This window comes from Amycolatopsis sp. NPDC006125 (assembly GCF_040614195.1).
Taxonomy (GTDB): domain Bacteria; phylum Actinomycetota; class Actinomycetes; order Mycobacteriales; family Pseudonocardiaceae; genus Amycolatopsis_E; species Amycolatopsis_E tucumanensis.
On the sequence record NZ_JBEXTZ010000033.1, the window covers coordinates 1 to 55,291 of the forward strand.

General features: G+C 70.2%; 56 protein-coding genes, 3 tRNA genes, 1 other RNA gene and 2 pseudogenes (1 of these 62 cut by a window edge). 25 read left to right on the forward strand and 37 right to left on the reverse strand.

Annotated features, from left to right (window positions below):
- The 4 genes from ABZ193_RS18535 to ABZ193_RS18550 form a co-directional block, all read right to left on the reverse strand.
- The coding region (locus ABZ193_RS18535; RefSeq protein ID WP_354710776.1) for a carbon monoxide dehydrogenase maturation protein at positions 1–663 on the reverse strand (663 nt) is incomplete at its 3' end.
- Entirely contained in the window at positions 663–1,370 is a 708-nt protein-coding gene (locus tag ABZ193_RS18540) for an SAF domain-containing protein (RefSeq protein WP_354710777.1), read from the reverse strand. The genes ABZ193_RS18535 and ABZ193_RS18540, both read right to left, overlap by 1 nt.
- A 97-nt stretch (positions 1,371–1,467) precedes the next feature.
- Entirely contained in the window at positions 1,468–2,493 is a 1,026-nt protein-coding gene (locus ABZ193_RS18545; RefSeq protein WP_354710778.1) for a hypothetical protein, read from the reverse strand.
- Positions 2,487–2,903 (reverse strand): hypothetical protein, encoded by a 417-nt coding sequence (locus ABZ193_RS18550; RefSeq protein WP_354710779.1) that lies wholly within the window; start codon positions 2,901–2,903, stop codon positions 2,487–2,489. Before ABZ193_RS18550 ends, ABZ193_RS18545 begins: the two co-directional genes overlap by 7 nt.
- A gap of 402 nt (positions 2,904–3,305) precedes the next feature.
- Here ABZ193_RS18550 and ABZ193_RS18555 point away from each other — a divergent pair, with 402 nt between their 5' ends.
- Positions 3,306–3,947, forward strand: coding sequence for an A24 family peptidase (locus ABZ193_RS18555; protein ID WP_354710780.1), 642 nt, complete (start codon positions 3,306–3,308; stop codon positions 3,945–3,947).
- Between the two features lie 279 nt (positions 3,948–4,226).
- Here the strand turns inward: ABZ193_RS18555 and ABZ193_RS18560 are convergent, their stop codons facing one another.
- Together ABZ193_RS18560 and ABZ193_RS18565 are read right to left on the reverse strand one after the other, a co-directional pair.
- Positions 4,227–6,494 (reverse strand): tetratricopeptide repeat protein, encoded by a 2,268-nt coding sequence (locus tag ABZ193_RS18560; protein ID WP_354710781.1) that lies wholly within the window; start codon positions 6,492–6,494, stop codon positions 4,227–4,229.
- Positions 6,495–6,753: 259 nt separating this feature from the next.
- Positions 6,754–7,029 (reverse strand): winged helix-turn-helix domain-containing protein, encoded by a 276-nt coding sequence (locus tag ABZ193_RS18565; RefSeq protein ID WP_354710782.1) that lies wholly within the window; start codon positions 7,027–7,029, stop codon positions 6,754–6,756.
- Positions 7,030–7,408: 379 nt separating this feature from the next.
- Between ABZ193_RS18565 and ABZ193_RS18570 the strand changes: the two genes are divergently transcribed.
- Positions 7,409–8,161 carry a helix-turn-helix transcriptional regulator gene (locus tag ABZ193_RS18570; protein ID WP_354710783.1) on the forward strand — a complete coding sequence of 251 codons (753 nt, stop codon included), beginning with the start codon at positions 7,409–7,411 and terminating at the stop codon, positions 8,159–8,161.
- Positions 8,162–8,636: 475 nt separating this feature from the next.
- Here ABZ193_RS18570 and ABZ193_RS18575 read toward each other — a convergent pair whose 3' ends face one another.
- On the reverse strand, positions 8,637–9,527 hold the full coding sequence (locus ABZ193_RS18575) for an aminoglycoside phosphotransferase family protein (RefSeq protein ID WP_354710784.1): 891 nt from the start codon (positions 9,525–9,527) through the stop codon (positions 8,637–8,639).
- A complete protein-coding gene (locus ABZ193_RS18580) occupies positions 9,524–10,846 on the reverse strand; it encodes an XRE family transcriptional regulator (protein ID WP_354710785.1) in 1,323 nt (440 codons plus the stop codon). Before ABZ193_RS18580 ends, ABZ193_RS18575 begins: the two co-directional genes overlap by 4 nt.
- A 157-nt stretch (positions 10,847–11,003) precedes the next feature.
- Between ABZ193_RS18580 and ABZ193_RS18585 the strand changes: the two genes are divergently transcribed.
- The 5 genes from ABZ193_RS18585 (at position 11,004) to ABZ193_RS18605 (ending at position 14,392) form a co-directional block, all read left to right on the forward strand.
- Entirely contained in the window at positions 11,004–11,237 is a 234-nt protein-coding gene (locus tag ABZ193_RS18585; RefSeq protein ID WP_354710786.1) for a hypothetical protein, read from the forward strand.
- An 86-nt stretch (positions 11,238–11,323) separates the two neighbouring features.
- Positions 11,324–12,421 carry a radical SAM protein gene (locus tag ABZ193_RS18590; protein ID WP_354710787.1) on the forward strand — a complete coding sequence of 366 codons (1,098 nt, stop codon included), beginning with the start codon at positions 11,324–11,326 and terminating at the stop codon, positions 12,419–12,421.
- Positions 12,422–12,457: 36 nt separating this feature from the next.
- A complete protein-coding gene (locus ABZ193_RS18595; protein WP_354710788.1) occupies positions 12,458–12,589 on the forward strand; it encodes a hypothetical protein in 132 nt (43 codons plus the stop codon).
- A gap of 67 nt (positions 12,590–12,656) precedes the next feature.
- Positions 12,657–13,538 (forward strand): GNAT family N-acetyltransferase, encoded by an 882-nt coding sequence (locus tag ABZ193_RS18600; protein ID WP_354710790.1) that lies wholly within the window; start codon positions 12,657–12,659, stop codon positions 13,536–13,538.
- Positions 13,535–14,392, forward strand: a complete 858-nt coding sequence (locus ABZ193_RS18605; protein WP_354710791.1) for a hypothetical protein — start codon at positions 13,535–13,537, stop codon at positions 14,390–14,392. The genes ABZ193_RS18600 and ABZ193_RS18605 overlap by 4 nt, the downstream gene beginning before the upstream one ends.
- A gap of 198 nt (positions 14,393–14,590) precedes the next feature.
- Here ABZ193_RS18605 and ABZ193_RS18610 read toward each other — a convergent pair whose 3' ends face one another.
- A complete protein-coding gene (locus tag ABZ193_RS18610; protein ID WP_354710793.1) occupies positions 14,591–14,908 on the reverse strand; it encodes a hypothetical protein in 318 nt (105 codons plus the stop codon).
- 119 nt (positions 14,909–15,027) lie between these two features.
- On the opposite strand from ABZ193_RS18610, the gene ABZ193_RS18615 reads away from it, so the two are divergent.
- Positions 15,028–15,777 (forward strand): phage Gp37/Gp68 family protein, encoded by a 750-nt coding sequence (locus ABZ193_RS18615; RefSeq protein WP_354710795.1) that lies wholly within the window; start codon positions 15,028–15,030, stop codon positions 15,775–15,777.
- Here ABZ193_RS18615 and tcmP read toward each other — a convergent pair.
- Positions 15,774–16,934, reverse strand: coding sequence for a three-Cys-motif partner protein TcmP (tcmP, locus tag ABZ193_RS18620; protein WP_354710796.1), 1,161 nt, complete (start codon positions 16,932–16,934; stop codon positions 15,774–15,776). The two genes, ABZ193_RS18615 and tcmP, sit on opposite strands and share 4 nt — an antisense overlap.
- A 267-nt stretch (positions 16,935–17,201) precedes the next feature.
- Here tcmP and ABZ193_RS18625 point away from each other — a divergent pair, with 267 nt between their 5' ends.
- Both ABZ193_RS18625 and ABZ193_RS18630 read left to right on the forward strand, forming a co-directional pair.
- Positions 17,202–17,423, forward strand: a complete 222-nt coding sequence (locus ABZ193_RS18625; RefSeq protein WP_354710797.1) for a hypothetical protein — start codon at positions 17,202–17,204, stop codon at positions 17,421–17,423.
- Between the two features lie 135 nt (positions 17,424–17,558).
- Positions 17,559–18,074: a DUF5994 family protein gene (locus tag ABZ193_RS18630; RefSeq protein WP_354710798.1), complete on the forward strand. Its 516-nt coding sequence runs from the start codon at positions 17,559–17,561 to the stop codon at positions 18,072–18,074.
- Positions 18,075–18,234: 160 nt separating this feature from the next.
- Here the strand turns inward: ABZ193_RS18630 and ABZ193_RS18635 are convergent, their stop codons facing one another.
- The 4 genes from ABZ193_RS18635 to ABZ193_RS18650 form a co-directional block, all read right to left on the reverse strand.
- On the reverse strand, positions 18,235–18,579 hold the full coding sequence (locus ABZ193_RS18635) for a hypothetical protein (RefSeq protein WP_354710799.1): 345 nt from the start codon (positions 18,577–18,579) through the stop codon (positions 18,235–18,237).
- 371 nt (positions 18,580–18,950) lie between these two features.
- Positions 18,951–19,023, reverse strand: a tRNA-Ala gene (locus ABZ193_RS18640).
- 104 nt (positions 19,024–19,127) lie between these two features.
- Positions 19,128–19,907 carry a thioredoxin domain-containing protein gene (locus ABZ193_RS18645; RefSeq protein ID WP_020417630.1) on the reverse strand — a complete coding sequence of 260 codons (780 nt, stop codon included), beginning with the start codon at positions 19,905–19,907 and terminating at the stop codon, positions 19,128–19,130.
- A 5-nt stretch (positions 19,908–19,912) separates the two neighbouring features.
- The gene (locus ABZ193_RS18650; RefSeq protein WP_020417629.1) at positions 19,913–20,419 is read right to left on the reverse strand and encodes a MauE/DoxX family redox-associated membrane protein; all 507 of its coding nucleotides are present in this window, start codon (positions 20,417–20,419) and stop codon (positions 19,913–19,915) included.
- Positions 20,420–20,538: 119 nt separating this feature from the next.
- Between ABZ193_RS18650 and hrpB the strand changes: the two genes are divergently transcribed.
- Positions 20,539–22,902: an ATP-dependent helicase HrpB gene (gene hrpB / locus ABZ193_RS18655; RefSeq protein WP_237337556.1), complete on the forward strand. Its 2,364-nt coding sequence runs from the start codon at positions 20,539–20,541 to the stop codon at positions 22,900–22,902.
- Here hrpB and ABZ193_RS18660 read toward each other — a convergent pair.
- Positions 22,890–23,669, reverse strand: a complete 780-nt coding sequence (locus ABZ193_RS18660; protein ID WP_027935805.1) for a hypothetical protein — start codon at positions 23,667–23,669, stop codon at positions 22,890–22,892. The genes hrpB and ABZ193_RS18660 overlap by 13 nt on opposite strands.
- Positions 23,670–23,758: 89 nt before the next feature.
- Here ABZ193_RS18660 and ABZ193_RS18665 point away from each other — a divergent pair, with 89 nt between their 5' ends.
- Both ABZ193_RS18665 and ABZ193_RS18670 read left to right on the forward strand, forming a co-directional pair.
- Complete coding sequence (locus ABZ193_RS18665) at positions 23,759–24,673, forward strand: ABC transporter ATP-binding protein (RefSeq protein ID WP_237337555.1); 915 nt, start codon at positions 23,759–23,761, stop codon at positions 24,671–24,673.
- Entirely contained in the window at positions 24,670–25,428 is a 759-nt protein-coding gene (locus ABZ193_RS18670; RefSeq protein WP_237337554.1) for an ABC transporter permease, read from the forward strand. The genes ABZ193_RS18665 and ABZ193_RS18670 overlap by 4 nt, the downstream gene beginning before the upstream one ends.
- Before the next feature lie 2 nt (positions 25,429–25,430).
- Here ABZ193_RS18670 and ABZ193_RS18675 read toward each other — a convergent pair whose 3' ends face one another.
- From ABZ193_RS18675 to ABZ193_RS18685, 3 genes are read right to left on the reverse strand one after another with little or no spacing between them, the layout of a single operon-like run.
- Complete coding sequence (locus ABZ193_RS18675) at positions 25,431–26,081, reverse strand: response regulator transcription factor (protein ID WP_020417624.1); 651 nt, start codon at positions 26,079–26,081, stop codon at positions 25,431–25,433.
- A complete protein-coding gene (locus ABZ193_RS18680) occupies positions 26,078–28,219 on the reverse strand; it encodes a histidine kinase (protein WP_237337553.1) in 2,142 nt (713 codons plus the stop codon). Before ABZ193_RS18680 ends, ABZ193_RS18675 begins: the two co-directional genes overlap by 4 nt.
- A gap of 42 nt (positions 28,220–28,261) precedes the next feature.
- Positions 28,262–28,984, reverse strand: coding sequence for a dienelactone hydrolase family protein (locus tag ABZ193_RS18685; RefSeq protein ID WP_020417621.1), 723 nt, complete (start codon positions 28,982–28,984; stop codon positions 28,262–28,264).
- Positions 28,985–29,011: 27 nt separating this feature from the next.
- Here ABZ193_RS18685 and ABZ193_RS18690 point away from each other — a divergent pair, with 27 nt between their 5' ends.
- Genes ABZ193_RS18690 through ABZ193_RS18700 form a run of 3 tightly spaced genes read left to right on the forward strand, consistent with a single transcriptional unit; the run spans position 29,012 to position 30,233 of the window.
- A complete protein-coding gene (locus ABZ193_RS18690) occupies positions 29,012–29,221 on the forward strand; it encodes a hypothetical protein (RefSeq protein ID WP_027935804.1) in 210 nt (69 codons plus the stop codon).
- Positions 29,218–29,823, forward strand: coding sequence for a hypothetical protein (locus ABZ193_RS18695; protein ID WP_237337552.1), 606 nt, complete (start codon positions 29,218–29,220; stop codon positions 29,821–29,823). The genes ABZ193_RS18690 and ABZ193_RS18695 overlap by 4 nt, the downstream gene beginning before the upstream one ends.
- 53 nt (positions 29,824–29,876) lie before the next feature.
- Complete coding sequence (locus ABZ193_RS18700; RefSeq protein ID WP_237337551.1) at positions 29,877–30,233, forward strand: VOC family protein; 357 nt, start codon at positions 29,877–29,879, stop codon at positions 30,231–30,233.
- Here ABZ193_RS18700 and ABZ193_RS18705 read toward each other — a convergent pair.
- The 7 genes and pseudogenes from ABZ193_RS18705 to hutH all read right to left on the reverse strand — a co-directional run bounded on the left by ABZ193_RS18705 (position 30,212) and on the right by hutH (position 38,379).
- Positions 30,212–30,436 (reverse strand): hypothetical protein, encoded by a 225-nt coding sequence (locus ABZ193_RS18705; protein ID WP_020417617.1) that lies wholly within the window; start codon positions 30,434–30,436, stop codon positions 30,212–30,214. The two genes, ABZ193_RS18700 and ABZ193_RS18705, sit on opposite strands and share 22 nt — an antisense overlap.
- Before the next feature lie 11 nt (positions 30,437–30,447).
- A complete protein-coding gene (locus ABZ193_RS18710; protein ID WP_354710802.1) occupies positions 30,448–31,569 on the reverse strand; it encodes an inorganic phosphate transporter in 1,122 nt (373 codons plus the stop codon).
- 84 nt (positions 31,570–31,653) lie between these two features.
- Positions 31,654–32,800: pseudogene (gene hutI / locus ABZ193_RS18715) on the reverse strand (imidazolonepropionase).
- The gene (locus ABZ193_RS18720) at positions 32,788–34,065 is read right to left on the reverse strand and encodes a formimidoylglutamate deiminase (RefSeq protein ID WP_020417614.1); all 1,278 of its coding nucleotides are present in this window, start codon (positions 34,063–34,065) and stop codon (positions 32,788–32,790) included. Before ABZ193_RS18720 ends, hutI begins: the two are co-directional and overlap by 13 nt.
- Positions 34,062–35,222 (reverse strand): allantoate amidohydrolase, encoded by a 1,161-nt coding sequence (locus ABZ193_RS18725; RefSeq protein ID WP_020417613.1) that lies wholly within the window; start codon positions 35,220–35,222, stop codon positions 34,062–34,064. The genes ABZ193_RS18720 and ABZ193_RS18725 overlap by 4 nt, the downstream gene beginning before the upstream one ends.
- Positions 35,219–36,871 (reverse strand): urocanate hydratase, encoded by a 1,653-nt coding sequence (gene hutU, locus ABZ193_RS18730; RefSeq protein ID WP_237337550.1) that lies wholly within the window; start codon positions 36,869–36,871, stop codon positions 35,219–35,221. The genes ABZ193_RS18725 and hutU overlap by 4 nt, the downstream gene beginning before the upstream one ends.
- The gene (gene hutH, locus ABZ193_RS18735; protein WP_237337549.1) at positions 36,868–38,379 is read right to left on the reverse strand and encodes a histidine ammonia-lyase; all 1,512 of its coding nucleotides are present in this window, start codon (positions 38,377–38,379) and stop codon (positions 36,868–36,870) included. The genes hutU and hutH overlap by 4 nt, the downstream gene beginning before the upstream one ends.
- Before the next feature lie 72 nt (positions 38,380–38,451).
- Between hutH and ABZ193_RS18740 the strand changes: the two genes are divergently transcribed.
- Positions 38,452–39,222: an IclR family transcriptional regulator gene (locus ABZ193_RS18740; protein ID WP_237337548.1), complete on the forward strand. Its 771-nt coding sequence runs from the start codon at positions 38,452–38,454 to the stop codon at positions 39,220–39,222.
- 268 nt (positions 39,223–39,490) lie between these two features.
- Here the strand turns inward: ABZ193_RS18740 and ssrA are convergent.
- Positions 39,491–39,863: a transfer-messenger RNA gene (gene ssrA / locus ABZ193_RS18745) on the reverse strand.
- 155 nt (positions 39,864–40,018) lie between these two features.
- Between ssrA and ABZ193_RS18750 the strand changes: the two genes are divergently transcribed.
- From ABZ193_RS18750 to ABZ193_RS18765, 4 genes and pseudogenes are all read left to right on the forward strand, one after another.
- Entirely contained in the window at positions 40,019–40,702 is a 684-nt protein-coding gene (locus ABZ193_RS18750; protein WP_237337547.1) for a sensor domain-containing protein, read from the forward strand.
- A complete protein-coding gene (locus ABZ193_RS18755) occupies positions 40,702–41,841 on the forward strand; it encodes a sensor histidine kinase (protein WP_237337627.1) in 1,140 nt (379 codons plus the stop codon). The genes ABZ193_RS18750 and ABZ193_RS18755 overlap by 1 nt, the downstream gene beginning before the upstream one ends.
- Positions 41,842–41,894: 53 nt before the next feature.
- Entirely contained in the window at positions 41,895–42,539 is a 645-nt protein-coding gene (locus ABZ193_RS18760) for a response regulator transcription factor (RefSeq protein WP_020417607.1), read from the forward strand.
- Between the two features lie 108 nt (positions 42,540–42,647).
- Positions 42,648–42,752: pseudogene (locus ABZ193_RS18765) on the forward strand (IS481 family transposase); the annotation flags it as partial.
- A gap of 25 nt (positions 42,753–42,777) precedes the next feature.
- Here the strand turns inward: ABZ193_RS18765 and ABZ193_RS18770 are convergent.
- Positions 42,778–43,149, reverse strand: a complete 372-nt coding sequence (locus ABZ193_RS18770) for a cupin domain-containing protein (protein WP_237337546.1) — start codon at positions 43,147–43,149, stop codon at positions 42,778–42,780.
- A gap of 78 nt (positions 43,150–43,227) precedes the next feature.
- Here ABZ193_RS18770 and ABZ193_RS18775 point away from each other — a divergent pair, with 78 nt between their 5' ends.
- The 3 genes from ABZ193_RS18775 to ABZ193_RS18785 all read left to right on the forward strand — a co-directional run bounded on the left by ABZ193_RS18775 (position 43,228) and on the right by ABZ193_RS18785 (position 45,377).
- Entirely contained in the window at positions 43,228–43,683 is a 456-nt protein-coding gene (locus ABZ193_RS18775; RefSeq protein WP_237337545.1) for a MarR family winged helix-turn-helix transcriptional regulator, read from the forward strand.
- A 94-nt stretch (positions 43,684–43,777) separates the two neighbouring features.
- Positions 43,778–43,996: a hypothetical protein gene (locus ABZ193_RS18780; RefSeq protein ID WP_020417604.1), complete on the forward strand. Its 219-nt coding sequence runs from the start codon at positions 43,778–43,780 to the stop codon at positions 43,994–43,996.
- A 97-nt stretch (positions 43,997–44,093) separates the two neighbouring features.
- Entirely contained in the window at positions 44,094–45,377 is a 1,284-nt protein-coding gene (locus ABZ193_RS18785) for an acyltransferase (protein WP_354710804.1), read from the forward strand.
- Here ABZ193_RS18785 and ABZ193_RS18790 read toward each other — a convergent pair.
- The 9 genes from ABZ193_RS18790 to ABZ193_RS18830 all read right to left on the reverse strand — a co-directional run bounded on the left by ABZ193_RS18790 (position 45,367) and on the right by ABZ193_RS18830 (position 53,862).
- A complete protein-coding gene (locus tag ABZ193_RS18790) occupies positions 45,367–46,257 on the reverse strand; it encodes an amidohydrolase family protein (RefSeq protein ID WP_020417602.1) in 891 nt (296 codons plus the stop codon). The genes ABZ193_RS18785 and ABZ193_RS18790 overlap by 11 nt on opposite strands.
- Positions 46,258–46,734: an SsrA-binding protein SmpB gene (smpB, locus tag ABZ193_RS18795; RefSeq protein WP_026153846.1), complete on the reverse strand. Its 477-nt coding sequence runs from the start codon at positions 46,732–46,734 to the stop codon at positions 46,258–46,260.
- Between the two features lie 40 nt (positions 46,735–46,774).
- The gene (gene ftsX, locus ABZ193_RS18800; RefSeq protein WP_017987099.1) at positions 46,775–47,671 is read right to left on the reverse strand and encodes a permease-like cell division protein FtsX; all 897 of its coding nucleotides are present in this window, start codon (positions 47,669–47,671) and stop codon (positions 46,775–46,777) included.
- A 48-nt stretch (positions 47,672–47,719) separates the two neighbouring features.
- Positions 47,720–48,409: a cell division ATP-binding protein FtsE gene (gene ftsE, locus ABZ193_RS18805; RefSeq protein ID WP_017987098.1), complete on the reverse strand. Its 690-nt coding sequence runs from the start codon at positions 48,407–48,409 to the stop codon at positions 47,720–47,722.
- A gap of 64 nt (positions 48,410–48,473) precedes the next feature.
- Entirely contained in the window at positions 48,474–49,577 is a 1,104-nt protein-coding gene (gene prfB / locus ABZ193_RS18810) for a peptide chain release factor 2 (RefSeq protein WP_020417601.1), read from the reverse strand.
- 68 nt (positions 49,578–49,645) lie between these two features.
- Positions 49,646–50,146 (reverse strand): PadR family transcriptional regulator, encoded by a 501-nt coding sequence (locus tag ABZ193_RS18815; protein ID WP_027935800.1) that lies wholly within the window; start codon positions 50,144–50,146, stop codon positions 49,646–49,648.
- A 147-nt stretch (positions 50,147–50,293) separates the two neighbouring features.
- Positions 50,294–50,370 (reverse strand) — tRNA-Met (locus ABZ193_RS18820).
- Positions 50,371–50,735: 365 nt separating this feature from the next.
- Positions 50,736–50,809: transfer RNA gene (locus ABZ193_RS18825), tRNA-Met, on the reverse strand.
- Positions 50,810–50,889: 80 nt separating this feature from the next.
- Positions 50,890–53,862 carry a UPF0182 family protein gene (locus ABZ193_RS18830; RefSeq protein ID WP_020417599.1) on the reverse strand — a complete coding sequence of 991 codons (2,973 nt, stop codon included), beginning with the start codon at positions 53,860–53,862 and terminating at the stop codon, positions 50,890–50,892.
- Between the two features lie 164 nt (positions 53,863–54,026).
- Between ABZ193_RS18830 and ABZ193_RS18835 the strand changes: the two genes are divergently transcribed.
- Entirely contained in the window at positions 54,027–54,575 is a 549-nt protein-coding gene (locus tag ABZ193_RS18835) for a PPA1309 family protein (protein ID WP_237337544.1), read from the forward strand.
- Positions 54,576–54,975: 400 nt separating this feature from the next.
- Here the strand turns inward: ABZ193_RS18835 and ABZ193_RS18840 are convergent, their stop codons facing one another.
- Positions 54,976–55,291 carry the end of a PDZ domain-containing protein gene (locus ABZ193_RS18840; protein ID WP_237337543.1) on the reverse strand. The gene runs 830 nt beyond the window's last position, so 316 of the gene's 1,146 nt are visible here — the last part of the coding sequence; its start codon lies off the right edge, out of view; it ends in the stop codon at positions 54,976–54,978.

Consider the following 55,291-nt stretch of genomic DNA (forward strand, 5'->3'; position numbering starts at 1 on the left):
GCTGCGGCGTCGGCCGGGTGGGCGGTGCCCGGCCAGCGCCGCCGCAGTGGCCGGATCGTGCGGGATCCGGCCGATCGTCGGCACGCCCAGCTCGCGCTCGATGTCGCGGGTCGGGTAGCCCTGCCCGGTCAGCAGCAGCCCCGGCCGCGACGTCCAGCGCGACAGCGCGGACAGCCGCGTGGCGACATGCGCGAGATCGTCCCCGTGGGTGCCGGTGACCAGCACCAGCGCATCCGCGCGCCGCGCGAGGGCCTCCGCCGGAGAGCCGGGATCGATCCGCCCGCAATCAGCCAGCACCAGTACGCCGGGCTCACGGGCGGTCGCGTCCAGAACGGGCCCGTCCGGCGCCGCGGTCAGCGTGGTCAAGGCGGCCCGGGCGTGCACCCCGCCCGGCGGAGCCGGCAACACACGAGCACCCCCGGGCAGGACCTGGGTGTGCTCCCACACCATCGCGGAGTCGCGAGTGCGGCGCGCCGCCGCGGCGAGACTGACCAGGCCCGGAGTCGTGGGCAGCCCGAACCGCATCGCCAGGTCTCCCCCGCTCGGGTCCACCTCGGCCACCAGGCGCCGCACGTGCGCGGCCTCAGGCCACTGCATGGCCAGTGCCACCGCCAGGGTCGTCACCCCGGGCGAGCCTTTCAGGCTGGCGAGAGCGATGAGCATCAGCGCGTCCCTCCCGACGGCTGCATCACCAGAGCAAGCTGCCCAGCCGGGACCTGGGCCAACTGCGTAGCCGCGGTGCTCTCCAGCTCCAGGGACACCACCGTGGCCTGATCGGTGCCGGCGGGCGAGACCCCGATGACCGTGGCCCGCCAGGACGCGCCCTGTCCCTGCCCGTCACTGCCGACCGCGGCCACCGTGGTGTCGGCGGTGACGACGACCGTCACCGGCGCACCGGGGGCGAGCTCGGGTGGAAACTGGCCAGGCTTCACCGCGACCGCCGCCACCGCCCGGCCGAGTGCGGGGATCGCGGCACCGCCGACGCTGTCCGGGGTCAGCAGCGCGCCAGGCGCGAGGCTGGTCGCCATCGGACGCCCCAACACCCCCGACACCTGTTCTGCGGGCATGGTCGCCACACCCGACGGCACCGCCACCTCGACGCTACGGAGATCCGCCGACGTCAGGACCTGGCCCACGGTGACCGGGCGCGCGACCACCAGCACCGGCACGCGGTCCCCGCTGCCAGCGGTCCACCACAAGGCGCCGCCGACGCACATCACGACCAGCAGCAGACCGAGCACCAGGTGCGGCAGCCGACGGCGAGACCGGCGAGGCGGCGCCGACGGGGACCCAGCGGAATTCAGCCATCGTCCCGCCGACCCGGCAGAAGTGTCATGAACACGGCTTTGGGGCGTGTCGGTGCTGGTCACGGTAGGTCCTCCAGGCAAAGCTCGCCCAACCGCGCATTCATCCGGGGAATACGCAGTCAGAAAAGGCACAGGGTTCGGTTGTATCGAATCGCGAGAGTTATCCGGTTCCCAGCGCTTGGGCTTCGGCGACCCGGAACGACGCCGCACCACTCGTGGTCATGTCCGGAAACGTGCCCGACGCTCCAGCGCCGGACCATGTCACGCGCCAGTGCACCGTCGCCGCGACCGGAAACCGCTCCGCGGGCGCCGACGCCGACGACCGCTGGTAGGTGTGCCCACAGTCCGGCGACGCGGCGTGCGGGTCGCCACCCGCGGGGAAGGGACTTCCTGGCCCGGTACACGTCAGCGTGCCGCCGTCACCCATCGACCACGACACCGACGTCGGCGTCGCCGTCGCCGTGACCGACACCCCAGGCACCGACGCTGTCGCCGACCGCGGTTGCCACACCGCCGGGTCCACCCACAACCACGTGGGCAAATGGACCAGCTGCGTGCCCGCAGGATTCGAGGCGATCACCGGGCTGGGCAACCGCAACTGCGAACGAGCCTGCTCCGCCAACTCCTCCGGCGACGGCAACGCCACGGCCCCGGGCGCCGTCCCGTCCGGAATCCACACTGGAGCGCGATACAGCGCATCTCGCCCGCCCTGGCCCGAGCACTGGTAGACGTACCACGCACCGCTCTCCCCCGGCGCCTGCGCCAGCACCACACCGTTCGAGTAGTCGGCGATGCGCGAGACGAGATACACGTTCGTGCCACCGGAGGGACGCGGCCGATGGCCCACGGTGGCCACGCCGTTGGATGGCGGCTGGTAGTCGCTCCGGATGTAGGAACAGTTCGCCAAGTCGGGGTCGCCGCCGAGGATGCGGTCGCCTGGGGGCGGCGCCTTCTCGCCAGGGCTGCGCCCCTGGGCCTGTTGCGTGTCCGGATAGGGCGCTGTGGTCGGGCGGCGCTGGGGTGCGCTGTTGTCGCGGCTGCCGGCTCCCAGTTCGCACCCGGGATACGGGTTCTGACCGCAGTCGACGTCGCCGTACCAGTCACCCGCGATCGCCGGCGCGGCGCTGGCGAAGATTGCAATGGAGACCAGAACGGTGGTGACGCCGACGCGTCTGCCGGTCAGCATGTCCCCGTCCCCTCGACGGCGAACCGGGTCACCCGCCAGGAGCCGTCCACAGCGAGCTTCACCTCGGCATTGATCAGGTGCTTCCCGCCCGGCTCGTCATCAGCGAGCTGCCCGTTGTCGGCGCGGTACTTCAACCAGTTGCTGCCGTCCGAGCAATCGCGGATCAGGACCGTGGTGGGCGCGTCCGGCGGCTCGACGGACTGGACCACCGGGTTGTTGACCGGCTTTCCTTTCGTGACAAGCCCGTTGTAATGATCGGCGTACATCTGCCGGGACAGCACCGTCAACGCGTCGCCGGTGGCGTGGTCAGCCAGCCTCGGCGACTGCCAGTCGGAGGTAGTCGCCACGGCTGCGACGTCCTCCCACATGCGCAGGTAGGAGTCCACCGCCTTCTGCTGCGCGGTTTCCACGGGCGAAGTCGAGCTGGAACTGGCGGCGGAGGACGGTGCGGGTGCCCGAGTCGGCTCGGCGACGTTCGCGCTCTCGCCGGAACTGCACCCGGCCACAGTGAACGCGACGCACGCGATACCGGCGAGCGTCTGACGACGGTGTATTCCCATTGCGTTCCCCCACGGCCTCGACTCTCGATGGTGAGCGCAAGCCGCTGGCAGAGGGCGCTCACCGTTCTTGTCCAATCCGACCTTCGCCGCACCGGGGATCGACTCCGCCTGTTTGACGCGAAGTTCACCCATTGGGCGGACACTGCCCGAAGTACCACCACATTCCACGCTGTTGTTCGGGTCGTGGTGCCGCTGGGCTGGCACGATGACCGACAGGAGACTCACGCCCTGACAAGCGACCTGGAGCAGAGCATGGCTGCCGACTGGTGGTGGCCCGCAGGCTGGGCGGCTGCGGGCGCCCTGCTCGGCACCGGAACCGTTGGCCTCACTCGCCGCTTCCTGCTCACGGGCGGCACCGTCGCCAGGTCGCGCTGGTTCGGCGCCGTGCTCACCGCGGCCGTGTTGGCGCTCCTCAGTTGGCGAGTCGGCACCCGTGGTGAGGTTTACGTGTACGGCGTTGTGGCCGTGCTGGGAGTGCCGTTGGCAGTGATCGACTGGTGCGAACATCGGTTACCCCGGGCGTTGGTCTTGCCCCAATTGGTCGGCGCCGCGGTGGGATTCGCGGCTCTGTCGTTGATCCGCGCTGATCCCGCCCCCGGCCTTCGGGCGCTCTGGGCGTTGCTGGCTTCAGCCGGATTCTGTCTGGTGCTGGCCGTGGCTACCGGAGGCGGAATCGGCGCTGGGGACGTCAGGCTCGCCGCCGTGGTCGGCCTCCTGACAGGTTGGTCCGGTTGGCCCACCGTCGCCGCCGCATTGCTCGTGGCCTCCGTCCTGGCCCTGCTTCTTGCCGTCGTTCCGCGAACACGGACACGAGATGAGCGAGGGACGGCTGTCGTGCCGTTCGGCCCCTGCCTCATCGGCGGAATGCTGGCTGTGCTCATGGTTGCCGGATAGTCGCGTTGTCGTTTCGATCACGGGAATGACCGGCCCAGCAACTGTCTTCGGAGTCTGGGGGCACGACACTGCCCGGCTCGCGAAACCTTTCAGCGTCATCGATCCCCCGGCTGAATCGGTGAACCCGAAAGGTTGATCTCGCATGGGCCGACTATGTCGCACCCAGGAGCGGTACGGAACAGTTCCCAGAGGACAGTTCTGTCCTCCGTCCGGTGACGATTCTGTGCTCATCTTGTCAAAACGACAAGAGTTTTCATCTGGCAGTTACTCCGCGCGCCTTTACGCGTCGTCGAGATCAGCGTTGAGTTTGGCGATCCGGGTCCGGATGTCGAGGGCGCGAGGATCGTGAAGCGCCTCCAGGATCTCGGCGGCCTCGTGATACGACACGCGGGCCGCGGGTAGGTTGCCCGACTTTGACAGGGCGTCGGCGCGCGCGATGAGGGTGTCAGCTTCGCCCCATCGCTCACGACTTGCCCGTCGAAGCCTCAGCGCCGCATCGAAGTGGCTCAATGCGGTCCTGTAGTGCCGTTGTTCCAGCAACAAGAGGCCGTACTGGTGATGTGCCAGGCTGAGCACCGGCACGGCTGGGACCTCCTGGGCATACGTGAGGGCATCCAGCGCGGCTTGAGTCGCGGCAGTGACGTCACCGAAGGCCTGGTGTACATGAGCAAGAGAGGCGCAGGTGAACGCCCTTCCGAACGAGAAGGCCAATCCAGCGAAGAGCTGGTCAGCCTCGTCGAGGTGCCGGCGCGCTTCCTCGCGCTCACCCGCACCGAGACAGGCGGTACCCAGGGCGAAGAGCGTCCAGCCTCGCACGCGGTCGTCATCACCGAGTTCGTTGCGCAACCGGAGAGCGTCGCGAAGGTTGTGCAACGCTTCGTCAGTACGACCGAGTTCGTGCTGGGCCCAGCCGAGGCTGTGTAGACACCAGGCCATTCCTCGGCGACTCCCTGACCGGCGTGCCGCGGCCAGGCTGTCGGTCGCCGCCGTCAGCCAGTTGCCCCACTGCTTGGTGATGTAGAAGTACGGCAGAAACAGGGTCGGCAACATCCACACCGCATCTCGCGCGACGTGGCTCTTCGCCTGCCTGGCCACGTGGATCGCTGTTTCCGCTTCCGCGTCACACCAAGCGATCGCACCTTCATAACCGCTGTCCTCGAAGGTCAGCGGCTCGATCTCGCGACCGGCGTCCGGAGCCAACGCCATCCCCGACCACTGCGGGGCCAACGCGTTGGCAGCGTGCCAAGCCGTCGCGGTGTACCAGCGCAACACGCGATCGTGCGCTCGCTCCACCTCCGCGAGAGACTCCTCGACGACCGCGCGTTGATGCGCGTAGGCGTGCAGGAGGTCGTTCATCCGAAACCGGCCTCCCTGAACGTCTTCGAGCAGGTGTGCATCGCGTAGCAGATCCAGATCCTCACGCGACGCGTCCCGGGACAGCACGGTGAGCGCAGCTGTGGATTCCGCACTGATGAGCGGGGCCGGGCTGATTCCCGTCAACCTGAACACTCGCCGGGCCCGCAACGGGAGGGCAAGATACGACAGGTCAATGACGCCGTGGATGTTGACCGCGGGCTCCGTCGAGGCGAACAGATCGAGCCTACGCGCTTCGACCGCCAGTTCACCGGCGAGAGTCGCCAACGAGCCGCGGTGATGTTGCTGGATGTGTTCCGCAGCGATGAGGACGGCCATCGGGAGCCTGCCACACCTCTCGATCAACGCCTCGGCGGCAGAGACTTCGACGTCGACGCGTGCTTCGCCGACCCGGCGCCTCAGCAGCGTCAGCGCCTCCTCGCGCGACAGCGGTGGCAGCTCGATGTGCAGGCCGCCGCTGCGCAGCAGGAGGGCGGACTGGTGTTCCCTACTGGTCAGCACCACCGCGCTACCGGCTCCCGGGAGCAGGTGGTGCACCTGGTCATAACTCGCGATGTTGTCCAACACGACGAGCGCAGGTCGCTGCGCCAACAGCGACCGGTAATGGGCCGCGCGGTCACCGGTGGAGCCGCGCAGGGCGTCCGGCGGCGCACCGAGCGCATGCAAGAAGGCGTCCAGCACCTCGTCAGGGTCAGCGGCCACCCCGGGAGCCAAGCCGCGCATGTCGGCGAAGAGGCAGCCACCAGGAAAGCGTGACTGGACGCGAGCGGCCCATTGCAGCGCCAGTTCGGTCTTACCCACCCAGAATCCGCCCTCGATGACGATGGTGACCGCGGCCCCTGGCCGAGCCCTCGTGATCAGGGCAGTGTCGAGTTGATGCAGGTATGCTTCGCGACCGACGAAGTCGGCAGCACCCGAAGGCAATTGCATCGGCCGGATCGGGGGCCGCTGCGACAGCTCTTGGTCGCGCGCGATCCGTTCGAGCTCGCCGGCCGCACCGAGTGCGTCGTCGATGCGTGCGACGACCGAGGGCAGAAGGCGGCGATGGCCGTGCAGCATCTTCGACAGGTAGCTCACGCTGTAGCCCGCCCGCACTGCGACCTCGCCCAACGACATACCGCGCTCGCGCCGCCAACGATGAACGGCCGCCGCGAAGCTGTTGATCGACCTCACGTTCCCCCCGACCAGCGGGCTCCGCACCGCAACACGGGCACAGACCCTTCAGATACGTACTGCGCCATGCCCGGTGACCGTTGGGGACCTGGTCTTACAGCAGCATCGACACTTCCGCAGCAACATCACTTGCATACCTTCATCAGTTGACTGCATGCAACCGACCGAAACCCAGTTAACCCTGATGGGTGAGGGACGATAAGTAAAAAGACCTCGGAATCCTGAGTAAAACTACTCAGGGCGTCAGCAGAAGAACTCCCTATTCCTGATTTGCATCATTCTCACCCCCATCCGATGGACCAACGTCGGGTGCAACGAACGTTCCCTTCGACCGGACGGTCACGACGAAGCCACGCTCTCGAAGAAGCCGAGTCGCATGCCGAACCGTGCCGATGGCGAAGCCGAGTTCCTGTGCGAGACGCCGCTCAGCCGGAAGCGGCGCATTCGGCGGCAGCTCCCCGGCTTCGATACGTGACTTGATCGCATCAAAAGCGGCGAGATAGCGATAGTAGGGTTCGCGGACTCGTTCGGTCATCGCCGAACTCCACGAACTCGCCCCCAGCCATTCTTTTCGTCGAGGACGACCTTCTCTCGTCTTGGCTTCGCATGACGACAACCGGGCTGCTTGGTCCGGCCAACAAGCTTGGACAACGACTGGGCAAACAATTCTGAACGCCACATGACTCCTCTTCCCTAATGCTGGTGCAGGCGGCCCCGATCCCCGCACCACTATTGACCGTGCATTACGTCGATACGGAGCAGCAATAGCCCAACCGGGTCGTTCGCAGGAAGAGATCTTCGTCTGTACTCTTCACTTCATGTCGAGTCACGGCGGAGGCATACCTGCGAGCGGAGATCAGCCCTTGGCGCGGCTCCTTCGGGCCCACTGGTCTACCCGCTCTCCGCAAACGAGCATGCGGGCGATCGCGAAAGGCCTCGGCGTGGCACACACAACGCTGAGCCGGTGGCTCGACGGCTCGCTTGTCCCCTCAGAGGACCAGGCATCGGCCTTCGCCGACGCCCTCGGCCTAACTGACCGTGCACGTGAGGATCTGCTGCAGGTCACCCGGTGGGTCAGCGCGCATCGCGGCGCCATGGGCTTGTTCGGCGTCTCCGATCAAGTGACCGAGGTCCTCGAAGTCGAGTCAGAAGCAACCATGGTCGCGGAATGGTCACCGCTGCGAGTTCCCGACCTTCTGCAAACCGCGAGATATGCCCGCCGTACCGAGCCGAGGAACCCTGCGCAGGACGTGGCGTTGAAACTTGGACGGCAGAGCTTGATGTTCCAGAACAGGGCAAAACAGTACAAGGTGTTTCTCGGAATGTCGGCGCTGGCATCACGGGTAGGCGGCGATGACGTCATGGCCGAGCAAATCGAACGGCTGCTTTCGGCTGTCGATCAGGAGAACGTCGAACTGCGAGTCGTTCCGGACAGACTCGATTGGCACGATGGTCAGCATGGTGCATTCGTGCTGTACGACCGCGAAGGTGGCCACGGCGTCGTCTACCTCAAGCATCTCGACACAGCGACCTACCTGACCTATCCGGAGGTCGTCGCACGGTACCGGACGCTACTGACCGAATTGGACACCGTTGCGTTAACCCTGGAGCAGACTCGCGATCATCTCGAGAAGGCTCTTCGCACCCTGATGCATGCGAAGAGCTAAGCGGAACGAGCGCAACACCGGCCACCTTGCCCTCGGTACCCCGGCCACACGAAGGTCATGCCGGATCCCTCGTTGAGGAAGGTGGCCCCGTTGGCGTTCACAGCCCTGGCGGCGGCTGCCAGAGCCGCCCCGGATCCCTGCTTATCCGAGGACCTTCTCCTCTGCCGTGAACCTGTCCACATAGAGACGTCCGAGCTCACGCCGATCGGTCGCCGATGCACGGTCGTCCGCGCACGACGTGTTTGACCTGTTGCTCCTTGGTCGCTCTAACCATGATGCAACGCACCGTCCGAGCACAGTTCGGCAGCGCTGCACCGACGAGTGGCTGCTCGCACACGGCAACGGGCTGCGCCGCTAGTCATGGTTCGTCAATGAGATCGCCATGCAGGCCCATCGCGCCGCCAAGACGGTTCCGGCTGGCCAGCAGCTCACGCCGGGACGTGCAGGTCCCGGCACGTGCTGCTTCGGACGTGTGTCAGGGGACGGCTGCCCACCCAGCCCATGGTCGTGGCCCACGCTCGCCCCGGATGCAGGCCAGCCGATGCGCGGCCTGCTCCTGGTAGCGCGGGTCCTCGCTGGCGAGCTGACAGGCCATTAGTGTCATGCGCAACTCGCGGATGTCTCTCAGGACGTTGAAGCCCGGCCAGTTGGTGACGTCGTGGCCGTAGGCGCTGCAGTAGGCAGTCCACTCCGCTTCGGGGAGCCAGCCGGTGGTGACGCGGGACACGGCCGTGGAGACGAGATCCCACTCCGGCGGGCCGATCGCGGTGCGCTCGAAGTCAAGCAGGATCACCCGGCCGTCCGCGGTGCGGGCGATGTTGCCGCGCCACGCGTCACCATGCAGGACGCCGCGGGGTAAGCCGAAGGGAAGGGCGGCGTACCGGTCCTGCAGGGCCGTGAGTTGCTCGGCCAGCCATGTCCGATCGGGGCCGGTGAGCGTGGCCGCCCTGTCGATGCGTTCGGCCAGCCGCACGAACGGCGCAAGTTCCGGCAGTGTGAACCCGGTCGGCGGGTCCAGCTTGTGCACCTGGCGCAGGGCTGCGGCCACGTCGGCCACGGTTCCTCGCTCGTGAGGTGGCAGCTCGTGCCAGAACGTCACCGGAAGTCCCTCGGCGTGCACCGGCTGGTCGATGTCACGGATCACGCGCACCGCGTCGACGCCGCCGTCCTCCAGCCATCGAGCGACCGCGACCTCCTTGGCAGCCGCGGCGTCCTGCCCAGCACGAGCGATGCGGGCGACCAGGCCGCCCGGAAGCCGCCACAGGTCGTTCTCCCCCAGGCGGATGAGGGTAGCGCCGGATGCGTCAAGCCCGGCCAGACGGGCTGCCTGGCCGAGCACGGCACGGCTGGTGTCCTCGCGGCTCACCGCGCCACCGCTCCGCCGATGCGGTGCACCAGTTCTGCCACGCCGTTCTCCCGATCGTGGTCCCGCGCCAGTCTGCGCAGGTCTCGCAGGTCGTCCGCGGCTCGGCGGGATTTGATCGGGCCGGACCAGTCCAGCGCCTGTGTCCCGAGCGCCGCCGCTTCGGCCGGGTCACCGGTGACCATCACGAGAGATGCCAGCTTGATCTGGGAGATCGCACGTGACCGGGCGTGTCCGGCGTCGTGGCCGGCGACGGCCGCGGCGAGGCGACAGCGGGCCTCGCTCCTGAAATGGCCATGCATCGCGGTGTCCCAGAGGGCGTGTCCGGTGTCTCCGGCGTGCTGGGCGGCGTCGTAGTAGGCCATCCATGGCGGGTCGTTGTCGGGTTGGCTGCGGCTGAACGCGTCGTCGGCGACGCCCACGGCGGCAGCGGTTTCCTCGACCCGGCCGAGTTTGGCCAGGGCGCGGGCGCGGGCGGTGTGCAGCATCGCCTGCTCGGTTGCGGTGAGGCGGTCCGCTCGCACGAGGGCCAGTTCGGTGTAGGTCAGTCCACCGTCGGCGTCACCGCACCAGATCGCCTGGCGGGCCATCGAGGAGAGCACCTTGGCGCGCAGGTGCCAGTCCCCGGCCTTTTCCGCGCACGAGAGGGCGAAGTCGAACATGCGGCGGGCATCGTCGTGGGCGTAGGCGTCGAAGGCCATGAACGCGGTGACGTGTGCGAGATAGCCGACCGCCGACAGCATGTTCCGCCGCACGGCAGGTGAGCTGCGGGCGTTGAGCAGTTCCGCGCAATGGATCAGCTGCGCCGTCACGGCCTCGCGGACGAGACCGCCGCCGTAGGTGGCATCCCAGGACCCGAACGCGGAGGCCGCGGTCCGGACCTCCCGGACGTGGTCCATGCCGATGCTGGCGGGGACAGGTGTTCGCTCGCTGGGAGCGAGGAGATCGGCCAGGGGCGACCTGGCAATCGCGGCACCGGCGGTCACGCCTATTGCTGCGCGAAGGAACTGCTGTCGGTCCACGTCGGCCACGGTAGAACGCGAACGGCGCGGGCGCTGGAACCCGAGGTCGGCATCCGAGGCCGCTCCGAGCACGGCACGAAACGCTTCCCTGCGGATGGGGTCCTGCGGCCAGCGGATGCGGCCGGTCTCCAGCTTGCCGATGTAGTTGGCGTTGAGGTCGTCGCGGCGACCCTTGTGGGTGCGGATCCAGGCGTTGACCAGCTCGGCGAGTTCTTGCCGGCTGAGGGGTTGACCTGTGGCGTTGGGCGACTCGACGCGCTCGCGGGCACGCTTGAGGCGGTCGTTCGGCTCGATGGTCATTCGGCGCTCCGAGCGGACGGCGGGTTCGTGCTCAGTCTGACACTGTTCGTAACCGCCCGGTAGCCGGGAACGTCCTAGCAATCATCCCCTCATCATCCCCTTGACCTACCTGCTATCTGGGCTGTACAGGCCCGTGAGCTGCCGCGATGCTGGGTTTGTGAGCGAGGTCAAGCGAGAGTTCGACGTCCTGGGAAATCTCATGCGGATCAACGCGGGTATGGGCGGCGCGACGCGCCGGATGCTGGAGTTCCAGGACGTTCACGGCCACCTGCCGGCGCATGAGTTGCGCGAGATGGCTGGGATCTTCCGCGACGTCGGGACCTACCTCGAGGACGAGGCCGGGCGGATCGAGCAGGCGAGCACTCGGCCGTCCTCCCGTGCTCACGCTTGAGCTGCCCGTGCCCGCGCGACTGTGCCCCCTCCCCGCGCAGGCACGGGCGACCAACTCCGTTCTCGCCGACACTCCGAGGAGTTCCCGTGCATGACTTGATCGCCAGCCAGTTCCTCGAGGACTTTCTCCTGCTGCGGCCGGGCAGTCCCAGCGGGATCAAGATCGGTCCCCGGCGCCACCGCGAGCTGGAACAGTCCAGCACCGGCCGATGCCCCCAGTGGCTGATCGGCGCCGTCCGGCGCCGATGGCCCGACCTCGACCTCACCGGCCGGTTGGTCGGCGAGGCAGTGCTGGTTCGTCCGGTCTCCCCCTACGGCTACGGGCGGGCGTCGTATGAGCTGAATCTGGGCTGCAACTACGACTGCGAGCACTGCTACCTCGGGCTGAAGAAGTTCGAGGGCCTGTCCTGGCCGGATCGGGAGCGGCTGCTGCACATCATGCGCGACGCCGGGGTGCTGTGGCTGCAGCTGACCGGCGGCGAGCCGCTGATCGACAAGCGGTTCCCCGACGTGTACCGGTGCGCGTTCAAGCTGGGGATGATGCTGTCGATCTCCACCAACGGCTCCCGGCTGCACAACCCCGCCATCCTCGACCTGCTGACCATGCTGCGCCCGTACCGGCTGACGATCAGCGTCTACGGCGCGACCGCCGAGAGCTACGACGGGCTGACCCGCCGCCGTGGCTCGTTCGACAAGTTCCTGCGCGGCCTCACCGCCGCCCACGAGGCCCGGCTGCCGATGAACCTCAACCTGATCGTCACCAACACCAACGCCCACGAAGTCGACGCCATGAAAGCCCTGGCCGAGCGCTTCGACCTGCCCCACCACGTGTTCTCCAACATGTCGCCGACGATCTACGGCGGCGCCGAGTCCCTGCCCGCCCAGTCGCAGGCGTACCTGCGCAAGCGTAAACCCTTCACCGGCTGCTCGGCCGGGCATACCTTCTTCCACGTCGACCCGCATGGCATGGCGAGCATCTGCAAGGTCGGCCGCGATCCGCAGATCCCTCTCATGGAGGAGGGCGTCGACGGTCTGACCCGGCTCGGCGGTATCGCCGACTCGCTGCTGCTCCGCCAAGGCGGCTGCACCGGTTGCCAGCTCCAAGGCAGCTGCGGCACGTGCATGCCGCTGGTGCAGCTCTACCGCAAGGCCAAGGCCCCGTTGTCGGCCTACTGCCAACACTGATCCTGGCCCCGAAACCCCCGAGAGGAGGTGATCGCCGTGACCGCTGTCCTGCTGGAGCTGCAGCCCCCGCGTACGGACTCCGATGAGCTGGAGTTCGTCGAGGACCTCGATGTGCTGGTCGAGTCCTCGAAGTGCTCCTGCAACGCAGGCGACGACAACCCGTACTGACCCGCCCAGTGGGGCATCGGCGTGTCCGTGCGCCGGTGCCCCACGGCGCCGCCCTAGTCTGCAACGCATGCGATTGCGGGCCGATTGGTTGAGCCGCGTGCTGACCGTGCCCTATGTGCCGGTTCTGGGACCGACACACCCCGATCTGTGCACCCCGGAGGTGTTCATCGAGGTGTTCGCCGAGGTGCTGACCGCCAGCCGAGCCGGCGTCGCGCTGCCGTTCGACAAGGACCGCCGCTGGTCACCCACCAAGGACGACACGGTGCTCATTGACGAGATCGTTCACCGCCCTGACCGCACGATCGTGCCGGTCCTCACCCGACGCGGCGGTGGCACGGTGAAGACCTACGTCTACGGCGACTCCCCCGACCTCGACGCATTACGGGCGGCGACCCGCCGCTGCTGCACCACCTGCGCAGCCGCACACGGGCGCGTGATCTGGTTCAGCACCAACCCCGCCGGCCACGCGAACCACACCCGCGTGCTCCTCAAAGACTTCAACCATCCAGCACCCGAACCTCCGACAGGCCCCGCCGTGACCGAACTGGACGACTGCGACGCTGAGGTCGCCGCCACCTTCGCCGAGTTCGCCGCATCGATGTCCGACCACGGCTTCGGCTTCCTACACAAACGCCGCGACGCCGGCCACCGCGACGGTCCCATCCTCGTCACCCAAGCCGGGCAGCGCGTAGTCGGCGCGATCGGCCCGCTGACCATCATCCCCGACCGCTCCGGCCGGCGAATGCTGCTGCCGCAGTACTTCGGGGTCCTACCTGGGCAGCGGGGTCATGGTCACGGGCGAGCTCTGTGGCGCGCCGTCGAGCGCTGGAGCGTGCGCCATCGCGCCCATTACCAACTGCTCCAGACACGTGTCGACGGAGCATCCGATCGCCTGTTTCTGTCCGAAGGGCTGCGGCCACTCGGCTATGCGAGGACCGTGCGCGCATGACCCGCACCTCCACCTGGTCCACGGCGCAGGCGATGAACCCCACCGCGCCACGGCTCCCGTGGGAGCAGTTGCCCACGGCGGTGCGAGCAGCCGTGCAGGAACGGGCCGGCCAAGTGCACCGCGCGGAGACGATCAGCGCCGGACTCAACACCGCGTTCGCGGCCCGGCTGCACACCGACACCGGCCTGGCTTTCGCCAAAGGAACGCACAGCGGCCGCGCCGCCGCGCAACGCCGGGAAGCCTTCATCAACCGACACGCATACCCGATCGCACCACGCCTGCTCTGGGAGATCGACATCGCCGGATGGCACGTGCTCGGCTTCGAGCACCTCGACGGCCATCCAGCCGACCTCTCACCCCACTCGCCCGACCTCCCGGCCGTGGCTGCCATGCTCGCTCAACTCACCGAACTGCAGCCGCCAACAACCGGGTGCCGACGAATCGAAGACCGATGGGCCGACGCCGCCGCACACACCGGATCCGATCCTGTGTTGCTCGCCGGGAACCACCTGCTGCACACCGACCTCAACCCGAACAACATCATCATCACCGAGCACGGGGCACGCCTCGTGGACTGGACCTGGCCGACCCTCGGCGAACCCTGGATCGACACCGCCTGCACCGCACTCTGGCTCATCGCCGAAGGCCACACCCCGGCCACCGCCGAGACGTGGGCAGCCACCAACCCGACCTGGACCACCGCGACACCGCAAGCGCTCGACACCTTCACCGCAGTCAACGCCGCACTGTGGACACAGATCGCGGCCAATGACGCGCGCCCCTGGAAACTGCGGGTGCGCGACGCCGCAACAACCTGGGCGCGGCACCGGGCTCTCCTGGGGAATTTCGGCTGAGAGCCACGGCTGGGCAACTCGCTCTGCCGTGTGTGCGACACGGCACGGCCCAGCGCCCGCTCGGTGAGCCACGGCGTCGAAGTACCCGGTGGCGGAGCGCATCCCGTCGGCATGCTCCGGCCCCGCCGAAGGGCCCGCGCTGAGTTGCCCGCTGGCAGCGACCGGAGCCCGCCGCCGGGTTGACTCCGGTTCAGGCGCCTACTCGCGGCCAGCCGCGTTGTCGTCGGTGCCCGTGCCTCGGGTGCTCGTCTGGGGGATGCGTGTGACTCCGCGACGATGTTGCTGGCTGCGCTCGGCCGCCTCCAATGCCTGGCGAAATCCGTCGATGCGGTGCATGCGCTGCAGGAACTCCTCGACCGCGACGGCGATCGTCTCCTGCAGGGATGTCGTGCCGATGAAGGTGGCCGCCATCTGCAGCTCGAAACGGATGCGCTCGGGCACACGGTAGCCGGTCGGGGTGCCGCGGTCCGGATTGGGTTTCGGGCCGCGGCGACCGCGGAGCGCCTCGTTCGCCACGGTGCCCTCACCTCCTATACTCAGAAACTAAGTTTCACAGTTTACTGTGCGTGGACGCCCGTGTCAGTGTCACCGTCAGTGCGGCGCACGTCGGGGACGAGCAGTGGAGGGAGTGGGTGATGGCCAAGCAGGGCTCGGGAATCGAGTGGACCGAGGTGACCTGGAACCCCACAACTGGCTGCGACCGCGTGTCCAGCGGCTGTGACAACTGCTATGCACTGGCCCTGGCCGCCCGTCTCAAGGCGATGGGATCGCCGAAGTACCAGTCCGACGGCGATCCGCGGACGTCAGGCCCTGGCTTCGGCGTGAGCATTCACCGACAGGCACTGCAGGAACCGTACCGGTGGCGCAACCCGCGCGTGGTGTTCGTGAACTCGATGAGCGACCTGTTCCACGCCAAGGTGCCCCTCAGTTTCGTGCGCGAGGTTTTCTCGGTGATCGCCGCGACGCCTCGACACACCTACCAGATCCTGACCAAGCGCTCGACCCGGTTACGGCGCCTCGCCCCCGAGCTCGACTGGCCCCCCAATCTCTGGATGGGAGTCTCGGTCGAGAACGCTGCCGCTCTGTCGCGTGTGGACGATTTGCGCGAGGTTCCCGCGACTGTGCGGTTCCTGTCCTGTGAACCTCTCCTCGGTCCCCTGCGAGGTCTCCGACTCGACGGCATATCGTGGGTGATCGCGGGAGGCGAGTCCGGACCCCATTACCGACCGATGCAGTTGTCCTGGGCCCGCGGGGTTCGGGACGCGTGCATGGCGGCGTCGGTGCCGTTCTTCTTCAAGCAGTGGGGTGGCCGCACGCCCAAGGCGCTCGGCCGCGAGCTCGACGGGCGGCAGTGGGACGAAATGCCGCGGGCCGTCCTGGGTTAACTGCCCGGACCAAGCTCAACAATCCAGTCTCGCGCCTTGCGCGCCTTGGTCGCGATGTGCAACTGGCCCGCTTCCTCGAGCTTGCGGACCGCGGTGGTCACGAACTTCTCCGGCACCTCTCCGTAGATGCCATCGAAGACCATCAGGGTGTGCTGTACGAGCTTCGCCCGCCCGTGCTGCCGGGCAACCTCAAGGATGTTCTGCTTGAGCCGTTCCAGCCCACGGTCGTGTTCGGCCTGGAGCTGTCCCTCGACTGGGTTGAACAGCATGCCCTCCACGTCCTCATCGCTCGGGCCAAGCACACGCAGCCACTTCTCCCGAGCGGCCGCGAGCGCGTCGCCGAACAGCCACAGCCCATGCTCGTCCCGCGTGAGAAACACCAGGTGATAAACGGGCTGATGGTGCACCTGACGTCGCACCGGCACCACCACCGGCTTCATCCTGGCGGCCATGGCCAAGCGCCGAGCGTACTCGACAACAACAGCTTCCGCCGCAGTTTCGAAGCTGCCGTCCGGCGAGGTCGCGTGCGCTCGCAGCGCGACCTGCTGCCACCACGCCCCACCACACATGCGGTCCATCAACGCGACGACCTTGTGGTCCAGCTGCCGCTTGTTGATCACCCCGGCAGCGCGCCGTGTGAGATCTGCGCTGATGTTGAGCAGCGCTTCCGTCCGCGGCCACGCCTTACGGCGGGCGCCGGCCAGCGCCTTCTGCAGCACCTGGAACGGCAAGTTCGCACCGCATGGATCCAGGAACAGAAACAACGGCACTCCCTCCGCCGCTTCCAGAACCGCAGGCAAATGATCCGCCACATCCCCCGGCAGGGCCTCGGCTGCAACGCCGCGTGCCCGATACTCATCCGTGAGCGCAGCAAGCTCGGCGAAATCCTTGGGCTCCTGCTCAACAAGCACCACCTCGACCTGCGCCGAGTTCCGGGCCTTGCTCGCGGCCATCAGCAGATGCTCACCGGATGCCGGCGTGCGATCGGGATAGCGGCCGCGGCCTGCGAAGCCGTCCAGCAACACCGCTCGCTTTCCGGGGATCTTGCTCGCGGTCATGATCGCGAAGCGGATGATGTAGCTGTTCAGAATGGCGTGCTTGAACACGGACTGCGCGCGAACCCGATCCAGCAGGCCTGACGAGGTTCCCTTTGACACCCACAACCTCCAACCGCAACCCGTTCCAGATGCCCGCACCTTCATAATGCGCGGCCCGGCCCGCCCTGATCATGAAACAGCCCGAATAGCCGCCTAACGGCGTAATCGCAATTACCGATGACCACGTTCGGTGGCGGGTTCGAGTGCCTGCGGACTGGTCACCTCCGCTGATTCGGGCCAATAGCCCGGTGTCCCTGGCCGACAGCTCGTCGATCGGCGGCTGGAGGAGGCGCCGCTGAGCCGACCACTCGATCAGCGGATGTCGAAATGAAGCTGGCGGCGAACGACATCCGGCACGCCACCGTGGTGATCAACAACCGGCCGTGCACCGGCCCGGCCGGGGTGACACGCTGGTGCCCGTCTTGCTGCCCAAGGGCTCGACCCTCACGGTCCGCGGGTGTCAAGCCCGATGGGCAGCCGATTGTGATGGTATATCGAGGAGGAGCACGTCGTGATGGAGTGGACAGCGCTTGCCGCGTCCGGCACTAGGCGTGCCAGCTGGAAATGGTCCAGATCGGTGTAGAGTTGGTTTGTCGAGAGCATCTCGTACGCGAGTCGCCAAGCTCGGGTCGTCCTCGACGAATTCCCGGTCGTGTCACGGCCGGAGACGGGAGCATCGGCATCATGTCGGGCTCGACCACTCTCATCACGCCCTCAGCCGCCGTTGAGCCGTCGCACCACACGCCGCGTCTGCGGCTGAAGCCGGCGGGAGCCGTCGCGGGTTACGTCGACGGCGCCTGGTGGCCCCGGTCCCGCGACCTGGCCGCCGAACTGCCCGGACTCCTGGCGGTCCTGGCGAGGCGGCCAGGATCCATCGAGCGGGTCACCTACAACCTGGCCACGTGGACGTCCGTTCCCCGCCGCCTCCTGATCGAGGGCCGTACCGTCCGGCTGGAGGGATTCCGTTCGCAACCCCGGTGCACCGTGACGGTGGCCGGTCAGGGCCGGCAACGCCTGACCCTGCTCACCCTGCCGCCCGACATGCCCGAGGCCTTCGCACACGAAACTCTCCTGCGGGCCTTGCAGCGAGACAACGCCGACAGCCCCGACACGCTTCTCGCTACGAGTCGTGGCGCCAGTGCAGATGTCTCCGACACCGCCACCGAACGATGGGAAATGGACGGCGGCTGGATTCGATGAACACGTCACCCTGCGGCTGATCCTGCGGGGCCTGGCACGTCTTGGACGCGCCCGCGGCGCTGGCCGTGTTCGGCAACGCAGCGGTAGCACGCTGGCTCAGCCCCGCGGACCAGGTACCCGATCTGGCGGCCATGCGCCCGCCGCTGCAGCACTACCGGGGCTAAGCCCCCGGCCACCAAATCACAACACCATCAACCAGATCCGCAGTGCGCTCGGGCGCGTCGTTTGGGTACTCCTCCCAGTGGGAACCTCCATCGTCATCGTGGACGCGGAAACCTTCGCGGTAGATGGCGAACAGGAAGGCGCCGGCTGCGCCATGCGGGCGCCGGTAGACCCACTCCGGCATCCGCGCCACCGGCAGGGTCTGCTCGATCCACCGGCGAGCTTCCTGCTCCGTTCTGAAGTCCTGCTCGACGACGCAATCAACGGCATCGTCGTCGCCAATGCCCAGCATGATCGCTGCGCTGAACCGAGCTCGAAGCGCACCACCGATACCTGTGCTCATGCCGTCCCCCTTGCCTCGCCGACAGGTGAGACCAGGATGCGCAACCGCCTGCACCGGCGCCACTCGCTCGGACACCGCGCACCACGTGATCATCCGGCTCGACGGGTGCGCAGGGCCGGGCACGCTCACACGGAGCCCATGTGTAGCCGGATCACCGCCCACCGGAAGAACCTTCGGGAAGACCACCCGTATGGATGACAGCTCGGCACGAGTTCGCGTGACCCCATTTCCCGCAGAACCAGCCGCTGCCCCAGTTTTGCCCCAGTTACTGAACAGTAACTGAAGTCGGATCCACAATGGACGAATGTTCGACGCAACGAAAAAATCGCCCGACCTGCGGTGATGCGCAGATCGGGCGATCTTGACGACTGTGGAGCTAAGGGGACTCGAACCCCTGACCCCCACACTGCCAGTGTGGTGCGCTACCAGCTGCGCCATAGCCCCGGAGCGAAGTTGTACTCCGCATCTCGTCTGCGACTACTTTACATGACACCGGGATGGCCGTTTCGCGGGGGGTCGGTCGTGCGAGACCGACCCCCCGCGTCGGTTCATCCCGCCTGGTTGACCAGGTTCGTCAGCCAGCCGTCCTGCGTCCAGTTGATGACCTGGCCGTTGTGCAGGACCGTGGGGGTGCCCTGGAAGTTCGGGTCCTTCGAGACCTCGGCCAGCGCAGCGTTGAGCTGCTGGTCGTAGGTGCCGCCGTTCACGCACGTCGCGAACTCGGGCGCGGTGATGCCCAGGTCCTGCCCCAGTTTGATCAGCTGGGCCTTGTCGTAGCCACGCTTGCCCTCCTCCGGCTGGGAGGCGAACAGGCTGTCGTGGAAGGGCGTGAACTTGCCCTGGTCCGCCGCGCACAGGGAGGCGTTCGCCGAGTCCAGCGAGTAGCCCGCCGGGTCCGACTGGTTGTTCAGCAGCGGGATCATGTGGTACGTGACCTGCACGTTCCCGGCCTGGATCTGCTCCTCGATCTGCGTCCCGTACTTCTGCTGGAGCTGCGCGCAGTAGGGGCACAGGAAGTCGGCCCAGATGTCGAGCTTGACCTTGGCGTCGGCCTTGCCCGAGACGACCGTGGCGCCCTGGCGCTCGTCCGCGGTGTCCAGCGCGGCCGCCGCCGTCTGGGGCGTGATGGTCGTGCCCTCGGTCTCGTTCTTCGACGCGTTCGTCCAGATCACCCCGCCGATGACCACCGCGGCCAGCACCACCACCGCGACCACCGACACGATCGTCTTCCGGCTGGGGCCGCCACCACCGCGGGCCTGGGTCACCGCCCTGGCCGCCGCGGACTGCTGCTGGCGGCGCTTGCGCGCGGACCGTTCCGCTCCACCCACGTTCTTCAGATCCTCTCTTCTTCCAGCTCGGCCTGCGGCGCGCCGCCGCGAAGCCAGCCGTCCAGCGCGAACCGGCTCGCCGGGCGCACGACCAGCCAGCAGGCCAGGACCAGGAAGCCCACGTCACGGGCGATTTCCTGGGGGTACCGGGTCTGCCCCGCCGCCACCTCGCCACCGCCGCCGAAACAACCGCAGTCGATGGTCAGGCCCCGCGCCCACGACTGGGCCACCCCGGCGATGAACACCACCAGCAGCACGGCCGAAGCGACGGCCACCCAGCGCGTGGCGAGCCCGAGCAGCAGGAAGACGCCGAGGGCCAGCTCCAGCAGCGGCAACGCGGTCGCCACCGGGTGCAGCAGCGCGTCGGGCAGGACGTCGTAGGCCTTGACGGCCAGGTACGTCTGCCCGGAGTCGCTGATCTTGGCGATCCCGGAGACCAGCCACACCGCGGCCAGGCCGAGCCGCACGAGGGTGCCGACGGCGTCGAGCACGGAGGGGGACGGGCGGAACACGGACCCAGGCTAGCGGCCTGCCCTGAGAAACCTGTGAGTTCCGGGGCCAGCACGCGAATGCCATACGTCCGGGTGACGAGGGACTCAGCCACCGCCCACCGTCTACGGTTGCTCACGCCATGAACCTGCCCGATCTCCCCGTCCGCGCGGTCCTCGGCGAACTCGCCGACGCCCTGTCCGGTCACGGCACCGCGGTGCTGGTCGCACCGCCCGGGACCGGCAAGACGACGCTCGTCCCGCTGGACTTGATGACCCGGACGGACGGCCGCGTCGTGGTGGCCGAGCCGCGCCGCCTCGCCGCGCGTGCGGCGGCCGCCCGGATGGCCGCGCTGCTCGGCGAACCGGTGGGCGAGACCGTCGGCTACTCCGTGCGCGGCGACCGGAAGGTGTCGAAGCGCACGCGCGTCGAGGTGGTCACCTCCGGCCTGCTGGTCCGGCGCGTGCAGAACGACCCGGAACTGCCCGGCGTCGCGACCGTGCTGCTCGACGAGTGCCACGAGCGGCACCTGGACGCCGACCTGCTGCTCGCCCTCCTGCTGGACGTGCGTGCCGGGCTGCGGGACGACCTGCGCCTGCTCGCGACGTCGGCCACCGTCGCGTCCGGGCGGCTCGCGGACCTGCTCGGCGGGGCGCCGGTGGTCACCGCGCAGGCGCGCACCTACCAGGTCGAGACGACCTACGTCCCACCCGCCCGCGGCGAACGGATCGAGGCGTGCGTCGCCCGGGCGGTGCGCAGGGCGCTCGCCGAAGGCGACGGCGACGTCTTGGCGTTCCTGCCCGGCGTGGGCGAGATCGCGCGGGTCAGCGGGTTGCTCGACCTCCCGGACGTGGACGTGCTGCCCCTGCACGGCAGGCTCGCGCCCGGCAAGCAGGACGCGGCGCTGCGCCCCGGCGACCGCCGCCGCGTGGTGCTGGCGACCGCGGTGGCCGAGTCGAGCCTGACCGTGCCGGGTGTGCGGGCGGTCGTCGACTCCGGGCAGACCCGGGTGCCCCGGGTGGACCACCGCCGCGGCCTGCCCGGCCTGGCGACCGTCCGGGTGTCGGCGGCCGTGGCCGAGCAGCGGGCGGGCCGGGCCGGGCGGGAGGCGCCCGGCCGGGCGTACCGCTGCTGGCCGCAGCACGAGCAGGCCAGCCTGCCCGCCTACCCCGAACCGGAGATCCGCACCGCCGAACTGGCCCGGCTCGCGCTGGAGCTGGCCTGCTGGTCGACACCCGACGGCGCGGGCCTGTCCTGGTGGGATCCGCCACCGGACGGCCCGCTCGCCGCCGGCCAGGACCTGCTCCGCACGCTCGGCGCGCTGGACGGCGACACGGTCACCGAACGCGGCCGGCGCATGGCCGAGCTGGGCCTGCACCCGCGCCTCGCCCGCGCGCTGCTCGACGGGGCCGCCCAGGTCGGCGCCCGTTGCGCAGCGGAGGTGGTGGCGCTGATGGACGCGGGCGGCACGCTCACCGACGTCGAGGCCGAGCTGCGCCGCCTGCGCGACGAGCGCGGATCACGCTGGCATGCCGAGGTGCGGCGCCTGGAGCGGCTGGTGCCCGGCGGCCCGGAAGCGCCCGACCCGGCGCTGGTGGTCGCGCTCGCCCACCCGGAACGGCTCGCCCGGCGGCGGGGGCCGGATTCGCCGGTCTACCTGATGGCGGGTGGCACCGCCGCGGAACTGCCCACGAGCGGCGGCCTCGGCGACGCGGAATGGCTCGCCGTGGCCGAGGCGACGCGTGACCCCGGCCGCGCGCACGGGGTGATCCGCCTCGCGGCCCGTGCGGACGAAGAGCTCGCGGTGCGGGCTGCCCCGAACCTGGTGACCGAACACGACGACGTGTCCTGGAACGGCGACGTGGTGGCGCGGCGGGTCCGGCGGCTGGGCGCGATCGTCCTGCGTGACCGGCCGCTGCGGGACCCGGACCCCGCTCTCGTGCGCGAGGCCCTGCTGACCGGCCTCCGCGAGGGAAACGTCCTGACGTGGTCGACCGAGGCCGAGCGCCTGCGGGCGCGGATCGCCTTCCTGCACGACGTCCTCGGCGACCCGTGGCCCGCCGTGGACGACGCCGCACTGTTGTCCAGAGTGGACGAATGGCTGGAGCCGGAGCTGTCCCGCGCTCGCCGTCGCGCCGACCTCGCGCGGATCGACACGGCCTCGGCGTTGCGACGTCTGCTGCCCTGGCCGGAGGCCGGCCGGCTGGACGAACTGGCGCCGGACCGGATCGAGGTGCCCTCCGGGTCGCGGTTGCGGCTCGACTACGCGTCCGGGCGGCCAGTGCTCGCGGTGAAGCTGCAGCTCGCGTTCGGGTGGCGGGAAACCCCGAAGGTCGCGGGTGGGCGCGTGCCGGTCGTGCTGCACCTGCTCTCCCCCGCCGGCCGCCCCGCGGCGGTCACCGGCGATCTGGAGTCGTTCTGGGCGAGCGGGTATCCGGCTGTGCGGGCGGAGCTGCGCGGGCGCTACCCCAAACACGCCTGGCCTGCGGACCCTCAGGCGCCGTAGAACCGCTCCGGCCGGGCAGGCAGATCGCGCTCGAGCTCCTCGTTCTCCTCCTCGTGCAGGCCGAGCACCACCGCTTGCCGGATCTGCTCCCGGTTCTCCCGCACGACGTGGGCGAAGAACGCTTCCGTCCGCGGGTCGATCAGCACCTCGAGCATGACCCGCATCGTCGTGTCCACAAGGGACCGGAGGATCTCGTCGTGGAACGGGAGCTTGGACAGCCTGCCCGCCTGCGGGTCGTCCTTGATCTTCTCGGTGATGATGGCGCGCAACGTCTCCCGGTTCTCGCCCAGTGACCTGGCCAGGTTTTCCGGGTAGTTGCCGGTCTCGATGACCTTGACGACCTCGTCGAGCACCGCGATGGTGATCGGTTTCTTGATGGCCAACACGATCGGCCGGGACATGCGCTCGACCAGGCGCTGTGTGAACAGTTCGCCGAACGCGCGGTCGGCCGTGCGTGCCAGCCGCACGATCACGATCACGATCCGCAGCAGCCGGAAACTGCGCAGCGCGGGGTGCGCGATCGGGATCATGCCGAGGATCTCGTACCAGTTGCGCAGCGGAAAGCGCTTGTCCCACCCGGCGCGTGACCACCGCCAGAGGAACTCGATCAGGAACACCCCGCAGATCGAGGTGTCGATGACGAAGATGCGGTGCGCCGTTTCGGGCGAGTGCGGGAAGAACGTGACGTAGACGACCAGGCCGACGGAGACGACGGCCAGCGCCAGCATCGCCACGTCGAGCGGGCTCACCCTGCGCCGGGAAATCATGGGGCGCATTCTGCCCTGCCGAAAGTGCAGGTGCGTGGATGCCCTTCGGCCGATGCGCCCCGGCGTGTCCGGTTCCTACCGTCGAGGCCATGATCACGGTACGCGCGCTGACGAAGCGCTTCGGCGGGAAAACCGCCGTCGACCAGCTCACCTTCGCGGTGCGGCCGGGCAAGGTTACCGGGTTCCTCGGCCCGAACGGCGCAGGCAAGTCGACCACGATGCGCATGGTGCTGGGGCTGGACCGCCCGACCTCCGGCGAGGCACTGGTGGACGGCAAGCGGTACGGGGACCTGCGGTGGCCACTGCGCACGGTGGGCGCGCTGCTGGACGCCAAAGCGCTCCACCCGGGCCGCTCGGCGGCCAAGCACCTGCTGGCCATGGCCCGCAGCAACGACATCCCGGACCGCCGCGTCGAGGAGGTGCTGGCCACCGTCGGGTTGTCGGACGTCGCGGGGAAGCGGGCCGGCCAGTTCTCGCTCGGCATGGGGCAGCGGCTCGGCATCGCCGGGGCACTGCTCGGCGACCCGGGAGTGCTGTTGTTCGACGAGCCGGTGAACGGTCTCGACCCGGACGGGGTGCGCTGGGTGCGGCAGCTGATGCGCTCGCTCGCCGCGGAGGGCCGGACGATCCTGGTCTCCAGCCACCTGATGAGCGAGATGCAGCTGACCGCCGACCACCTCCTCGTCATCGGCAAGGGACGCCTGCTGGCCGACGCGCCGCTGGGTGAGCTGCTCGCCGGCGGTTCGGTGGTGCGGGTCCGCTGTGCGGAACCGGCCGACGGTGCACGGCTGGCGGCCCAGCTGCCCGGCGCGCGGGTCGAGGGCGACTCGGTGCTCGTGACCGGCGTGACGGTGGAGTCGATCGGCGACCTGGCCTTCGAGCTGGGCGTCCGGCTGCACGGGTTGAGCGAGGAGCGGGCGTCGCTGGAGCAGGCGTACATGGAACTGACCGCGGACGCGGTCGAGTACGGCGCGGACTCCGCGCGGAAGGCTGGTGTGCGATGACGACGACCGCGGCGATCCGCTCGGAGTGGGTCAAGTTCTGGTCCGTGCGCTCGACCTTCTGGGGCCTGGCCGGCGCGGTGGTGCTGATGCTGGTGTTCGTGCTGCCGTCGGCCACTTCCGTGGCCTACAACCGCAGCACGCAGGAGTCGGCGCCGGATCTGGTGGCGGGCGGGAGTTTCTACCTCGCCGAGTTCGCGGTGATCGCGTTGGCGAGCCTGTTCATCGCAGGCGAGTACGCGACGGGCAGCATCCGAGGGACATTGCAGTGGGTGCCGGTCCGGAGCCGGTTCCTCGCTGCGAAGGGCGCGGTGCTGGCTCCGGTGTTGTTCGTGCTCGGCGTGGTGGTCGCGGCGGTGGCGATCGCGGTGGCGACGCCGTTGATGGACGGTTTCGGGCGTGCCGCGTCGACCGGCGAGATCATCCAGGCGTGCGTGGCGAACGGGGCCTTCTTCGCGCTCACCGGTTTGCTCAGCCTCGGGATCGGGACAGCGCTGCGCAGCGTTGCGGGCAGCGTCACGGTGGCGTTCCTGGTGATGCTGATGACCGCGATGGTGGCCGGTTCGCTCGGGCTCGGGGTCGTGAACTACATGCCCGGTGTCGCGGGCGCTGCGGCGCTCGTGCCGTCCGGGCAGCCGAACCCGGTCTCCGGGCTGGTCCCGCCGTACCCGTCGTGGGCCGGTCTGCTGATCCTCGCCGCGTGGGCTACCGCCGCGCTCGTCGTGGGGCACGAGGTGCTGCGGCGCCGGGATGCCTGAGCTCATGTCACCAGCCCCGCCTCGTAGGCGATGATCGCCGCCTGGACCCGGTTGCGGACGTCGAGCCTGCCGAGGATCGTGCTGACGTAGGCCTTCACGGTGCCCTCGACCACGAACAGCCGCTCGGCGATGTCCGCATTGGACAGTCCCGCGCCGACGAGCGCGAGCACCTCGCGCTCGCGTGCGGTCAGGACGGTGATGCGGTCCCGGGCCACCGCGGCCCGGGACATGCGGTCGCCGGACAGCTGGGCGATCACCCGCTGCGCGACCTTCGGAGACAGGAAGGCCGCACCGTCGGCGACGGCGCGGACTCCGGCGATCAGCTCGCGGGGGTCGCCGGACTTCAGCAGGAACCCGCTGGCGCCGCCGGCGAGGGCGCGCTCGATGTAGGCGTCCTCGCCGAAGGTGGTCAGCATGATGACGCCGGTGCCGGGCAGCAGGCCGCGGATCTCCTCGGCCGCGGCGAGGCCGTCGAGGCGAGGCATGCGGATGTCGACGAGCGCGACGTCCGGCCGGGTGCGCCGGGCCTGCTCGACGGCCTCGCGGCCGTCCCCTGCCTCGGCGACGACCTCGATGTCGTCGTCCGCGGACAGGATGGCGGCGACGCCGGCCCTGATCATGGCCTCGTCGTCGGCCAGCAGCACACGGATCACGTCGGAACCTCTCCTCGGTCACTGTCGTCGGTCAGGAGTTCTTTGCTCACGAGCCGGTCGCCCGCGAAGCAGAGCCGGTAGGCGTCCAGGCGGAGCTGGGTGATGCTGCGGCCGGTGCCGTAGTACTCACACGCCAGGCCGGGCGGCTCGGGCGCGCGGACGTGCGGGCCGCGTTGCCGTTGCGGCAGGACGGCGGCGATCTCGGCGCGGACCTGGCCGGGACGCAGCTGCTCGTAGTCGGCGGGGTCCAGCACGGAGGTCTGCCACTCGTACAGGTAGACCGTGCCCACCACACCGAGCAGCCCCGCCATGATCGAGGGCGGCACGATCAACGCGGCGAGCAGCCGTCGGCGCACCTCACGCCGGGCCTGGACGTGCCGGCGGGCGGACTCGGACTGCACGGGTTGGACGGGCGCGGGAGCGGCGGCGTGCGGAAGCCGGGCCACCACCTCGAAGCCGCCGTCGAGCGGCCCGGCCCGGAGGGTGCCGCCGAGCAACCGGACGCGCTCCCGCAACCCTTCGAGCCCCTGGCGCCCGGACACGGTACCCGGCAACGGCCCGGCGGGCGGCGGCCCGTTGCACACCCGGACGACGGTCTCCTGGTGACCGCGGGAGATGGTGACGGCGACCCGGGCGCCGGGGGCGTGCTTGGTCACGTTGGTGAGCGCCTCCTGGACTACGCGGTAAGCGGCGCGTTCGACCATCGGCGGTTCCGAGGTTGGTCCGTCCGAAGAGGACGGCGCGCTGGGAGCCGGTGATGGGTTGTCGGTGTTCGGTGCGAGTGGCGGAGCAGCATCCGCACCCGAGGCATCCGGCATCGGGTCGGCGAACGGAACAGAACCGTTTCCGGAGCCGGCCTGGCCCGGGGCGACCGGAGGAACAGAACCGATGCCCGGAGTCGGGTCGGCGATCGAAGCGGCATCAGCGTGCGGACCGGCAGCCGCCCGGGCTGGGGCGCCGGTCTGCGATGGGGTGGCAGCATCAGCCGGCCGTGGAACGACAGCCTGCGGTGGGGTGACCGCTCGCGGCGAGGTGGCATCAATCGGCCGTAGAGCGACAGCCTGCGATGGGGTGACTTCGGCCGACGGTTGATCGACAGTCGGCCGCGAGGCGGCATCAGCCGATGGTGGAGCCACAGCCCGCCGCGAGGCGGCATCAGCCGATGGTGGAGCCACAGCCCGCCGCGAAGCGGCATCAGCCGACCCCGGAGCCACAGCCCGCGGCGAGGTGGCATCAATCGGCCGTGGAGCGGCAGTCTGCGGTCGCGCCGCAGCCTGCGGTAGGGCGGCGGCCTGCGCCGGGGCACCGGCGTTTTCCCCCGCAACCCCAACACCCGCCGGCTCTTCCGAGAACTCGATGTCCACTCCGGACGCTCGTGCGCGCTCGACCAGCGCAGGGACGCCTCCATGGACCGGGTCGACCGGTGGGGCGTCTTCGCGCAGCAGGCCGATGATCTCGCGCAACCGCTCGGTGGCCGCGGCGGCGCTTTCGCGCAGTGCCTTGGCTTCCGCGCTTCCCGACATCTCCAGCGCCGCCGCGCGCAGGGCGATCAGGCTCAGTTCGTGGCCCAGCGAGTCATGCATGTCGCTGGCGATGCGGGCCCGCTCGCGCAGCCGGGCCTCCTCCGCGACGATCCGTTGCCGCAGCTCCAGTTCCTCCGCGCGCTGCCACCCGGACCGCACCAGGTCGTCCCGCGTACGCATGTACCGGCCGAGCTGCCACGGCAGCACCGCGGCGAACAGCATCACGCCGATCACCGCGCCCCAGTCGGCCATGGCGTGCCTGCCGATCGCGAGCGACAGCGGGACGCCGATGCCCCCGATCGTCAGGAACGTCGCCAGCGCGGGGCGCACCGACTCCATCCGCCGTCCGGCCAGGCAGGCGAACGGCACCATGAGCAGCACCGGCCACACCGGAACCCGGCCGCCGAAGCTGAACATCATGGCGAGACTCGACGCCACCGCGGCGGTCAGCGACAGCCACGGGCTGCGCCGGGTGGCGGCGACCGCGACCACGATCGCCACCAACCCGCCGATCAGCTCCCACGGCTGGGCGTTGTGCCTGCTCTCGTACAGCAGCAAGGCGACGACCGGCGCCCCGGCCAGCACTTCCGCTGTTCTTCCCCAGAATCTCCCCACGAGAGGGAACGGTACCGACCAAGGTGGAGGGACGGTATCTGTCTAAAGACAGGTTTTTGTCGTCACACGGATGAATTCGAGGACCTGCGGCCACGAGATCGCGAACGCCTCCGCGTTGACCGGCTCCCCGTGCCGCGTCTTGTTGGCGAAGCCGTGCTCGGCGGCCGGGTACACGTGGATCAGGCTCGGACCGGTTTCCCGCGCCTGCAACGCCGATTGCAGCTCGTCGAAGCGCGACCGGGGGACCAGTTCGTCGGCCGTGGGGTACATCGTCATCACCGGCGCCTTGATCAGCCCGGCGTGCGCGATCGCGTCCATCGTGTGGTTCGGCGGCGTCTCTCCCGGCACCGTCGGGTGGTACGCCACCACGTTCGCCACGCGGTGATCCCGGCCACCCAGGATCAACGCGAACCGCCCGCCGAGACACCACCCGATGACGCCCGCCTTGGCGCAGCCCAGCTCGCCGAGGAGGTGGTCCAGCAGCTGTGTCTGCTCGTCCAGCGCGACCGCGTCGTCGAGTTCGGGCATCTTCGCCAGCAGGTCCGGCATCGACGTGTCGTCGCTGCTCGGGCCGTGGAACGGGTCCCACACCAGCGCCGTGACGCCGATCGCGGCGATCGCCTCGGCCCACTCGCGCAACTGCTCGCCGATGCCGGTGACCATCGGCAGCAGCAGCATCCCGGACTCACTGCCGCCCGCGGGCCGCGCGAGGTAGGCGTTCAGGCCGTTGACGGTGAGCCGTGACGTTTCGATGTCCTGTGTCATGCCGCGACATTAGGCATGATGATCGGCATGGCCGAACGCACCCTGGCCGAACAGCTCGGCGCCGAACCGCCCGCGGGCGTCGCCGCGCTGGACCCGGCCCACCAGCAGGACCTAGCCGACGCCGTGCGCTCCGCCCGGCGCCGTCAGGCGGCGGCGCTGGCCAAGGCGGGCAACGACGCGCTGAAGTTCGTGCCCGCCCTGCTGCGGCCCGCCGTCCGGAAGGCCGTCGGCCTGTGACGCCCCAGGAAGCGGAGATCCGCAAGCTCGCCCGCGTGCTCGGAGTAAGCGCGGAACGCCTCGGCTACCTCGCCGACGTGCCCGTCGAGGACCTCCGTGAGCTGCGGGAACGCGCCACCACGGTGTTGTTCGACGCGCACCTGGGCGTGCTGGAGCGGATGGCAGGCGCGAGCAAGCTGCTGCCCATCCCGGTGCTGGCGAAGATGGCCGAGCGGGTGTTCGGGCCGTTGCTCGCCGCGCGCATCGCGGGCCTGGTCGAAGCCTCCCGCGGGGCGGAGATCGCCGGGCGGCTGTCCCCGGCGTTCCTCGCCGACGTGGCCGCCGAGCTGGACCCGCGGCGGGCGCGCGGGATCATCGCGAAGCTGCCGGCGGGGGTGGTCGTCGCGGTCGCGCGCGAGCTGAGCAGGCGGCGGGACTGGATCACCATCGCGCGGTTCGTCGACCACCTGCCGGACGCGACGATCGTGACCAGCCTGGAGTTCATCCCGGACGCCGCGCTGCCCGAGGTCGCCGCGCTGCTCGACGACCCGGCGAGGATCACCAAGGTGCGCGACCTGCTGCCGCCGGAGCGGCTGGCCGCGCTGCCGGAACACCTGCGCTGACCGTTCCCATTCGTCCAAGCCGGCGGCCCGCCGCTGGCGCCACCATGGACGGCATGATCCAGCGAATAGTGCCTTACCTGACCACCACGGACCCCGCTGGAGTGCGGGACTTCTACGTCGGCGTCCTCGGTCTCGAAGTGGCCATGGAGGACCCGGTGCTCAACCTGCGCTCGCCCGGCAACCCGGCGGCGCAGGTCATCGTCCAGCGGCCCGGGTCACCCGAACCGCGGTTCGGCGTCGACGTGGGAGCTCCGGACGCCGTCGACGCGGCCCACGCCGAAGCCGTCGCCCGGGGCCTGCGCGTCGTCTACCCGCTCACCGACGAGGCGTGGGGCGTGCGGCGTTTCTTCGTGGCCGATCCCAGCGGCTCAGTGGTGAACGTGCTCGCTCACGCCGCGACGATGAGGTAGATGCCGTAGAGCACGACGGCCGCGCACGCGGCGAAGCACACGCCCGCCGTCACCGCGCCCGCCGTGCCGCTCTCCCCCGTCTCCCTGGCGTCGGCGCGGGCGGCGACACCGCGGACGCCGACCGCGAACAGCCCGGTCACCACGGCCACCGCCGCCAGCGCCGTCACGAACACGCTGCCGAGGGCAGCCCAGTCGATGTGCACGGAATGCCTCCTCAGACCGCCACGGGAACGGCTTGCTCGGGCTCGGCCACGGACTGCGGCGTCACCGGGTTGCGCCGCGACCAGAGCCAGATGCCCAGCGCCGCGGCGACCAGCACCAGGCCGACGACCACCGTGCCGACGGTGCCCAGGGTCGCGACCTTCGCCGCGACCGCGCCGACCGCGGCCGCGGCGGGCAGGGTCAGCAGCCACGCCAGCGCCATCCGGCCCGCGACGCTCCAGCGGACCTCGGCCAGCCGTCGTCCGACGCCGGACCCGATGATGCCGCCCGAGCAGACGTGGGTGGTGGACAGCGCGAACCCGAGGTGCGAGGACGCCAGGATCGTGGCAGCCGCGCTGGTCTCGGCGGCGAACCCCTGCGGCGTCTGCACGTCGGTGATCTTGCGGCCCATCGTGTGGATGATCCGCCAGCCACCCATGTAGGTGCCCAGCGCGATCGCCAGCCCGGCGCTGAGCACGACCCACAGCGGCGGCCCGGACCCGGCGGCCAGCGCGCCGGAGGAGATCAGGGTGAGCGTGATGACACCCATCGTCTTCTGCGCGTCGTTCGTGCCGTGCGCGAGCGAGACCAGCGACGCCGACAGCACCTGCGCACGCTTGAACGACTTGCCCACCACGTCCTGCCGCACCTTCGCGGTGATCCGGTAGACGAGGTAGGTGCCGACGACCGCGACCAGCCCGGCCACCAGCGGCGAGGCCACCGCGGGGATCAGGACCTTCTGCACGACCTGGGCGAAGCGCACCGCGTCGGCCCCGGAAGCGACCCAGGTGGCGCCGATCAGGCCGCCGAACAGTGCGTGCGAGGAGCTGGACGGCAGGCCGACCAGCCAGGTCACGAGGTTCCACAGGATCGCGCCGACAAGTCCGGCGAAGACGACCACGGGGGTGACCTTGGTGTCGTCGACGATCCCACCGGAGATGGTCTTGGCCACCTCGACGGACAGGAACGCGCCGATCAGGTTGAGGATGGCGGAGATCGTGACCGCGACCTTGGGTTTCAAGGCGCCGGTCGCGATGGAGGTGGCCATGGCGTTGGCGGTGTCGTGGAAACCGTTGGTGAAGTCGAAGGCCAATGCGGCGACGATGACCACCAGGACGATCAGCGAGAGGTCCACACCTCCCACGGTACCTTTCGGGTGACGGGCTACTCCGCTCGGCCGATGAACTTGTGGTGAACGCGGTTCACGAAGTGATTCTCCTTACGCCGCAGGCGTTCCCTGGCGCCACACACGCCACGTCAAGGGCACCCCTGGGCGATATGCGAGGTGTGTCCGGGATGGCGCGTCGAGCACGTGCAGATCCGCCCGCGCGCCCGGGCGGAGTACGCCGACATCGGTCCGGCGCAGGGCCTTCGCGCCGCCGAGGGTCGCCGCGCGTACTGCCTCCGCCACGGACATGCCCATCTGCAGGACAGCGGTCGCCACGCAGAAGCCCATCGACGTGGTGTACGAACTGCCCGGATTCGCGTTGGTGGCCAACGCCACCGTCACTCCCGCGTCGAGCAGCCTGCGGGCAGGCGCGAGCGGTTGACGGGTGGACAGGTCGCAGGCGGGCAGCAGGGTCGCGACGGTGTCCGACGACGCGAGCGCCTCGACGTCCGAGTCGGACAAATGGGAGCAATGGTCGACGCTGGCCGCACCCATCCGGACCGCGAGCCGCACGCCCGGCCCAGGGCCGAGCTGGTTGCCGTGCACCCGCAGGCCGAGGCCGTGCCGCGCGGCGGCGCGCAGGACCCGCTCCGACTGGGCCTCGTCGAACGCGCCCGTCTCGCAGAACACGTCCACCCAGCGCACCGAGCCCGCCACGGAGTCCAGCATCTCCCCGCAGACAAGATCCACATAGGACTCCGCGTCGGCGCCGGGGGGGCACCAGGTGGGCGCCGAGGAAGGTGACCTCGTCGGCGGCCGCGGCGGCGATGCGGGCGGCGCGGACCTCGTCGGCCACGGTCAGCCCGTAGCCGGTCTTGGTCTCCAGGCAGGTCGTGCCCTGGCGCACGGCCTCGGACACGTGCCGCCGCAGGTTGGCGGTCAGTTCCGCGTCGGTCGCCGCGCGGGTCGCGTCCACCGTGACCGCGATGCCGCCCGCGGAGTACGGCTGACCGGCCATCCTGGCCTCGAACTCGGCGGTGCGGTCGCCGGCGAACACGAGGTGCGTGTGGCTGTCGACCCAGCCGGGCAACGCGGCGCGGCCCTCGACGTCGATCCGCTCGTCGGCATCCGGCGCGGCCGCGGCGGGGCCGACCCAGGCGATGACGGGCCCGTCGAAGACGATCGCGGCGCCGGTGAGCGTGCCGAGTTCGTCGTCGTTCGTGGTCAGCTCGCCGATGCCGGTGATCAGGACTGCCACAGCGCCGCCACCTCCTCGGCGAGCACCGCCGCCGGGCGGTCGACCAGCTGGTGCGCCCGGTCCCGCACGATCCACCGGCCGCCGACCAGGACGTCCGTCACATCGGCGGCCGAGGCGGCGAAGACGGCGCCCGCCGGCTCCGTTCCCGCCGTGCGGACCGAGTCCAGCGCGACCACGACCAGGTCGGCGGGCTCCCCCACGGCCAGCCGTCCGCCGTCACGCCCGAGGGCGGAGTGGCGGGTGCCCGCGGCCACCAGTTCCGCGACGCCGAAGCGCCCGCGCTCCTCCGACGTGAGCCGTTCGTGCAGTTCGAGTGCCCGCAGCTCCTCGAACGGGTCGATCACGGCCTGGCTGTCGCTGCCGAGGCTCAGCCGCACGCCCGCGTCCGCCAGGCGCCGCGCCTCGCCGATGCCGTCGCCGAGGTCGCGTTCCGTGGTCGGGCAGAAGCAGACCTGCGACAGCAGTCCGATGTCCGTGTCCGTCAGATGGGTGCCGTGCACCGCGACGGTGTGCGAGCCCAGGACGCCGGCGCGGTCGAGCAGTTCGGCCGGCGTGCAGCCGTGGTGCGCGCGGCAGTCCGCGTTCTCCGCGCGTTGCTCCGACAGGTGGACGTGCAACGGGCCGTCCCAGTCGGCGAAGAACGGCAGCTGCTCGGCTGGGACGGCCCGTACGGAGTGCACGGCCGCCGCCACCAGCGCCGAGTCCGGCTTCAGCGCGGCCACGCGGGTTGCCCAGCCGTCGACGTCCCCGTCGCCGAACCGCAGTTGCACGCCCGACAGCTCGCGCCCGAAGCCGCCGGTGAGGTAGCAGGCGTCCAGCAAGGTGAGCCGGATGCCCGCGTCCTCGGCCGCCTGGACCAGGGCGTGGCCCATCGCGTTCGGGTCGGCGTAGCGCCGCCCGCCCGGCGCGTGGTGCAGGTAGTGGAATTCGCCGACGGCCGTGTACCCGGCAAGCGCCATCTCGGCGTAGACGCCGCGGGCGAGCCGGTAGTAGGAGTCCGGGTCGAGCCGCTCGGCCAGGGCGTACATCCGCTCGCGCCAGGTCCAGAACGTGCCGCGGTCGTGGTGCGTCCGGCCACGCAACGCCCGGTGGAACGCGTGCGAGTGCCCGTTGGCGAAACCGGGTAGCACGAGTCCGGGCAGGATGTTTCCCTCGCGTGGCGCGCCGGGGCTGACCTCGGTGAAGACACCGTCGGCGATCTGCAGGCGCACCGCGGAAGCGATGCCGTCCGGCAGCCAGGCACGTTCGGCCCACAAGGTCGTCATGTCGACAAGGCCTCCAGTACCCGGGTGAGCGCGACCACGCCCTCCTCGACGTCGGCGTCCTCGGCGAACTCCTCCGGCGCGTGGCTGATCCCGGTCGGGTTGCGCACGTAGAGCATGGCGGTCGGCGCGTGCGCGGCGAGGATCGCGGCGTCGTGCCCCGCGCCGGTGGGCAGTTCGGGCGCGTTCAGCAGGCCGGTCAGGCGGTCGCGCAGCGCGGTGTCGAACGTGACGGTGCCGCCGTAGGACTCTTCGATGACGGTGACCGCGCACCCTTCCGCGGCCGCGGCCCGCTGTGCCGCCTCGGTCAGCTCCGCCACCACTTCGCGGCTGTTCCCCCGTGCGTCCAGCCACAGGTCCACGGTGGACGGGATGACGTTCGTCCCGCCCGGGTGCGGCACGAGTCGGCCCACTGTCGCCCGAACGTCCATTGTGGACGCGATTTTACGGGCCGCGAGCACGGTTTCCGCCGCCGGCAACATCGGGTCCCGGCGATCGCGCAGAATTGTCGTACCCGCGTGGTTCCCTTGTCCGGTGAACGAGAACCGCCACCGCCCGTGTTCCAGGACCGTGCTGCCGACGCCCACCGGCACGTCCAGCGCCCGCCCCTGCTCGACGTGCAGTTCGACGAACGTGCCGATGCGCCCGAGTGCGATGTCGTCACGCCCGAAGTGCCGCGGATCCACGCCCGCGCTCGCGGCAGCCTCGGCGAGTGTCGTCCCGTCCGGATCGCGCAGGGCCCGTGCCCGGTCCGGGTCGAGGGCGCCGGTCAGCAGCCGTGAACCGAGGCAGGGCACGCCGAACCGGCCGCCCTCCTCCTCGGCGAAGACGACCACCGCGAAGGGGCGTGCGGGGCGAAACCCGTTGTCCTGCAACCGGGAGACGGCCGCGAGCGCGCTGACCACGCCGAGCGGTCCGTCGAAGGCGCCGCCGCCGGGCACCGAGTCGAGGTGGCTGCCGGTCACCAGCGCGTCCGGTCCCGGCGCACCCCACCACGCCCACAGGTTCCCGTTGCGGTCGGTCTCGACGTCCAGGCCGCGTCGCCCGGCCTGCTCCCGGAACCACTCCCGCATCTCGGTCTCGGCGCGGTCGAACCCGTGGCGGGCGTATCCGCCGCCGGGGGCGCGGCCGACATCCGCGAGATCGTCGAGCAGGCTCACGCCTCCTCCCGCATCGGCACGCGCACGCCACGGTCCCGCGCCACCTCGGCCGCCCTCTCGTACCCGGCGTCGACATGCCGGATCACACCCATGCCGGGGTCGTTGGTCAGCACCCGTTCGATCTTCTGCGCGGCCAGCGAAGTGCCGTCGGCCACGCACACCTGCCCCGCGTGGATCGAACGGCCCATGCCGACGCCCCCGCCGTGGTGCAACGACACCCAGCTGGCGCCGGAGGCGGTGTTGACCAACGCGTTGAGCAGTGGCCAGTCGGCGATGGCGTCCGAGCCGTCGGCCATCGCCTCGGTCTCGCGGTACGGGGAGGCCACGCTGCCGGCGTCGAGGTGGTCGCGGCCGATCACCACCGGCGCGCTCAGCTCACCGGAGGCCACCATCTCGTTGAACCGCAGCCCGGCGAGGTGCCGTTCGCCGTAGCCGAGCCAGCAGATGCGCGACGGAAGCCCTTGGTACGCCACGCGTTCCCCGGCCAGCCGGATCCACCGCGTGAGGGTCTCGTTGTCCCCGAACAGGTCGAGGACGGCGCGGTCGGTCGCGGCGATGTCGGCCGGGTCGCCGGAGAGCGCGGCCCAGCGGAACGGTCCCTTGCCCTCACAGAACAACGGACGGATGTAGGCGGGCACGAAACCCGGGTAGTCGAAGGCCCGCTCGCAACCGCCGAGTTTCGCCTCACCACGTAAGGAGTTGCCGTAGTCGAACACTTCAGCACCGGCGTCCAGGAAACCGAGCATCGCGCCCACGTGCTCGGCCATCGACTCGCGGGAGCGGTCGGTGAACTCGTCGGGCTTCGCGGACGCGTAGTCGTGCCAGTCGGCGACGTCGACGCCCCTCGGCAGGTAGGCGAGGGGGTCGTGCGCGGAGGTCTGGTCGGTCACGATGTCCGCCTCGAGCCCGCGGCGCAGCAGCTCGGGCAGCACCTCGGCGGCGTTGCCGATCACGCCGACCGACACGGCCTCGCCGGCCTTCTTCGCCTCGGTGACCCGGCGCACCGCGTCGTCCACATCGGACGCGAGCTCGTCGAGGTACCGGGTCTCCAGGCGGCGGCGGGCTCGGGCCGCGTCGCATTCGACGACCAGCGCGGCGCCACCGTTCATGGTGATCGCGAGCGGTTGCGCGCCGCCCATGCCGCCCAGCCCGGCGGTCACGGTGAGCGTGCCGCGCAGCGTGCCGCCGAACCGTTTCTCCGCCACGGCGGCGAACGTTTCGTAGGTGCCCTGCAGGATGCCCTGCGTGCCGATGTAGATCCAGGACCCGGCGGTCATCTGCCCGTACATCGTCAGGCCGAGCTTCTCCAGCCGCCGGAACTCGGGCCAGGTCGCCCAGTCCCCGACCAGGTTCGAGTTCGCGATCAGCACGCGAGGGGCCCACTCGTGCGTGCGGAACACGCCCACCGGCTTGCCGGACTGCACCAGCAGGGTCTCGTCCTGCTCGAGCCCGGTGAGGCAGCGGGTGATCGCGTCGAAGCTCGCCCAGTCGCGGGCGGCCTTGCCGGTGCCGCCGTAGACGACCAGGTCCTGCGGGCGCTCGGCGACCTCGGGGTCGAGGTTGTTGTGCAGCATCCGCAGCGCGGCTTCGGTCTGCCAGTTCTTGGCCGTCCGCGTGGTTCCGCGGGCGGCCCGGACGGTGCGGCTCATGCTTCCTCCAGTGCGGTGAGGGCGGCTCCCGAACGGACGAGTTCCTCGGCTGCCGCGATTTCCGGGGCGAGGTGGCGGTCCGGTCCCGGCGGGGCGACGCGTTCCCGGAGCAGGTCGCGCACCGCGGCGGTGACCGGCGCGGGGCGCAGGGGCGCGCGGAAGTCGAGCGCGCGGGCGGCGGTCAGCAGTTCGATCGCCAGCACCGAGGTCAGCCCGTCGACCGCGCGGCGCAGTTTCCGCGCCGCTGACCAGCCCATCGAGACGTGGTCCTCCTGCATGGCGCTGCTGGGGATCGAATCGACCGACGCCGGGACGGCCAGCCGCTTCAGCTCGCTCACGATCGCGGCCTGCGTGTACTGGGCGATCATGTGGCCGGAGTCGACACCCGGGTCGTCGGCGAGGAACGCGGGCAGACCGTGCGAGCGCGACACGTCGAGCATCCGGTCGGTGCGGCGCTCGGCGATGCTCGCGACGTCGGCGAGCGGGATGGCGAGGAAGTCCAGCACGTAGGCCAGCGGCGCGCCGTGGAAGTTGCCGTTCGACTCGACCCGGCCGTCGGCGAGGACGACCGGGTTGTCGATGGCGGCGGCGAGTTCCCGGTCGGCGACCAGTTCGGCGTGCGCGACGGTGTCCCTGGCCGCTCCGTGGACCTGGGGCGCGCAGCGCAGCGAGTAGGCGTCCTGCACGCGGGTGCACTCCGGTCCGCGATGGCTGGCGACGATCTCCGAATCCGCGAGCGCGGCGAACATCCGGCGCGCGGAGCGGGCCTGCCCGGGGTGCGGGCGCAGCTCCTGCAGGTCGGCCGCGAACGCCCGGTCGGTGCCGAGGAGTGCCTCGACGCTCATCGCGGCCGTGAGGTCGGAGGTGTCGAGCAGGCGGTTCAGGTCGTCCAGGGCGAGGACGAGCATGCCGAGCATCCCGTCGGTGCCGTTGGTGAGGGCCAGTCCCTCCTTCTCGGCGAGGGTCACGGGCGCGATCCCGGCCTCGGCGAGGGCCTGCGCGGCGGGACGGCCGTCGAGCACCTCGCCCTCGCCCATCATCGCCAGTGCGACGGCCGCGAGCGGCGCGAGGTCGCCCGAGCAGCCGAGCGAGCCGTACTCGTGGACGACCGGGACGATGCCGGCGTTGAGCATCGCGGCCAGCGCGTCCGCGGTCGCCGGGCGGACGCCGGTGTGCCCGGAGGCGAGGGTGCGCAGGCGCAGCAGCATGAGGGCGCGCACGACCTCCGCCTCGACGGCGGGGCCGGTGCCGGCGGCGTGCGAGCGGATCAGGGAGCGTTGCAGGGCGGTGCGGCGGTCGGGCGGGATGTGCCGGATCGCGAGCGCGCCGAAGCCGGTGGAGATGCCGTAGGTCGGCTGGTCGGCGTCGGCGAGGGCGTCGATGTGGCGGCGGGTCTCGCCGAGGGTCTTGCGGACCTCGTCGGTGAGCTCGACCTTGGCGCCGTGCCGCGCGACGGCGACGACCTGCTGCCGGTCGAGTGGTCCGGAGTCCAACCGCACTGTGCTCATGCCGTCATTGCACTCCGCCGCGGGGGTGGCCGGTGGTCCCCGCGGGGTGGTTGTGTCTGGTATCCCAGACAGATGACGGATGTCCCCGCTCTGCGCCGTGGTCTGGCGGTGTTGCGGGTCCTGGCGGCGCGGCCGGGGCCGATCTCGGCCGCCGCGATCGCGCGGGAGCTGGACCTGCCGCGGTCGACGACGTACCACCTGCTGGCGGAGCTGGAGGCCGCGGGTTTCGTGGTGCACCTGGCGGCCGAGCGCCGGTACGGGCTGGGGATCGCCGCGTTCGAGCTGGGTTCGGCGTACCTGCGGCACGACCCGCTGGAGCGGCTGGCGGCGCCGTTGTTGCGGAAACTGGCCGATCGGGTGGGGCACACCGCGCAGCTGGGGGTGCTGCACGGGAACGAGCTGCTGTACCTGGTGAAGGAAAGGCCGTCCGCGCCGGAGACGCTGGTGACCGATGTGGGTGTCCGGTTGCCGGCGCACCTGCCGGCGAGCGGCCTGGTGTTGCTGGCTCACCTGCCGCACGCGCACGTCCGGGCGCTGTACCCGCGCTCGTTCGTCACGCGGACCGGCCGGGGCCCGACGTCGCCCGCCGAACTGCGGCAGGCGCTGGCCGCGGTGCGGTCACGCGGCTGGGCGGTGGAGGACGGCCAGGTGACGGCCGATTTCGCCTCGGTGGCGCACGCGGTGTTCGACCACAACGGGCGCCCGCTGGCGTCCGTGGCGGTGACGTTCCGGCACGTCTGTGAAACCGGGTGCACGCGAACCTGGCCCGACCTGGCCCAGGAAGCCGCCGCGACAGCAGCCGCACTGACGCGCCAGGTAGGCGGCAAACCCCCACCCACCTGACACCGCGCGCCTCAACAGGCGACGCTTCTCACCAGACCCAATCCCAATTTCGGAACGCCCAACGCACCCACAGCGAAGCGCCCCTGGCGAAGCCAGCAGCGAAGCGCCCCAACCACCACCGGAACTCACCCACCCGACGCAACCACGGCAGATGGGGGTCCAGGGGGCGAAGCCCTCCTGGCGGGGGCCTGGGGGTTCGACCCCCAGAGAAAACGACGAAGGCCGAGGCCTGCGAGCGTTCTCCGCGAGCAGACCTCGGCCTTCGGCCGAGTGGAGGTGCCGGGAATTGAACCCGGGTCCTCTGGCGCCTTGCCTAGGCTTCTCCGTGCGCAGTTCGCTGTGCCTCTACTCGGCCCCACCGGTCACGCGAACAAGCCGGTGTGACGGGCCCAGCCGCTGTGGTTTTCCCTTCCGGTCCCCGCGGCCGGGTCCGGAAGGTGAGCCTCCTAGCTGATGCCGGCTACCGGGACGGAGGCGCTCCCGGGCCGACAGACTCGCACTCGCTCAGGCAGCGAGGGCGAAGTCGCGCTGACTATTAGTCTTGGCGCTTATTTGGTTACGACGACGCTTAACGGTGGTCTCTCGCCTGCACCGGCACGCTTCCCTTGACTCAACGTCCAGAGTCGAAACCGTTCACCCCCTTGATGGTGTTCCGTTACCAGCATAACGCCCCCGGCAACCGGGTTTGTTCCGCACCGGTGGGGTTGTCCCTACCCCGGTGACGCCCGCGCGCCCCATGGCTCACCAGCGGGAACCTCGCGATGCTGGTCCCGTGTTGCAGAGAGAGGAACGGATCATGGGGCCGACGTATTCCGCGCTGGACGGCACGCGGCCGCGCCCTCCGGTGCTCGGCGCGCTGGGGTACCTGCTGTGCAACCTGCCGCTGGGTGTGGCCGGATTCGCGTTGATGGTGACGTTGTTCACGGTCGGCCTGGGCACCGCGATCGTGTGGGTGGGGCTGCCGGTGCTGGCCGCCGGGGTGTTGATCGCCCGCGCGGCCGGCCGGTTCGAGCGCGCCAGGGTGTACCGGATGCTGGGCGCCTACATCGTGACGCCGTACAAGCCGCTGCCGGAGTTCGGACTGAAGGCTCGCTGGCGTGCGCGGCTGACCGACGGCGCGACCTGGCGGGACGTCCTCTACCTGGTGCTGCTGCTGCCGCTCGGGATCGCCGAGTTCACGACCGTGGTCGCCTTCTGGTCGGTCGGGCTCGCGGCGACGACGTTGCCGTTCTACTGCACCTACCTGCCTGGTGGCGCCTACTTCTTCCCGGCCTTCGACGAGCGCTGGATAGTGGTGGATTCGCCGGTCGACGCGCTGCCGTGGGCCGCGCTGGGGTTGATCGTCCTGGCGTGCGCGATCGCGCTGACCCGCGGCATGGGCACGGCTCACGCGCTGTTCGCCCGGGCCATGCTCGGTCCGGGGCCGCGGGCCCGCAGGCTCGTCGAATCGGACACCGAGCGCCCTGGTGCGGTGGCATGATGAGCGTCGTGGCCGGTGAGCACGGGCCGATCGAGCAGCCGCGTCCGGGGGCCGCCAAGTCGATCGCGTACATGATCTCCTCCTTCGCGTTGCGCCTGGTCCAGTTCGTGCTGGTCGTGACGCTCAGCCTGGTGGGGATCGCGACGACGGTGATCTGGGTCGGCATCCCGATCCTCTTGTGGACCACGAGCATGGTGCGTGGTTTCGGTGACCTGGAGCGCCGCTGGGTGCGCCGGATGCTGGGCACTCCCCTGCCGCCCGCCGACCGCGCGCCGGTCGAGGGCGGGGTGCTGCGCCGGTGGCGGATGCGCCTGGTGGACAGCACGACGTGGCGGGACCTCGCCTACCTGCTGATCGCGTTCCCGCTGAGCGTGGTCGAGTTCGCGGTCGGCCTCGCGTCGATCGTGCTGGTGCCGATGGCGATCTGGGTCGCGCCGTGGATCGGCTGGGTGCACGGTTCGCTGGCCATCGCGCTGCTGGGACCGAACCGCGCGGAACGGCTGCGCGTGAAGGCGCAGCAGCTGCAGGCCTCGCGGGCGCGCGGGGTGGACGCCGCCGAGGCCGAGCGCCGCCGGATCGAGCGGGACCTGCACGACGGTGCGCAGCAGCGGCTGGTCGCGGTCGCATTGAACCTGGGCCGGGTCAAGAACAAGCTGGACAAGGAACCGGACGCGGTCCGCGCGCTGATCGAGGAGGCGCACACCGACGCCAAGCTCGCGGTGTCGGAGCTGCGGGACCTCGCCCGCGGCATCTACCCGGCGGTGCTCGGCGACCGCGGCCTCGACGCGGCGTTGTCCGCGCTGGCGGCCAAGACGCCGATCCCGGTGGAGGTCTCGGTCGACATCGAGCCGCGCCCGCCGGCCGCGGTGGAGACCACCGCGTACTTCATCGCCGGGGAGACGCTCACCAACGTCGCCAAGCATTCCGGCGCGACGGAAGCGCAGGTCAAGGCCTGGCGCACGAACGACAAGGTGATCATCGAGATCACCGACAACGGGCACGGCGGCGCGGAGGTGCGCCCCGGCGGCGGGCTGGCCGGGCTGGCCGACCGGGCCGCCACCATCGACGGCGTGATGACGGTGGTGAGCCCCGAGGGTGGGCCGACGGTGGTGCGAGCCGACCTGCCGTGTACCTGGTGACCCGGTTCGTGAGTGAATAGGGCGAATTCACTCACGAACTGGGGGTTGGCGGAATGCGTGTGGTGATCGCCGAGGACGCGGTCCTGCTGCGTGCCGGGGTCGAGCGGTTGCTCGCCGACGAGGGAATCGAGACGGTCGCCGCGGTCGACCGCGGCGACGAGCTGGTCGGCGCGGTCACCGAGCACCGGCCGGACCTGGCGATCGTCGACGTCCGGATGCCGCCGACGTTCACCGACGAGGGCTTGCGCGCCGCGCTGGCGGCGCGCGAGGCGGTGCCGGGCCTGCCGGTGCTGGTGCTTTCGCAGTACGTCGAGGAGAGCTACGCGGTCGAGCTGCTGTCCGGCGGGGCAGGCGGCGTCGGCTACCTGCTGAAGGAACGCGTGGCCGACGTGGCCGACTTCCTCGACGCGGTCCGCCGTGTCGCACGGGGCGGCACGGCCATCGATCCGGAGGTGATCGCGCAGGTCATGGCCCGTGGACGGAAGAACCCGCTGGACGCGCTGACGGCGCGGGAGTCCGAGGTGCTCGGGCTGATGGCGCAGGGCCTGTCCAACTCCGCGATCGCCGCGTCGCTGGTCGTCTCGCACGGCGCCGTGGAGAAGCACATCGGCAACATCTTCGCCAAGCTCGGGCTGGAGGCCAGCGCGGAGGAGCACCGCCGGGTCCGCGCGGTCCTCACCTACCTCGGCCGCCCCTAGCTGTTGTGACTGGTGAGGTCGTGGACGGCGTGTCGGGTTGATTGTGGGGAGGGCCTCCGGGCGGAGTGGGTGCTGCGACGCATCCACTACCAGCCCTGGAGGTCCTCGATGGGTCACGCTAACGCACGGACCACGGTGTATGCCCGGCAGTTGATCGTGCAGCGTTGTCAGGCGGGGTGGCCGCCGGCGCGGATCGCTGAACAGCTCGGAGTGGCCCGTTCCACGGGGGTCACAACAACTAGCGCGTCCAGGGCGGCACGATCGTGGCGCCGCCCACCGTTCCGACCATTCCGGCCGACGTGCAGACCGTGGCCCGCGCCGGCTCCGTGCCGGGGTTGTCCAGCCGGAACAGGGTGTCCGGGGGCACGATCACCGCGTCGCCGGGGGCGAGCCGGTGGACTTCGCCGCCGAGCGTCAGTTCGAGCACCCCGGACTGCAGCACGAACACCTCCTCGCGGCTCACCGAGTGCTCCTCGCCGGTCAGCTCCGGCTCGAGCTCCAGCAGCCAGACCGCCAGCTCGGCGGACCCGCGGCTGGGCACGGCCAGCGGGCGGAACACCGCACCGCCGCGCTCGAACCGGGGCGCCTCCGCCAACGTCGCGACAGGCATTTCCGACCTCCAAGTAGTCAAGCAGGTTTACCAGTTTTAAGGTAAAGCAGCTTGACCATCTAGTCAAGGAGCTTGACCATGACCGCTGGCGACATGCCGGGACTGCTCGCGCTGACCTTCCGCGCGCTGATGGACGAGATCCACGAGCACCTCGCCGCCGAGGGGTTCGACGACGTCCGCCCGGCGCACGGCTTCGTGTTCCACTTCCTGTCGCACCGCCCCGCCACGGCCGTCGAGCTCGGCGAGCACCTCGGCGTCACCAAGCAGGCCGCCGTGCAGCTCGTCGACGAACTGATCACCCGCGGGTACGTCGAACGCCGGCCGCACCCGACCGACCGGCGCAGCAGGCTGGTCGTCCTGACGCCGCGCGGCCGTCGGTGCGTCGACCGGGTGGTGGCGCACTCGCGGGCAGCCGAAGAACGGTGGGTGCACCTGATCGGCGCCGGCGATTTCGCCCGGATGCACCAAGGGTTGTCGGCGTTCGCGGACGATATGGCGCGACACCGGAGGGTCACCGTCCGTCCGGTGTGGTGAATCGCTCCTCACCCGTTCTGACGGCGGCGCCCGGTCCACCGCTCACCTACCATGGGCGGACGTTGACATCGTTTCCCCGCACGAGGAGGGCCCCATGACCGAAGAGAACGTCCGGTTCTTCGGTGGCCCACTCGACGGCCGGGTCCAGACGCTCGACGACCCGGTGAGCGGCACGGTCATGCGGCACGTCCACCTGCACGAGGGCCCCAAGATCGAGACCTTCTACCAGCTCGGGTTCTCCCCGGAGGCCGGTTGGGAGTACCGGCTCTGCGGCCTGCCCGCCTCCGAGGTCGACGAGGCTCGCGAGCTGTAGGTAGGGCGGACCCCACCACGGTCCTGCACCTGTCCCCCGCCCGAAGACGGCGGTCTGCCCGGCTGTGCCCGGCACCCGTTCCGACCAGGCTGAACGCATGCGAACAAGCCTGCGGCAGGCCCCGGCGGGAGCCCGCGACACCTTCCTCGACGTGGTCCGCGCGACCGCGATCCTCGCCGTCATCGGGCAGCACTGGCTGATGCCCGTGCTCAGCTACGACCACGGCCGTCTCGCGACCGGCAACGCCTTGACCACCCCGGGCTGGTGGGCGCTGACCTGGCTGTCCCAGGTCATGCCGATGGTCTTCTTCGCCGGTGGCGCGGCCAACCTGATGTCGCTGCGCCGCGCCGCGTCCACGCGCGACTGGCTGTCCACGCGGCTCAAGCGCCTGCTGGTCCCGGTCCTGCCGCTGTTCGCGGTGTGGCTGCTGGCGCCGGACCTGCTGCGCGACCTCGGCGCGCCGGAGCAGCCGGTGCAGATCGCCGGCGCGATCGCCGGGCAGCTGCTGTGGTTCCTCGCCGTCTACCTGATCACCGTGGCCGCGACGCCGCTCATGCTGGCCGCGCACCGCCGCTGGGGACTGCGTGTGCCGCTGGTGCTCACCGGGCTCGCGGTGATCGTCGACTTCGGACGGTTCGAGGTGTTCGGCCCGCTCGGTTACGCCAACGCGGTGTTCGTCTGGCTCGCGGTGCACCAGCTCGGCTTCTCCTATGCCGAGGGCAGGCTCGGCACGCTGACCCGTCGTGGCGCGGCCGCGCTCGCCGTGGCCGGGTTCGGGGTCACCGCGCTGGCCGTCGCGTTCGGCCCGTACCCGGCGAGCATGATCGGCATGCCGGGCGCGCCGGTGTCCAACATGAGCCCGCCGACCGCGGTGCTGATGAGCCTCGCCGTCGGGCAGGCCGGGTTCTGGCTGGCGCTCAAGCCCACGCTGGCCACGCTCGCCGAGCGCCCCGCCGTCGCCGCCGTGCTGCGCTGGAGCGGGCCGCGGTTCATGAGCATGTACCTGTGGCACATGCCCGCGCTGGTCGTCGTCGCCGGAATCGCCGTGCTGGGCTTCGGTTACGCCACACCGGAACCCGGCAGCGTGGACTGGTTCGCCGTCGCCCCGCTGTGGGTCGGCGCGGCGGGAGTCGTGCTGGCCGGTCTGCTGAAGGCGTTCGGGCGCTTCGAAACCCGGCCCAGCCCCGCGGGCGGCGTCCCGGCCGGACAGCTCGCCGCCGCTGCCGTGCTCGCGTCCGCCGGGCTGCTCGGCCTGGCCGCGAAGGGGTTCACCACGCCGCTGGACGCCGGGATGCTCGCCGGTCCCGTGCCGTGGGTGGCGCTGGTGCTGGCCGGGCTGCTGCTGGCGGGGAAGCCGGTGCGGGTCGCCGTCAGAGGTTGAGCAGCTTCGCCGGGGTGTCGTGCAGGACGGCCCGCAGGAAGTCGTCCCCGAGGCGGTCGTCGGCAGCCCAGCCGGCGACCGCCCGCAGCTGTGTGGCGTAGGAGTAGGGGATGTTCGGGAAGTCGGTGCCGAGCACGACCCGGTCGGCGATGTCCGCCAGCCGGCTCGTCCAGTCCGGCGGCAGCGGCATCAGCGCCTCGGTGAACGGGACGCCGACCATCGTGGTGTCCAGGTGCACGCGCGGGTACCGCTCGACCAGCGCGAGCGCCTCGGCGTACTCGGGCATCCCCGCGTGCGCGAGCACCGCGGTCAGCCGCGGGTGCCGGGCGAGCACCTCGCCGAACACGTCGAGCCCGGTGTGCGGGCCGCGCTCGGGCCCGTGCCCGGCGTGCACGACGACGGGCACCCCGGCCTCGGCGAGCGCACCCCACGCGGGGTCGAGCAGCTCGTCCCGCGGGTCGTAGGCGCCGACCTGGACGTGCGCCTTGAAGCAGCGGGCGCCGGCCTGCAGCGCCTCGACGACGTAGGTGGCCGCCGACGGTTCCGGGTAGAGCGTCGCGGTGGGCACCGCGGCCGGGACGCGTTCGGCGAACTCGCGCAGCCAGCCGTTGAGCCACTCGGCCATGCCGGGCTTGTGCGGGTAGGCCAGCGGCGCGTACCGCAGCACCCCGAACGATTCGAGCAACGCGACCCGCTCGTCCTCGGCCACCCGGTACTGGATGGGCCACTCGTAGCCCGTGCGCTCACCGATCCGGTCGAAGTAGGCCCAGACCTTGACGAGCATCCGTTCCGGCAGGAAGTGCAGGTGCAGGTCGACGAGACCGTCCAGGCCGAGGCCGCGCACCCAGTCCCGGATGTCCTCGTCGCGCTCCGGCCCCACCTAGCGGCGGCCCTTCAACGCCCTGCCCACGGCGCGGCTGATCTCGCGCTGGGCGTCGCGCTTGGCCAGGTCCTGGCGCTTGTCGTAGGCCTTCTTGCCCTTGGCGAGGGCGAGCTCGACCTTGACCTTGCCGTCCTTGAAGTACATGGACAGCGGGACGAGCGAGAGCCCGCCCTCCTTGGTCTTGCCGATCAGCTTCTCGATCTCGCCGCGGTGCAGCAGCAGCTTCCGCTTGCGCCGCGACTCGTGGTTGGTCCACGTGCCGTGCTCGTACTCGGGGATGTGGAGGTTGCGCAGCCACACCTCACCGTCGTCGACCGTGGCGAACGCGTCGACCAGCGAGGCGCGGCCCGCGCGCAGGCTCTTCACCTCGGTGCCCACCAGCGCGATCCCGGCCTCATAGGTGTCCAGCACCGCGTAGTCGTGCCGCGCGCGGCGGTTCGACGCGATCACCTTGGAGCCTCGTTCTTTGGGCATAGTTCCAGGTTATCCCACACGTCCCGGCTGGAGCACGGCGTTAATGCCGCACGTAGAGCCGCAGCGTCAGGTACCCGGTGGTGGCCGAGATGATGATCGACGCGAGCAGCAGCCACGGCGCCACCACGATCACGTCGAGCACCTGGATGTTCGGGATGATGCCGCCGGTGACGGACAGGATGCGGTCGATGAACGCGAACTTCGCAGCGATCAGGCCGCCGACCGCGATCGCCCAGCCGATGACGCCGGTGACCACCGCTTCCAGGAGGAACGGCAGCTGTGTGTACCAGCGGGTGGCGCCGACGAGCCGCATGATGCCGACCTCGGTGCGCCGCGTGAACGCGGAGATCTGCACCGTGTTGGAGATCAGCAGCAGCGCGGCGAGTGCCTGGATGAGCGCGATGACGAAGGTGCCGTCGCGGACGCCGCCGAGCACGCCGAAGAACCGGTCGAGGAACTGCTTCTGGTCGTCGACGCGGGACACGCCGGGCCGGGTGCCGTACTCCTGGGTGATGACGTCGCTGCGGCTCGGGTCCTTGAGCTTGACCTGCAGCGATGCGGGCAGCGCCTCGGGGCGGGCGGACTGCACCAGGATCGGGTTGTCCTGGAAGAGCTTCTTGAACCGCTCGTAGGCCTGGTCGCGGTTTTCGAACACGACGGAGTCGACGGCCGGGTTGCTGTTCAGGTCGGCCAGCAGCCCGCGGCACGGGTCCTGGGTGCAGGTCTTGTCGTTGGCGCTGACGTCCTGGGTCAGGTAGAGCGAGACCTCGACGTCGGCCATGTAGTTGACCTGCATCTTGTCGATGGTCCGCACGATCAGCAGGCCGCCGCCGAGCATGCCGAGCGAGATGGCCGTGGTGATGATCATCGCGATGGTCATCGTGATGTTGCGGCGCAGGCCGGTGAAGACCTCGCTGAACACGAAACTGGCACGCATCGGGGGGTGGTTCCTCAGGTCGGGGGCAGGCGGGGGGTTCGGGGTGACTCAGCGGCCGACGCCGTACACGCCCCGGGCGTCGTCGCGGATCACCTTGCCGAGCTGGAGCTCGACGACCCGGCGCCGCATGGAGTCCACGATGGAGTGGTCGTGGGTGGCCATCAGGACGGTGGTGCCGGTGCGGTTGATCCGCTCCAGCAGCAGCATGATGTCCTGGCTGGTGTCGGGGTCGAGGTTCCCGGTGGGCTCGTCGGCCAGCAGCACGAGCGGCCGGTTCACGAACGCGCGGGCGATCGCCACCCGCTGCTGCTCACCACCGGAGAGCTCGTGGGGCATGCGGTCGGCCTTCCCTTCCAGCCCGACCAGCTCGAGGACCTCCGGCACCACCTTCTTGATGGTGTGCTTCGGCTTGCCGATGACCTCGAGCGCGAACGCGACGTTCTCCGCGACGGTCTTGTTGCCGAGCAGGCGGAAGTCCTGGAAGACGCACCCGATGGTCTGCCGCAGGCGGGGGACCCTGCGGCGGGCCATCTTGGCCACGTCGAAGTTGGACACGAAGACCCGGCCCTTGGTGGGGACCTCCTCGCGCAGGAGGAGGCGCAGGAACGTCGACTTGCCGGACCCGGAGGGCCCGATCAGGAAGACGAACTCGCCCTTGTCCACGTCGACCGACACGTTCTCGAGTGCGGGACGCGTCGACGTCTTGTAGACCTTGGAGACACTGTCGAGCCGAATCACGGTGGGCAATCCTACCCATGGGCGTCGTTAAGCCCGGGTTGGCCTATTGCCTCCGGCGCGGCGGTTACGCAGCGTTGGCCTGCTTGCGCCAGCGGATACCGGCCTCCAGGAAGTCGTCGATCTCCCCGTCGAGCACGGAGCTGGGGTTACCCACCTCGTGCTCGGTGCGGAGGTCCTTGACCATCTGGTACGGGTGCAGAACGTAGTTGCGCATCTGGTTGCCCCAGCTGCTGCCGGAGTCCTTGAGCGCGTCGAGCTCGGCCCGTTCCTCCTCCTTCTTCTTGAGGAGGAGCTTGGCCTGGAGGACCTTGAGCGCGGCGGCCTTGTTCTGCAGCTGCGACTTCTCGTTCTGGCAGGAGACGACGATGCCGGTGGGCAGGTGGGTGATGCGCACCGCGGAGTCGGTGGTGTTGACGCTCTGCCCGCCGGGGCCCGAGGAGCGGAACACGTCGACCCGGATGTCCTTCTCCGGGATCTCGACGTGGTCGACCTCCTCGACCTCGGGCAGCACCTCGACGTGGGCGAACGACGTCTGGCGGCGGCCCTGGTTGTCGAACGGGGAGATCCGGACGAGCCGGTGGGTGCCCTGTTCGACGGAGAGCGTGCCGTAGATGTAGGGCGCGGCGACCTTGAAGGTGGCCGACTTGATGCCGGCCTCTTCGGCGTAGGAGATGTCGTAGACGTCGGTCGGGTAGCCGTGGCGCTCGGCCCAGCGCAGGTACATGCGCAGGAGCATCTCGGCCCAGTCGGCCGCGTCGACGCCGCCGGCTTCCGCGCGGATGGTGACCACCGCGTTGCGGTCGTCGTACTCGCCGGAGAGCAGGGTGCGGACCTCGAGGGCGTCCACTTCCTTCGCGAGGCGGGTCAGCTCGCCTTCGGCCTCGGCCTTGCTGGCGTTGTCGCCCTCGGCCTCGGCGAGCTCGTGGAGCACCTCGAGGTCGTCGAGCCGCTGGCGCAGGTCGGTGACCCGGCGCAGCTCGGCCTGCCGGTGGGACAGCTGACTGGTGACCTTCTGCGCGGCCTCCGGGTCGTCCCACAGGTTGGGGTTGGACGCCTGCTCTTCCAGGTCAGCCACCTGGGCACGCAGGGCGTCGAGGTCCATGACGGACTCGACCTGCGTCAGCTTGCCGGCGAGGTCCTTCAGGTCGGCTGCGAAGTCACCACTCACAACCTTCAAGGTTACGGCACGGGGCGCGGCCGGTTACGGGAACCGGCCGCTTGGGGCCCCGTGGCCGCTCAGGCGTCCGGGATCGCGTCGATCAGCTTCAGCGCCGCGCGGGCGTGCGCCTGGCCGAATTCGGCGATGGCCTTGGTGTAGGGGTCGCCCGCTGCCTTGACGGCGGCCCTGGCCTCGTCCAGGTCCTCCTGGTAGCTGGCCCTGGCCGTCTCGATGAGGCCGGCGCGCTGCTTCGCGGTGAGCGAGGCGGCGTGCACGAGGCGCAGGATCAGGGGGCTGCGGAGGTGGTCGGGGCCGGCGTCGGAGGTCAGCCAGGCCTTGAAGGCCTTCTTCCCGGCGGCGGTGATCACGTACTGCTGGCTGGAGCGCGGACCTTGCTTGCCGAGCCGGACGAGCCCTTCCTTGGCGAGGGCGGGCAGCTCACGGTAGACCTGGCTGCGGGTGACGCTGAAGAACGTCCCGAACCGCTCCTCCGCCGCCGCAACCAGCTGCCCCCCGGTGGCCGGGCCGTCCTGGAGCAGGCCGAGCAATGCCGCTGCTGTTGCATTGAGTTCAGACACCCCTACAAGGTGCCACTTTTCCGCCGATCTGTCCACAGTGGTCACGGTCAATGTCCACAAAGGTCATTACCTTCCCCCGTCCGGCCCAATCGGGGGTGCCCCAAGCGCACGAAAAAGGCCCGGTCCGTGAAGACCGGGCCTTTTCCCTGGTAGCGGGGACAGGATTTGAACCTGCGACCTCTGGGTTATGAGCCCAGCGAGCTACCGAGCTGCTCCACCCCGCGCTGTAAGACCCACTATACACACCCCACCCTGACCCCCAAACCTGGCCCCCCAGTCCACACGAGACACCCCCAGCCCCCTGGCGTCCGCGCCCAACCCCAGCTGACCCATTGCCCCAGCGCCGCCAGGCGCGAAGGGCAAACCCGGCCCTGCCCCACCCAACCGAACGTCCCCACAGATCCGGCACCGCGCGGGGGCTGCATTGGGCTCGCCCCACTCACCGGGACGTCCCCACCCAATCCGGCACCGCGGGGGGTGCAGGGGGCTCGCCCCCTGCCGGGGGCCTGGGGGTCCGACCCCCAGAAGACACAACGAAGAGAGGCCCCCGATCCGCGCTTTCCGCGGATACAGGGGCCCCTGCCTCTCGTAGCGGGGACAGGATTTGAACCTGCGACCTCTGGGTTATGAGCCCAGCGAGCTACCGAGCTGCTCCACCCCGCGTTGTGAGAATGAGTTTACGCCTCGGTTGCGGGGGTGTGCACACCGGGTGCCGGAAGCAGCTCCGGCACCCGGTGGGGTGGTCATCCGCCCGGCTGGGGAGGCGCCGAGGTCGTCTGGGCGGCCTTGGCGTTCTCGTAGGCGCGGGCGGCGGCGTCGAGCGCGGCGAGGGCCTCGCCCTGTGCGGCGAAGTTGCCGCTCTGCTGGGCCTGCCGGAGCCGTTCGAGCGCCGACTGGATGTCGGCGACGGCCTGGTCGAGGGCCGGGCTGCTGCCGGTGCCGCCGGTGGCCGGCGGGTTCGTCGGCGTGGTGCTCGGTGTCGGCGTGTTGGTCGTCGGTTGTTGCTGGGTCGGCGAGGTCGCCGCCTGGCCTGCCTGGTCGCCGAAGACCTGTTTCAGCGCGTCGGCCAGCGTGGACGCGAACCCGACCTTGGACCCGTAGGACACCAGCACGCGGGCGAGCTGCGGGTAGCTGTTCTGGTTGCGTTGCTGGATGTAGACGGGTTCGACGTAGAGGAACCCGCCACCGACCGGCAGGGTGATCAGGTTGCCGAAGATCACCGTGACGCTCTGGTTGCTGAACAGGGTCCGTTCCTGGGCGAACCGGGAGTCGCTCTGGAACCTGTTCTGGACCTGGACGGGGCCGTCGACCTGGCTGTTGCCCGCCGCTGTGGTGGGTAGCCGCAGGACCTTGATGGCGCCGTAGTCGTCCGGGTCGGAGGACACGGTCATCCAGGCCGCGAGGTACTGCCGTTGCAGGGCGGTGAGCGGGCTGGTCAGCTGGAACGTCGTGCCGCTCTGCCCCGGCGCCTGCGCCAGCACGTAGTAGCCGGGCTGGTTGGCCAGGCCGGAGGCGTCCAGGTTGGTGCCGCCCTCCTGGGTCGGGTCCTGGGGCACGTTCCAGAAGGTGTTGGTCGTGTAGAACTCCTGCGGGTCGGTGACGTGGTACTTCGTCAGGAGTTCGCGCTGGACCTTGAACAGGTCCTCCGGGTACCGGAAGTGCGACCGCAGCTCGGGGCTGACCTCGCTGCCCGGCTTGACCAGGCCCGGGAAGACCTGCTCCCAGGCCTTGAGGACCGGGTCCTTGTCGTCGACCGAGTAGAGGGTGACGGTGCCGTTGAACGCGTCGACGGTCGCCTTCACCGAGTTGCGGATGTAGTTGATGTTGTTGTTGGCCTGGCGGGCGACGCCGGCGAGGGTGTCCTCGGTGGCGGCGCCGAGCGGCGTCTGCTGGGAGTACGGGTAGTTGTTCAGCGTGGTGTAGCCGTCGACGATCCAGACGATCTTGCCGTCGACCACCGCCGGGTAAGGGTCGCCGTCGACGGTGAGCCACGGCGCGACCTTGCTGACGCGCTGGCGCGGGTCGCGGTTGTACATGATCTTCGAGCCGTCGCTGATGGCGTCGGAGAAGAGGATGTTCCGCTCGCCGTACTTGGCCGCGAAGGCGAGGCGGTTGAACCAGTTGCCGAGGTTCACGCCGCCGGTGCCGTCGTAGCGGTAGTTGCTGCTGCTGGCGCTGTCGTACTCGCCGGGCGCCCGGCCTTCCTGGCCGCCGACGATGGCGTAGTCGTTGGTCAGCTCGCCGTAGTAGATCCGCGGCTCGGTGACCGCGATGCCCGGCGCGGTGGGGTTGGCCGGGTTGATGCCGGCGCCGGTCGGGTTCTGCGTGTCGCTGGTGACCGCGATCGGGTAACCGCCGTCGCTGTTGGCGCTGCTCACCGCACGGTCGATCGTGTTGGCCGGAGCCGCCACGAACCCGTTGCCGTGCGTGTAGACCATGTGCTTGTTGATCCAGTTGGTCTGGTTGCCGGTGAGGTTGGCGGTGTTGATCTCACGGGCGGCGACCACGTAGTCCTGCAGCCTGCCGTCGATCTCGTAGCGGTCGATGTCGAGCTTCTGCGGGAAGCCGTAGAAGTTCTCGCGGCCGACCCGCTGGGTGAAGGTGGGCGCCAGCACGTTCGGGTCGAGCAGGCGGATGTTGGGCACGGTCGTGGTGTCCGCGCTGATCTCCGACGCGGTGGCCTGCCCGGTGCCGGTGTAGTCCTCGTACTGGACGTTGTTGAGCCCGAACGCGGACTTCGTCGCCTCCATGTTGCGACTGATGGAAAGCGCTTCCTTCTGGTTGGCGTTCGGCTTGACCGAGAACTGCTCGAGGATCGCCGGCCAGGCGACGCCGACCAGCACGCCGGACAGGATCAGCAGCACCAGCGCGATCGCGGGCAGCTGGATGTTGCGCAGGAACGCGCCCGCGAAGAACGCCACGGCGCAGATCGCGGAGATGCACAGCAGGATCAGCTTCGCGGGCAGCACCGCGTTCAGGTCGGTGTAGGTGGCGCCGTAGAACAGCGGGGCGTTGCGGTCGGAGAACAGCAGGTTGTAGCGGTCGAAGTAGTACTCGACGGCCTTCAGCAGCACGAACAGGCCCGCGGTGACGGCGAGCTGGACGCGGGCCGAGCCGGCGAGCTGGCCGCCGCGGCCGGCGAGCCGGATGCCGCCGAACAGGTACTGCGCGATGAGCGCGCCGATGAACGAGATCGTCACCGCGACGAACAGCCAGCCGAGCAGCCACTGGTAGAAGGGCAGCGTGAAGGCGTAGAAGCCGATGTCGTTGCCGAACTCGGGGTCGGTCTGGCCGAAGCTCGTGCCGTGCAGGAACAGCTGGATGCGCTGCCAGTCGCCCTCGCCGGTCGCGCCCGCGATGAGGCCGGTGACCAGCGGGATGCCGATGCCGAACAGCCGGATGCGGCCGACCACGGCCGAGCGGTAGCGGGCCAGCGGGTCGTCGGCGCCGGAGACCGGGACGAACACCGGCCGCGTGCGGTAGGCGATCCACAGGCTGAGCGCGAGCGAGCCGCCGACCAGCAGCCCGATCGCGAAGAACAACACGATGCGGGTGACGACCATCGTGTTGAAGACCTGGCGGGCTTCGACCTCGCCGAACCACAGCCAGTCGACGTAGGTGTCCAACAGGCGCGCGCCGAGTAGCAGCGCCAGGACGATCACCGCGGCGATGATCAGCAGTACCCGGCTGCGACGGGACAGTTTCGGCAGGCTCACTGGGGGCCGACTGGCCACTGCGCACGCTCCTGTTGTCTTGGTCCGCTGGCGGGGCGACCCGTAATGCAGGACACCCCTGAACCCCTAACTGTAGGAGGGCCGCCGCGGGTTCCCCGACCGGCCCGAATCGGACACGTCCGGCGGGCACCTGACACGATGAGGAGATGGCATCGGAAGTCAACCCCGCCACCGGTCCGGCCATCGCGGCGCTGGCCCGTGAGGTGGAGGAGTTCGTGGCCGCCGCCGGGTGGGACCAGGCTCCTCAGCTGTTCGCGCTGGTCCCGACCGCGTCGCTGCTGCGCGAGCAGCCGGAGCTGGCCGGGCAGCTCGACCCGTCGAGCGCGCTGACCCCGGTGGCGCAGGAGCCGCTGCCCGAGGGTGACCTGGCGGAGGCGCTGGGGCGGATCGCCTGGCCGGACGTCGTGCTCGGCTGCGCGCTGGCCCAGGAGATCATCGTGCTGCCCCCGAGCGCCGAGTCGGAGCTGTCCGACTCAGGCGACGCGGAGCGACTGCGGCAGGCCGCGGCGGACCACCCCGACCGGACGGAGGCGCGCCTGGTGGCGGCCGTGCTGAGGGACGGCCCAGGAGCCTGCGTCATGCGGCTGCGGGGCTACACGAAGGCGGAGGACGCCGAGCCCACCGACGAGATCGTCGAGCACCCTGACTTGGCGCCCAACCTGCTGGAAGCGCTTCGGGCCACGCTGGCCCCCTGACCTCGGCGCCCGGCCGCGTGGGGCCGCGCTCCACACCGGGTGTCTTGAGTCCCTCCACCCGGTGCGACGAGCCCTTCGCTCCCGCACCGGTCCCCACGCGAGGCGCCCACGGACAACCGCGCGAATCCGGGCGGTCCCGCAGCGAGTCCCACCACTCGGTGCCCACGGACAACCGCCCGGGTCCGCGCGCTCCCCACTCAGCGCCACATGCCCACGCCGTGCCCCATGGCTGGCGTCCGAGCCGCACCCACGGCCACGCCGCGGCCCACACCGAGCGCACCCGAGCCGCACACCCACCGCCTAGCACCCTCAGCTCGGCGCCGGGTCCCCACGCTCGACGCCCAAGCACGCGTCCCGGCACTCCCACTCGGAGCCGCGGCCTTCACACCCCCGGCGCGGGTCAGCAGGACGGCGTGGGCTGCCCCGCCTTGAGCGCGTCCAGCGCCGAGAGCGCGCTGTTCAGGTCGGTCACCTTGACCAGCTTCAGCCCGTCCGGCGCCGCGGCGGAGGCCTCCGCGCAGTTGGCCTCGGGCGTGAGGAACACGGTGGCGCCTGCCTCGCGCGCGGCGACGACCTTGAACGAGATCCCGCCAATCGGCCCGACCTGCCCCTTCTCGGTGATCTCCCCCGTGCCTGCGATGTGCTCGCCTGCCACCATCTCGCCCGGGGTGAGCCGGTCGACGATCGCCAGCGCGAACATCAGGCCGGCCGAGGGG

Coding starts and splice junctions, on each gene's coding strand:
- ABZ193_RS18545 (WP_354710778.1), bottom strand. CDS start 2,493: ATGCTGACCGGCAGACGCGTCGGCGTCACCACCGTTCTGGTCTCCATT.
- ABZ193_RS18555 (WP_354710780.1), top strand. CDS start 3,306: ATGGCTGCCGACTGGTGGTGGCCCGCAGGCTGGGCGGCTGCGGGCGCC.
- ABZ193_RS18565 (WP_354710782.1), bottom strand. CDS start 7,029: ATGACCGAACGAGTCCGCGAACCCTACTATCGCTATCTCGCCGCTTTT.
- ABZ193_RS18570 (WP_354710783.1), top strand. CDS start 7,409: ATGCGGGCGATCGCGAAAGGCCTCGGCGTGGCACACACAACGCTGAGC.
- ABZ193_RS18580 (WP_354710785.1), bottom strand. CDS start 10,846: ATGACCATCGAGCCGAACGACCGCCTCAAGCGTGCCCGCGAGCGCGTC.
- ABZ193_RS18600 (WP_354710790.1), top strand. CDS start 12,657: ATGCGATTGCGGGCCGATTGGTTGAGCCGCGTGCTGACCGTGCCCTAT.
- ABZ193_RS18605 (WP_354710791.1), top strand. CDS start 13,535: ATGACCCGCACCTCCACCTGGTCCACGGCGCAGGCGATGAACCCCACC.
- ABZ193_RS18615 (WP_354710795.1), top strand. CDS start 15,028: ATGGCCAAGCAGGGCTCGGGAATCGAGTGGACCGAGGTGACCTGGAAC.
- ABZ193_RS18625 (WP_354710797.1), top strand. CDS start 17,202: ATGAAGCTGGCGGCGAACGACATCCGGCACGCCACCGTGGTGATCAAC.
- ABZ193_RS18630 (WP_354710798.1), top strand. CDS start 17,559: ATGTCGGGCTCGACCACTCTCATCACGCCCTCAGCCGCCGTTGAGCCG.
- ABZ193_RS18635 (WP_354710799.1), bottom strand. CDS start 18,579: ATGAGCACAGGTATCGGTGGTGCGCTTCGAGCTCGGTTCAGCGCAGCG.
- hrpB (WP_237337556.1), top strand. CDS start 20,539: ATGAACCTGCCCGATCTCCCCGTCCGCGCGGTCCTCGGCGAACTCGCC.
- ABZ193_RS18660 (WP_027935805.1), bottom strand. CDS start 23,669: ATGATTTCCCGGCGCAGGGTGAGCCCGCTCGACGTGGCGATGCTGGCG.
- ABZ193_RS18665 (WP_237337555.1), top strand. CDS start 23,759: ATGATCACGGTACGCGCGCTGACGAAGCGCTTCGGCGGGAAAACCGCC.
- ABZ193_RS18670 (WP_237337554.1), top strand. CDS start 24,670: ATGACGACGACCGCGGCGATCCGCTCGGAGTGGGTCAAGTTCTGGTCC.
- ABZ193_RS18685 (WP_020417621.1), bottom strand. CDS start 28,984: ATGACACAGGACATCGAAACGTCACGGCTCACCGTCAACGGCCTGAAC.
- ABZ193_RS18690 (WP_027935804.1), top strand. CDS start 29,012: ATGGCCGAACGCACCCTGGCCGAACAGCTCGGCGCCGAACCGCCCGCG.
- ABZ193_RS18700 (WP_237337551.1), top strand. CDS start 29,877: ATGATCCAGCGAATAGTGCCTTACCTGACCACCACGGACCCCGCTGGA.
- ABZ193_RS18720 (WP_020417614.1), bottom strand. CDS start 34,065: ATGACGACCTTGTGGGCCGAACGTGCCTGGCTGCCGGACGGCATCGCT.
- hutU (WP_237337550.1), bottom strand. CDS start 36,871: ATGAGCCGCACCGTCCGGGCCGCCCGCGGAACCACGCGGACGGCCAAG.
- hutH (WP_237337549.1), bottom strand. CDS start 38,379: ATGAGCACAGTGCGGTTGGACTCCGGACCACTCGACCGGCAGCAGGTC.
- ABZ193_RS18740 (WP_237337548.1), top strand. CDS start 38,452: ATGACGGATGTCCCCGCTCTGCGCCGTGGTCTGGCGGTGTTGCGGGTC.
- ABZ193_RS18750 (WP_237337547.1), top strand. CDS start 40,019: ATGGGGCCGACGTATTCCGCGCTGGACGGCACGCGGCCGCGCCCTCCG.
- ABZ193_RS18755 (WP_237337627.1), top strand. CDS start 40,702: ATGAGCGTCGTGGCCGGTGAGCACGGGCCGATCGAGCAGCCGCGTCCG.
- ABZ193_RS18760 (WP_020417607.1), top strand. CDS start 41,895: ATGCGTGTGGTGATCGCCGAGGACGCGGTCCTGCTGCGTGCCGGGGTC.
- ABZ193_RS18770 (WP_237337546.1), bottom strand. CDS start 43,149: ATGCCTGTCGCGACGTTGGCGGAGGCGCCCCGGTTCGAGCGCGGCGGT.
- ABZ193_RS18775 (WP_237337545.1), top strand. CDS start 43,228: ATGACCGCTGGCGACATGCCGGGACTGCTCGCGCTGACCTTCCGCGCG.
- ABZ193_RS18780 (WP_020417604.1), top strand. CDS start 43,778: ATGACCGAAGAGAACGTCCGGTTCTTCGGTGGCCCACTCGACGGCCGG.
- ABZ193_RS18785 (WP_354710804.1), top strand. CDS start 44,094: ATGCGAACAAGCCTGCGGCAGGCCCCGGCGGGAGCCCGCGACACCTTC.
- smpB (WP_026153846.1), bottom strand. CDS start 46,734: ATGCCCAAAGAACGAGGCTCCAAGGTGATCGCGTCGAACCGCCGCGCG.
- ftsX (WP_017987099.1), bottom strand. CDS start 47,671: ATGCGTGCCAGTTTCGTGTTCAGCGAGGTCTTCACCGGCCTGCGCCGC.
- ABZ193_RS18835 (WP_237337544.1), top strand. CDS start 54,027: ATGGCATCGGAAGTCAACCCCGCCACCGGTCCGGCCATCGCGGCGCTG.